The sequence below is a fragment of the Candidatus Zixiibacteriota bacterium genome (genome assembly GCA_035574315.1).
In the GTDB taxonomy this organism is placed as follows: Bacteria; Desulfobacterota; Binatia; order UBA9968; family UBA9968; genus DATLYW01.
In genome coordinates, this window is record DATLYW010000008.1 from 1 (window position 1) to 41,310 (window position 41,310).

45 protein-coding genes and 1 other RNA gene are annotated in these 41,310 nt (G+C 67.0%); 9 read left to right on the forward strand and 37 right to left on the reverse strand.

Translation table 11 applies throughout. The annotated features are described in order from the left end of the window. Positions 1-1,149: FAD-dependent monooxygenase (locus tag VNN77_01445; protein ID HXG50056.1), on the forward strand; the 1,149-nt coding region annotated here is incomplete at its 5' end. 276 nt (positions 1,150-1,425) lie between these two features. Further along, positions 1,426-1,974, forward strand: coding sequence for a superoxide dismutase family protein (locus tag VNN77_01450; GenBank protein HXG50057.1), 549 nt, complete (start codon positions 1,426-1,428; stop codon positions 1,972-1,974). A 397-nt stretch (positions 1,975-2,371) separates the two neighbouring features. Here the strand turns inward: VNN77_01450 and VNN77_01455 are convergent, their stop codons facing one another. The 5 genes from VNN77_01455 to VNN77_01475 form a co-directional block, all read right to left on the reverse strand. Next, positions 2,372-2,878 (reverse strand): DUF4149 domain-containing protein, encoded by a 507-nt coding sequence (locus VNN77_01455; GenBank protein ID HXG50058.1) that lies wholly within the window; start codon positions 2,876-2,878, stop codon positions 2,372-2,374. 3 nt (positions 2,879-2,881) lie between these two features. After that, complete coding sequence (locus VNN77_01460) at positions 2,882-3,247, reverse strand: DUF488 family protein (GenBank protein HXG50059.1); 366 nt, start codon at positions 3,245-3,247, stop codon at positions 2,882-2,884. Positions 3,248-3,600: 353 nt separating this feature from the next. Then, on the reverse strand, positions 3,601-4,119 hold the full coding sequence (locus tag VNN77_01465) for a hemerythrin domain-containing protein (protein HXG50060.1): 519 nt from the start codon (positions 4,117-4,119) through the stop codon (positions 3,601-3,603). Between the two features lie 92 nt (positions 4,120-4,211). Beyond that, positions 4,212-4,907 (reverse strand): hypothetical protein, encoded by a 696-nt coding sequence (locus VNN77_01470; protein HXG50061.1) that lies wholly within the window; start codon positions 4,905-4,907, stop codon positions 4,212-4,214. A 158-nt stretch (positions 4,908-5,065) separates the two neighbouring features. Next, on the reverse strand, positions 5,066-5,287 hold the full coding sequence (locus VNN77_01475) for a helix-turn-helix domain-containing protein (GenBank protein HXG50062.1): 222 nt from the start codon (positions 5,285-5,287) through the stop codon (positions 5,066-5,068). A gap of 388 nt (positions 5,288-5,675) precedes the next feature. On the opposite strand from VNN77_01475, the gene ssrA reads away from it, so the two are divergent. Beyond that, positions 5,676-6,029, forward strand: a transfer-messenger RNA (tmRNA) gene (gene ssrA / locus VNN77_01480). 53 nt (positions 6,030-6,082) lie between these two features. Here ssrA and VNN77_01485 read toward each other — a convergent pair. Next, a complete protein-coding gene (locus VNN77_01485; protein HXG50063.1) occupies positions 6,083-6,271 on the reverse strand; it encodes a hypothetical protein in 189 nt (62 codons plus the stop codon). A gap of 264 nt (positions 6,272-6,535) precedes the next feature. On the opposite strand from VNN77_01485, the gene VNN77_01490 reads away from it, so the two are divergent. Continuing rightward, positions 6,536-6,664 carry a sigma 54-interacting transcriptional regulator gene (locus VNN77_01490; GenBank protein HXG50064.1) on the forward strand — a complete coding sequence of 43 codons (129 nt, stop codon included), beginning with the start codon at positions 6,536-6,538 and terminating at the stop codon, positions 6,662-6,664. Positions 6,665-7,227: 563 nt separating this feature from the next. Then, a complete protein-coding gene (locus VNN77_01495; GenBank protein ID HXG50065.1) occupies positions 7,228-7,440 on the forward strand; it encodes a hypothetical protein in 213 nt (70 codons plus the stop codon). Between the two features lie 43 nt (positions 7,441-7,483). On the opposite strand, the gene VNN77_01500 is transcribed toward VNN77_01495, so the two are convergent. From VNN77_01500 to VNN77_01570, 15 genes are all read right to left on the reverse strand, one after another. After that, a complete protein-coding gene (locus VNN77_01500) occupies positions 7,484-8,314 on the reverse strand; it encodes a TIGR02452 family protein (GenBank protein HXG50066.1) in 831 nt (276 codons plus the stop codon). A 182-nt stretch (positions 8,315-8,496) separates the two neighbouring features. Continuing rightward, complete coding sequence (locus VNN77_01505; protein ID HXG50067.1) at positions 8,497-8,901, reverse strand: GFA family protein; 405 nt, start codon at positions 8,899-8,901, stop codon at positions 8,497-8,499. 152 nt (positions 8,902-9,053) lie between these two features. Further along, on the reverse strand, positions 9,054-9,491 hold the full coding sequence (locus tag VNN77_01510; GenBank protein ID HXG50068.1) for a hypothetical protein: 438 nt from the start codon (positions 9,489-9,491) through the stop codon (positions 9,054-9,056). A 74-nt stretch (positions 9,492-9,565) separates the two neighbouring features. Continuing rightward, positions 9,566-9,841, reverse strand: a complete 276-nt coding sequence (locus VNN77_01515; GenBank protein ID HXG50069.1) for a hypothetical protein — start codon at positions 9,839-9,841, stop codon at positions 9,566-9,568. Positions 9,842-9,857: 16 nt separating this feature from the next. Next, positions 9,858-10,262 (reverse strand): hypothetical protein, encoded by a 405-nt coding sequence (locus VNN77_01520; protein ID HXG50070.1) that lies wholly within the window; start codon positions 10,260-10,262, stop codon positions 9,858-9,860. A 32-nt stretch (positions 10,263-10,294) separates the two neighbouring features. Continuing rightward, positions 10,295-10,459 carry a hypothetical protein gene (locus VNN77_01525; GenBank protein ID HXG50071.1) on the reverse strand — a complete coding sequence of 55 codons (165 nt, stop codon included), beginning with the start codon at positions 10,457-10,459 and terminating at the stop codon, positions 10,295-10,297. After that, positions 10,456-10,620, reverse strand: coding sequence for a hypothetical protein (locus VNN77_01530; protein HXG50072.1), 165 nt, complete (start codon positions 10,618-10,620; stop codon positions 10,456-10,458). Before VNN77_01530 ends, VNN77_01525 begins: the two co-directional genes overlap by 4 nt. 207 nt (positions 10,621-10,827) lie before the next feature. Next, on the reverse strand, positions 10,828-12,282 hold the full coding sequence (locus tag VNN77_01535; GenBank protein ID HXG50073.1) for an MFS transporter: 1,455 nt from the start codon (positions 12,280-12,282) through the stop codon (positions 10,828-10,830). A gap of 392 nt (positions 12,283-12,674) precedes the next feature. Next, positions 12,675-12,848 carry a hypothetical protein gene (locus VNN77_01540; GenBank protein ID HXG50074.1) on the reverse strand — a complete coding sequence of 58 codons (174 nt, stop codon included), beginning with the start codon at positions 12,846-12,848 and terminating at the stop codon, positions 12,675-12,677. Positions 12,849-13,070: 222 nt separating this feature from the next. Beyond that, positions 13,071-15,170, reverse strand: coding sequence for a sigma 54-interacting transcriptional regulator (locus VNN77_01545; GenBank protein ID HXG50075.1), 2,100 nt, complete (start codon positions 15,168-15,170; stop codon positions 13,071-13,073). A gap of 98 nt (positions 15,171-15,268) precedes the next feature. After that, a complete protein-coding gene (smpB, locus tag VNN77_01550) occupies positions 15,269-15,748 on the reverse strand; it encodes an SsrA-binding protein SmpB (GenBank protein HXG50076.1) in 480 nt (159 codons plus the stop codon). Then, entirely contained in the window at positions 15,738-16,394 is a 657-nt protein-coding gene (locus tag VNN77_01555; GenBank protein ID HXG50077.1) for a DUF502 domain-containing protein, read from the reverse strand. Before VNN77_01555 ends, smpB begins: the two co-directional genes overlap by 11 nt. Before the next feature lie 17 nt (positions 16,395-16,411). Further along, positions 16,412-17,254: a pantoate--beta-alanine ligase gene (panC, locus tag VNN77_01560; protein HXG50078.1), complete on the reverse strand. Its 843-nt coding sequence runs from the start codon at positions 17,252-17,254 to the stop codon at positions 16,412-16,414. A 31-nt stretch (positions 17,255-17,285) separates the two neighbouring features. Then, positions 17,286-18,089, reverse strand: a complete 804-nt coding sequence (gene panB, locus VNN77_01565) for a 3-methyl-2-oxobutanoate hydroxymethyltransferase (protein ID HXG50079.1) — start codon at positions 18,087-18,089, stop codon at positions 17,286-17,288. Between the two features lie 112 nt (positions 18,090-18,201). Next, on the reverse strand, positions 18,202-18,843 hold the full coding sequence (locus VNN77_01570; protein ID HXG50080.1) for a deoxynucleoside kinase: 642 nt from the start codon (positions 18,841-18,843) through the stop codon (positions 18,202-18,204). A gap of 15 nt (positions 18,844-18,858) precedes the next feature. Between VNN77_01570 and nagZ the strand changes: the two genes are divergently transcribed. After that, entirely contained in the window at positions 18,859-19,980 is a 1,122-nt protein-coding gene (nagZ, locus tag VNN77_01575) for a beta-N-acetylhexosaminidase (GenBank protein HXG50081.1), read from the forward strand. On the opposite strand, the gene VNN77_01580 is transcribed toward nagZ, so the two are convergent. Further along, entirely contained in the window at positions 19,952-21,295 is a 1,344-nt protein-coding gene (locus VNN77_01580; protein ID HXG50082.1) for a glutamate--cysteine ligase, read from the reverse strand. The two genes, nagZ and VNN77_01580, sit on opposite strands and share 29 nt — an antisense overlap. After that, complete coding sequence (gene mtnA, locus VNN77_01585) at positions 21,282-22,313, reverse strand: S-methyl-5-thioribose-1-phosphate isomerase (GenBank protein HXG50083.1); 1,032 nt, start codon at positions 22,311-22,313, stop codon at positions 21,282-21,284. Before mtnA ends, VNN77_01580 begins: the two co-directional genes overlap by 14 nt. A gap of 67 nt (positions 22,314-22,380) precedes the next feature. Here mtnA and VNN77_01590 point away from each other — a divergent pair, with 67 nt between their 5' ends. Next, positions 22,381-22,641: a hypothetical protein gene (locus VNN77_01590; GenBank protein ID HXG50084.1), complete on the forward strand. Its 261-nt coding sequence runs from the start codon at positions 22,381-22,383 to the stop codon at positions 22,639-22,641. A 150-nt stretch (positions 22,642-22,791) separates the two neighbouring features. On the opposite strand, the gene acpS is transcribed toward VNN77_01590, so the two are convergent. After that, a complete protein-coding gene (gene acpS, locus VNN77_01595; GenBank protein ID HXG50085.1) occupies positions 22,792-23,184 on the reverse strand; it encodes a holo-ACP synthase in 393 nt (130 codons plus the stop codon). 177 nt (positions 23,185-23,361) lie between these two features. Here acpS and VNN77_01600 point away from each other — a divergent pair, with 177 nt between their 5' ends. Together VNN77_01600 and ddlA are read left to right on the forward strand one after the other, a co-directional pair. Further along, on the forward strand, positions 23,362-24,540 hold the full coding sequence (locus VNN77_01600; GenBank protein HXG50086.1) for a branched-chain amino acid ABC transporter substrate-binding protein: 1,179 nt from the start codon (positions 23,362-23,364) through the stop codon (positions 24,538-24,540). A gap of 110 nt (positions 24,541-24,650) precedes the next feature. Then, positions 24,651-25,742: a D-alanine--D-alanine ligase gene (gene ddlA / locus VNN77_01605; GenBank protein HXG50087.1), complete on the forward strand. Its 1,092-nt coding sequence runs from the start codon at positions 24,651-24,653 to the stop codon at positions 25,740-25,742. Between the two features lie 30 nt (positions 25,743-25,772). Here ddlA and ftsZ read toward each other — a convergent pair whose 3' ends face one another. The 13 genes from ftsZ to ftsL all read right to left on the reverse strand — a co-directional run. Continuing rightward, a complete protein-coding gene (ftsZ, locus tag VNN77_01610; GenBank protein HXG50088.1) occupies positions 25,773-26,987 on the reverse strand; it encodes a cell division protein FtsZ in 1,215 nt (404 codons plus the stop codon). Between the two features lie 46 nt (positions 26,988-27,033). Next, positions 27,034-28,260 carry a cell division protein FtsA gene (ftsA, locus tag VNN77_01615; protein ID HXG50089.1) on the reverse strand — a complete coding sequence of 409 codons (1,227 nt, stop codon included), beginning with the start codon at positions 28,258-28,260 and terminating at the stop codon, positions 27,034-27,036. A 34-nt stretch (positions 28,261-28,294) separates the two neighbouring features. Beyond that, positions 28,295-29,131, reverse strand: coding sequence for an FtsQ-type POTRA domain-containing protein (locus VNN77_01620; GenBank protein HXG50090.1), 837 nt, complete (start codon positions 29,129-29,131; stop codon positions 28,295-28,297). Between the two features lie 16 nt (positions 29,132-29,147). Next, complete coding sequence (gene murB / locus VNN77_01625; GenBank protein ID HXG50091.1) at positions 29,148-30,083, reverse strand: UDP-N-acetylmuramate dehydrogenase; 936 nt, start codon at positions 30,081-30,083, stop codon at positions 29,148-29,150. A 64-nt stretch (positions 30,084-30,147) separates the two neighbouring features. Then, the gene (gene murC, locus VNN77_01630) at positions 30,148-31,557 is read right to left on the reverse strand and encodes a UDP-N-acetylmuramate--L-alanine ligase (GenBank protein ID HXG50092.1); all 1,410 of its coding nucleotides are present in this window, start codon (positions 31,555-31,557) and stop codon (positions 30,148-30,150) included. 15 nt (positions 31,558-31,572) lie between these two features. Then, positions 31,573-32,640 carry an undecaprenyldiphospho-muramoylpentapeptide beta-N-acetylglucosaminyltransferase gene (gene murG / locus VNN77_01635; GenBank protein ID HXG50093.1) on the reverse strand — a complete coding sequence of 356 codons (1,068 nt, stop codon included), beginning with the start codon at positions 32,638-32,640 and terminating at the stop codon, positions 31,573-31,575. 2 nt (positions 32,641-32,642) lie between these two features. Further along, the gene (gene ftsW / locus VNN77_01640; protein HXG50094.1) at positions 32,643-33,737 is read right to left on the reverse strand and encodes a putative lipid II flippase FtsW; all 1,095 of its coding nucleotides are present in this window, start codon (positions 33,735-33,737) and stop codon (positions 32,643-32,645) included. Further along, on the reverse strand, positions 33,734-35,068 hold the full coding sequence (gene murD / locus VNN77_01645) for a UDP-N-acetylmuramoyl-L-alanine--D-glutamate ligase (GenBank protein HXG50095.1): 1,335 nt from the start codon (positions 35,066-35,068) through the stop codon (positions 33,734-33,736). Before murD ends, ftsW begins: the two co-directional genes overlap by 4 nt. A 13-nt stretch (positions 35,069-35,081) precedes the next feature. Continuing rightward, positions 35,082-36,161: a phospho-N-acetylmuramoyl-pentapeptide-transferase gene (gene mraY, locus VNN77_01650; protein HXG50096.1), complete on the reverse strand. Its 1,080-nt coding sequence runs from the start codon at positions 36,159-36,161 to the stop codon at positions 35,082-35,084. An 11-nt stretch (positions 36,162-36,172) separates the two neighbouring features. Next, on the reverse strand, positions 36,173-37,573 hold the full coding sequence (murF, locus tag VNN77_01655; GenBank protein HXG50097.1) for a UDP-N-acetylmuramoyl-tripeptide--D-alanyl-D-alanine ligase: 1,401 nt from the start codon (positions 37,571-37,573) through the stop codon (positions 36,173-36,175). 10 nt (positions 37,574-37,583) lie between these two features. After that, positions 37,584-39,110, reverse strand: coding sequence for a UDP-N-acetylmuramoyl-L-alanyl-D-glutamate--2,6-diaminopimelate ligase (locus VNN77_01660; protein HXG50098.1), 1,527 nt, complete (start codon positions 39,108-39,110; stop codon positions 37,584-37,586). Between the two features lie 4 nt (positions 39,111-39,114). After that, complete coding sequence (locus tag VNN77_01665) at positions 39,115-41,070, reverse strand: penicillin-binding transpeptidase domain-containing protein (GenBank protein ID HXG50099.1); 1,956 nt, start codon at positions 41,068-41,070, stop codon at positions 39,115-39,117. After that, positions 41,067-41,310: cell division protein FtsL (ftsL, locus tag VNN77_01670; GenBank protein ID HXG50100.1), on the reverse strand; the 244-nt coding region annotated here is incomplete at its 5' end. The genes VNN77_01665 and ftsL, both read right to left, overlap by 4 nt.

Below are 41,310 nucleotides of genomic sequence, written 5' to 3' on the forward strand. Positions count from 1 at the left end.
CCGGCGGGCGCCACCGCCGCAACGGCGCTCGCGCGCCGGGGGCACGCGGTGGTTCTGATCGACCGCGAGGCGTTTCCCCGGGAAAAGCTCTGCGGCGATTTCGTCAGTCCCGCGCTCTGGCCGCTCTTCCGCATCCTAAACGTGGACCGCGAAATCCTAGCCGCCGCGCACGAGAAGGTCCGCTCCGCCCGCTTCACGTCGCATGCGGGTAGCGAAGTTTCGGTGCCGATCTCACGGCTGGAAGCCAAAGCCCCCTTCGGCCTCGGAATCCGCCGAAGCACGCTCGATCACCTGCTGCTGCGCGCTGCGGTGCGATCCGGCGCGAGGGTGCTGGAGAAAAGCTCGCTGAAAGATCTGGAGCGAGAGCCGCGCGGATGGCGCCTGCAGGTCGAGCGCGGAAAATCCGCCGACACCCTGCGCGCCGAGGTCCTCATCGGCGCCGACGGGAGAAACTCGCGCGTGGCGCGCCGCCTCGGTCTGGACCGTGCGGCGGCGCTCACCGACCCGGCGGTCGGCCTTCAATTTCGCCTGGCGAATTTCTCCGGGAGCCCGGGAACGGTCGAGATCCACGTATTTCCGGGCGGCTACGCGGGCGTGATCCAGCTCGGCGACGGCACCGCGAACCTCTGCCTCTCGGTTGCGCGCGAGCGGCTGCGCGGCCAGCCTCTCGCCGATACGCTTCCGCGCCTCGAGCTCACCCGCAATCCGTTCTTGGAGCGGCTGCTGCGCGGCGCCGAGGTCGTGCGGGGTGTCCGCTCCGTTTATCCCGTCTATTTTCCGCCGCGGCGCTCCTACGGAGAGCGCGTGCTCCTCGCGGGAGACGCGTCACGGGCGTGGGAGCCCGTCACCGGAGAAGGCGTTTACTTCGCGGCCGCTAGCGGATGGCTTGCGGCGAAAACCGTCCACGACGCCTTCTCGAAGGGAGATTTCTCCGCCGCTCGCTTCAGCGACTACGAACGGGAGTGCGCGAGGGCCTTCGGGAGGCGGCAAAAACTCAACCGGTTGATCCGGTATCTCGTCTGGCGCCCCCGTTTGCTGCACTTCTTGATCCGCTACTCCTCGATGAGCAGCAGAGCGCTGGGTTCACTGGTCGATTCCGTCTGCTCGCCGGATGGCGCGCGCTTCTCGGTTCCGGCGGCCCCGACCTGAGCCGTGAGGCAGCATGGGAGGTCCGCAGGCACATCGTCAAATCGAAAGCGAGCCGAGACCTGAAGAGCGCGGCCAGCGGAACGCGAAGCTCCCGTTCTGCGGGAGGATGGGCGCGGCGTGCGAGGAGCGGCCAATCGACCCGCCCGGAAAAACTCGGCCACGGGCCGTTATGATACGATGTCCGGCACGATGTCTGGATAGTTGCTCCGAACTCGCTGACAGAAGGCGTTTGCCCTGCGAAGCTCTGGATCGTGTCCAAACTCTACGGGAGGATCTATGAAGCTTTTTACGACCGCTTCCATTTTTTGGATCGTCGCGGCGGGTGGATGGGGAATTGCCTCCGCCGCGGAATCATCCGCAGCCACGGCGAGCGCCAAGCTCGCCAACGCAAAAGGCGAACAGGTCGGGGAAGCGACCCTGACGGAGACCCCGAGCGGCCTGCTGATCCGCCTGGCCTTGCAGGCCAACCCGCCCGGCCTGGCCCCGGGCGAGCACGGCTTTCACGTTCACGAAGTCGGGAAATGCGAGCCGCCGTTCAAGTCGGCGGGCGGACATTTCAACCCCGGCAAGAAAAAGCACGGCTATCATGCCAAAGACGGGGCTCATGCCGGCGATCTGCCTAATATCCACATTCCCAGCTCGGGCGGGCTCACCGTCGAGTTCCTGGTTCCGGGTCTCGCGCTCACCCGGGGCAAGAACGCTCTTCTGGACGCCGACGGCTCGGCGCTCGTCATTCATGCTCGCGGAGACGACTATCGGAGCGACCCGGCGGGCGAATCCGGCGACCGGGTCGCGTGCGGCGTCGTGATGAAAGCCGGGCTATAGCCCGCTTGTTGCCGCCGCACCGCAGCAATCGCCGGCTCGCGCATGTGCGGGCATGCGATTTGCCGTCTCTCGGCTAAAAAGCCGCGCCGAACCGCCGCGGCAGATCGTTCCTTCAGCGCCAGCGGTCGCGCGAGTCAGAGGGAGCCTTCTCACCGAGCGGCTCGCGGAGATGGCCCGCAAGAAAACCGCGTCGACCAATCCGCCTTTTCCGAGGTAAAGCGCCACCTCGGCTTCGAATACGATGGAATGGCGCTGCACGAGTACTAGTTCGGCAACCTCGCCCCGAAGGGTGGAGGGAACCCGTCCGGCGAGGGCGGCCTGCGAGGCACCGACCGCTGGCCGCGATCGGAAGGTTTCGGCCACGAGTCGCCGCGATGTCTGCAGGATCGGCAGCTCACTAATAAGGGCCGCGGACGAGGAGAACGCCGAGCGCGACGGCGCCCAGAGCGAGAAGCAGCACGATCCGCCCGAGCCAGCTCGCCCGGCGTCTCAACGCCAGCGCCTCGGGCGAATCCGGACGATCCCTGAGCAGCTCGACGGCGCGCGGACCGATCAGAAAGTCGTGGAGCAAACTCAGCGCCAGAATCGCGGCGACCAGGAGGAGCTTTGCCCCGAGGGTTTTTCCGAAGGCGCTTTGCCAGAAGACCGGATCGCCCAGTTCCGCCCAGCCGAAGCCCCGGTGAAGCACGTTGAACGTTCCCGTCGCGATCAGCGTGATGAGGGAAACCCAGCCGACGACCCGGAAGCGGCTCGCGGTGCGGTGGATGAGCGATGCGGCGAGGGTCCGGGACTCGAGCCGCTTCACCTCGGGTACCAGCGCCAGCGCCAGGAACGTCATTCCGCCGATCCAGACCGCGGCCGCCAGGACGTGGAGCCAGACCGAAAGCAGGTAGAGACCGCGCACCGCTTAGCGTTTCCTCCCCCGCTTCGACATCAGATACTCTCGCAGCGCCACCGCGTTGTTGCGCTCCGTATCGCGCGCGCCGTAGAGCAGGACCACGTCGCCGCGGCGAAGGCTTTCGAGGATCGGCCGCCACGCCGCCGGCTTACTGTCGAGCTCGGCGAAATAGCGGCGGCGAAAATCCTCCCACTTCTCCGGGGAGTGCCCGAACCACCGACGCAAGCCGTCGCTCGGTGCCGCCTCCCTCGCCCAAACGACCCCCTCCAGCGCCTCCTTCTTGACCCCGCGGGGCCAGAGCCGGTCCACGAGATACCGCGTGGCGCCCTCGCGGCCCGCGGCATCGTAAACCCTCTGAGTCCTGATCACCGCCATGATCCCTCCGAATCGATGCGGGATTCGCTTGTGCTGTCGTGGAAGCGCCTTCGACACGCTTTTTTCGCGAAGCAAATCCTAGCAGCCCGGCCGCGCGAAATGGAGCCGTCGAGCTCCCGGCCGCTACAAGATTGAACGCTGACTGGCCGCGGGCGCCTGCCGCCCGGGAGACCCGCCCCGAGCATCGGCGGGATTTTCTCGGTCTCGCTGGCGTCGTCACGCACACCGCCCGCTCGGCGACCCGACCCGCGGCCCTGCCGCGGGCGCCTCGGCCATCTACCGGCCCCTCACTTGCCGGAGACCGCCCGGAAAAAACACTGTCAAGATTTTTTCCTCAGCGCGCGCTACGGGTCTCATGGTGCGGCGCGCGAAGCGAGCTCATCGAGATCGTAACCCGCTCTCTGGAGCGCGCGGCGGGTGGCTTCCAGAACGCCGGGGCCGTCGTTGTGCGGCGCGACCGAAACCTCGGGCGCGGCTCTGAGCCGGTCGAGAAGCTCTCCCGCTTCGCCCCCGGCCAGACTGTCGCAAAGCTCGTAGAGGCCACCCGGCCCTTCCTCGAGCGCGTTGTGAAGATCGAGGATGGCGCGGAGCGCCGCGACAATCCCGGGAGTGGGGCTGGGCACGAGCAGGGCGGCCAGGGCGCCGTGGTCGAGGCGGAGCTTCGCCGCCATCGGCGGCGGCTCCCCGCCGCGAAGCTGCTGCACGGCCGGGAGCAGGATTTTCTCTTCCATCCCGATGTGCTTGAGCAGCCCGGCGCGAAACGCCGCGTAAGCTCCGGCGTCGAGCCGGCCAGGTTGCGAGACGGCTTTCCGAAGAAGCGCATCGAGCCGCTTGTGATCGTCGGACAAGAAGCTGGAAATCGTGCCTGCCACGAAAGGAATCCTTTCCCCGGGCTCAATCCTGCCCGCTCATCCAAACCCTATCGAATCGACGGAGCTTGTAAAGGTGTCCGTGACGGCGCGTCTCAGCGCGCGCGTGTGGTGAGGTCCTGGTGGATCTCTCGGAGGTGGTCGAGCTGGCTCTGGATCCGATCGCGCAGCGAGGCGTGAAAATCGGCCGCTTCGCGCACCAGCCTTTCGTTCTCGCGGCTGAGACCGGCGACCGCGTTCTCGAGCTCCGGCACGCGCGCGCCGAGCGCTTCGAGGTCCTTCAGCCGATCGAGAGCTTCGCTTTTTTCCCGCTCGAGCCTGTCGATGCCGCGCTCCAGCTCCACGACGCGGGCTTCGGTCGCTTGCAGCCGTGCGAGCGTGTCCCGTTGCCCGTTGGCCTGCTCTTCGAGCCGAGCGACCCGGTCCCTCAAGCGGGCATTTTCTGCTTCAGCCTGCGCCAGCTTTCCGGCAAGCTGCGCGCCCTCGCCCGCGGTTCTCTCCTTCCGGGTGAGGCTCTCTCGCGCCTCCGCGAGCTCCGTGAGGAGTTGCCGGCGCTCCGCTTCCAGGTCGGCGACGTTTTTCTCGAGCAGAGCGATCTTGTGCGCGTCGCCGCCGGCCGCCGGGGCCGGGGCCTCGGCCTGCGCCGGCCGTTCACCGGTGAGCTCGTTCAGGCGGGCCTCGGCGAGGGCGAGGCGGTCAGTCTTCTCCTTGAGCTCGACGGCGTTTTTCCAGATAACGACGAGCAACGCGCCGAACGCGATGCCCATCGAGACGAATATGAGGAGTTCCATTTCGTGTTGAGGCCGGACGAAAGCGGGATTTTACCCGCGCGCGCAAAGGCGCGCAAGCATCACCGATTCGCCCCCCTACAACTCGACGGCCGGGTTCTCTTCGTTTCGTATAGACTGCCGGCCGGACTGCGACGCCGTCCCCATGGCGCAACGGGGAGTTACTTGACTGCGGTCAGCCGATCCTTCGAAGCGGCTTCGGCGCTGTCCGAAAGGTTCGCGGGCTTGCTGGTGACCAGCTCCAGGACGTCGCTTCGGCTGAAACGCCAGCTCCGGCCGATGCGGTTTCCCGGAATCACGCCCTTCTCAGCGAGCTTGTACACCGTCTTGAGATGGATCTTGAGCAATGCTGCCACCTCGGACGGGGTCATGATCTCTTCCACCGTGGTTTTCTCCTTCCTGTAGTGTCCAGTCCGTAGAGCGAGGGAGCACAAGCTGTGCCAATGGCTACCGAGGAGGTGCCCTTGACCCCTAAGACGCCATAACTCCAAAGAATTTCCCCGCTTGCCGGAGAACTCTAGGGAAGATCGGCAAAGCACTTGCTCTGGACAAAATTGACCAAACCGTGCGCTTTTCGACAGAGAAAAAGCTGGCCTGTCACGGGGTGAGGTCAAGGGCTGTCGAGACAACGGTCGAAGGAGAGTCCGAGGTCCGGCAGAGCGCGCGCACGATGACGGCTCCCGGCTCAGCCGGATCGATCGGACCGCCGCCCCTGTTCCCTGTCCCCAGCCTCTGGAAGCTCGCCGCCCAAAGCGCTAAAGTAATGTTTATGGGGGCGATGTGGGTTCGACGGGGGTGGGAAGCCAAAGTGGCATGCCGGGGTTCTGCTATCCCGTTAAACAAGCAGATCTGCAAAATTAAACGCAGACAATTTCGAGTACAAACTGGCTGCCTAACCGCGGCCAGCGTCTTACCGGCTTTCTCCCACGAAGCTGGATAAGGCGTCGCTCAGTGGGATGGGCCGATTCTCCTGCCGGAGGAGATGAGGCCGAGATCCAAACCGGCTGGCTCCGAGAGACCCTGCCGTTGGGGGCTCGAGGAGCGAGATCAAAACACCGGCTAAGCATGTAGTCATATTTGGCGGAAGACTCTCGGACGGGGGTTCGATTCCCCCCGCCTCCACCAAACCTTTTCCAACCGCCACGCGCGACGGGCTGCTTATTTCAAACCCTGCTCATCTATAGGGTCACGGCGGCGTCCAGGGACCACGCCCGGCCGCCCACGATGATCAAGGCGATCGCGATCCCCAGCACGAGCAGGTGATACCCGAAGCCCTCGCCTTCTCGGTTGCCGAGCCAGTTCATGAAGAAACCGTGCCGCCGGTGCACGGTGGCGATCGCGACGAGCATCACGACCGTCTTGCGCACAAGGTCCCGAAGACGCCCTCAGGCAAATAACCGACACTCTGAAGCGAACCGAGCGCCGCCTGCAGGCACGCCGACAAGAGCTCGCCCGCGCCTTGGTGAGGGAGGAGCTGCCGGGAGTCGCAGCACACAGTGAAGAGATGCAACGGTCCGTCGATCTCGCCCGCCGGGCTGGGAAGGTGGAGTCGTGACCGGCGAAACGGGAACCGGCAAGGAAGTGGTGGCGTGGCTCGTCCACGGCAAGTCCTCGCCGGCGCCGGGCCTTTCGTGGCGGTCAGCTGTGCTCCGGTTCCCGAGAACCTGCTCGAGGGCGAGCTTCTCGGTCACGTGCGTGGTGCGCACCGGCGCCTTGCAACACCGCGTCGGACTGCTCGATCATACGCGGCCGCCGGATGATGGCTGGATGTTCCGTTGATGGTTGTTTCTAGTTCCTGGTTTCCGGTTACGGGCTTCCAGCTGCTTCAAAGCAAAAACTGTGGATAAGCTTGTGGATAAGTACAATGCCCTTGGCAGTCACCGATCTGCCCAGAAAATAAACCGATAAATCTTTGATCTTTCAATGACTTACATAAAAATCGCCTGTCTGGAAAAACAGGCCGCTCTATCGCCTATCCCTGGTAGCAGCGTCCGGAAAGCCGGGCTTATCCACCAACTATCCACAACGACATCTGCCGCGCCCAGGCGCGAAGCGCGTGGTTACGCCCGGCCTCTCGGCTGGCGTGCGAGACCTCCGCCTTTGGCCATTCTGCTTTAGCGTGCCGGCCACAAAACCTTGCTAGAAGAAAATTCCCTACGGCCGTCCTCCGAGACGTCATATTTCCCCCGGGTTTCATGCCGTTCGTTCTTGTTTTTAGGGACTGTTTCTGCGTTTATGACCGGGCTGTTTCGCAGTTTCGCGAAGTCAAGCTGGTGTTTCCGTGGCTTGTAGTCGGGCATGTGAGTTGCATCTCCCTTCTGGTGTGGAAGATCGAAGCTTCATTCCGCCGGGACGAGACATAGTCTATCGCAAGCGCCGGGATGGCAGCGTCTGGCACTTTTCTGAGGACTGCTCCAGCTGGCCCACGGTGGACTTCATCGAGTCGTCGATACCGCTCGACCTCCTGGAAAGCATCTGCCAGGAGTGCATGAGCCGTTACCGGGTCGACTCGACCCGAGCGCGAGAGATGAGCTGAGCCCGACGAAGGCCTCGCGTTCCAACCGAGACCGTCGGCAATGCTAGGCCCGGCGAAACACTCTCTCGAACGGCCCGATAAACTTTCGTTCCCTGGTCCCGTCCACGATCGCGAACGCGACGTGCCTGTAGGCCCCCGTGAAATTGTGCTGCAGCGCCCGCTGAAACAGCAGGGCGATCTGCAGAGGGTCGTTTCCGAACGCGCCGCATCCCCAGGCTCCGAGAACGATGCTGTCGTGCCCGTGCAGCAGCCCGATCGACAGGACCTTCAGGATCCGAGACCACATCGCCGGCAGGATCTCCTGCGAGCGCGACGGCTCCAGCGCGTTGGCGTTGACCGCAGGCGAAGTGATGATTCCCACGCAGTACGGCTCGTCGAGCAGGGTCCCCTCGTCCGACCTGAAGACGGGGACCGCCGGAGAATAGATCGCGTAATTGCTGTAGAGCGCGTCGCGACGCGCGGCGTGGTAGGCGTACATGGCGTTGCCGCGCAAGCAGGCGTAGAGGGCCGAGGAGCGGGCAAGGTATTCTTCTTGAGCCCGAGCCCCGGAGAGAAAACCGCCTCCCGGATGCGTGGCCGAGGCGAAGTTGAGAGCGACCGGATTGGCCCCCGCGTCGCGCAGTCGCTTTGCCGAGCACAGCGTGGTCTCGTTTTCCACGGCGATGGTCGTGGAGTACGTGCCTCTGCGACTGTCCGGGACGAGCGCGTCGGGGGGATAGGGCTTGGTGCCCTCGACCGCAAAGGCAATCTCCGCGGCGATGCTGACCACGCGGCCTGAAGGCGTGCGGTAGCTTCCCCGGTCGATGATCTCGACCGCTTCCCGGCCGTAAGCGGCGGCGATTTCGCGGGAAATCCTGGTCCTCGCCTCTTCCAAAGAACTCGCCCCCTTGCCGAGACGGCGGGTCATTTCGCGGGTGTCACGTGCCCGCGTTCGAGCGCACCAACCTCGCCTACCCGGGCGCCGAGACCTGCGCGGCTTTCCCGCCTGTGCAGGCCCCTGCCGGCTGCGGATTAAGCCGCGGCAGTTTCACCGGCGGCCTTCCGCGGGCGGGAAGCTCAATCCGTGCGCGGCAGGTTCGACTCGTCGATTTCCACCCAGCTTACCCGGCTGCTCCAGTGCCCGTGCACCGAGGGCTTTCCCGGGGGCACGTCGTCGAGCGTGCCCGACGGGACGATTACCCGCTGGCCATCGCGGGAAACGTGGGGCACAGGGCAATAGCAGCTCCCGCATACCTGGCGCGCGAAGCTCCTGGCCTGCGGCAGATCGAAGCGCCGGACGAGCTCCGGCCCCTGCGTCCAGCGAAACTGCGCGGGAGCCACGGCGATGTTGGTCGATCGCACACCCCCGGTCGCCTTGCGACAGCGCGAGCAGTAGCAGTGCCCGAACCTGAGAAAGGGCGGGCTGACCTCGTAGCGCACCGACCCGCACAGACAGCTTCCCCGAAGTATCTCCTCCGCCATAAATACCCCTCCGGTCTGCCCGCAACATAGAACGAGCCCGCGCGACTCGCAACCGCGTCCTTGGAAGATCGTTCAAGCCGTTCTAAGCGTTCAAAGGTTCGTGGGTCGCCGGTCTTCGGTCTCCGGTCGTTCGTCGACCTTCGAAGCTTGCTTTAGCGTTCGCGGGGGGGCCGGCGCGATAAATTCTTGGCTTGGGAACCGAAATTCGCAATCCTGCCGCCTTCGGCGGTGGTTCTTTTCTCGACGGCGTCGGTCCGGGCGACCTTGCACTTCCAGCGAAACAGCCCTTGTCGGACGTATTCGGGATTGAGGCCGAGCGCGTCGCAGATGGTTTCGAAGGAAAAAATCCAGTTGCTGTCCGACTGGACGATCCAGTTTTCGGTCTCGTCGAACAGCCTTTTCCTCTTCCCATGCCGCGCCGATACGTTGTTCCGGTAACAGTCGATGGCGTCCTTCAGGATCGCGAACATGAGCTTCTTCTCGCCCTCGAGAACCGTTTTTCTCCGGAGATGACTGAAGTATTGCACCTCCGGCACGGTGTCCGGCTGAAAGCCCGACGCCATGTTTTCATCCGCGAATTCCCAGGCCATGCTCCGACCTCCTGCGGACCGATCTCCCCGTCGCTCGAGCTCGCCCGAACATCCGGTCTCGGGGCAAGCCGAACTCACCGAGCTTTTCTCTTCTTGATCTGCTCGACGATCGCCTTGTTGAGGCAACCTGACGCTTCGATTTCCGTTCCTCTCCGGTGCATCTCCGCCAGCAGCCCTCTCCCCGCCGCATCGATGTAGGTCACCTCCAGCAGCATCACGCTCAGTTTCCGCTCGACCGCAGCGGCCTCCTCCCAGCAACGCGCCAGCTCCTGGACCCAAGGGCCGGCGAGCCGCCCCGCCAGCTCCATGGCCGTGCCGTGCTCATCGACGCGAATCGTGATCCTCAACATGAGCCACCGCGTCGGTTCATAACGAGTCGCCGTGGAGCAGGAGCACGAAATCGCCGCGACGCCGGCTTTCGCCTTCGAGCAGCGCGCGCTCCACCGCCACCCGCCGGATGCCGTAGCGATCGAACCAGGCAACCGCGAGGAGGTTGCCCACCGCGTCGTAGACCTCTACGTAATCGTTCGCCCGCGGCGTGTGCGGATCGTCGTAAAAGGCGACCACGGCCTCGGACAACCCGTCGCCGGCGATCGTCGAGACCTGCACCAAGTCGACCGACCGCTGTACCGCCTCGAGGTCCGGAAAGGCCGCGCTGGCGTCCGCAAAGATGCGCGCCGTCCGCCCTTCGGGAACGCCGGCCCCGAGCAAGCCCAGCAGCACCGCCGCCAGCATCGCGATTCTCAGTCCTGCCTTCTTGCAACGCGTCATCGGATCTCGCCCTTCCGGCACCTGATGAAGCGTCAGTGCCACACTACCTGCCGGTGCAGGACGACCTCGTTTCCCTCGTCGTCCACTTCGACCAGCGGATCGCACCAGCAAAAAGCGGAATCGAGATGCACCATGCCCACCGGCAGACGGACCGGCGGAGCCATTGGGTAGAACCACGTGCGGTTTTCGTAGATCACCGGCTTTCCCCTTCGGCGAAACCGTATTTCCTCGGAGCCGTTCGCGCCCGTCTGGCCTCGGCGGCCGACCATTCGATGACCGTCGAAACCAGCGCCTGCTCGACTCCCTGAAGCGCGGAGCGCGCCATGAATTCGGTCGCGAGGAGAACCAGAGCCGCCAAAACCGAAAATTCAATCTTCTAACCGTCTCCCGTCGTGCTCTTCATCCGCCGAGGCGCTTGCGCAAGGCGCGTGCCATGGCGTTCTTTTCAGGCAAACTTTGAAAAGGCCGGTTCTACGGAGATTTTCGGGGCGGCGCCGACTACAGGAGTCCACCCGGTGCCGAACTGTCGGCACGCGCCGATATGTTGGCTTCGGCGGGCGCCGACTCACCGGTCGATCGTGATCGTGATGCGGTTGTCGCTGCCGTTAAGAGGCACCGGCATGCGACGCAGATCTCGTGCTTGGAGGCGGCAGCGGGCGCTCCTTCCCGCGGCTTCCCGCCGGGCTCGGCGCCGGACGAGAGGCTCTGGCATGACTGCGGCCGGGACGGTCGGTGCGGGCCGGATTTCTGCGTTCCCGAGCCGGTGTCTCCGCGCAAGCGCCAGGCTTGCGACCAGCCCGCCCGCCGCGAGCAGGAGAGCCGCCCGGCTCCCTGCGTGCTCCGCCACCGCCCCCCAAAAGGCGCCGCCAGCCGCCATCGCGCCTTGAAAGACGAGGAGATAAACCGCGAGAGCGCGTGCTCTCACCCGGGTCGGGGCAGCCGATTGGGTCGCGACGTTGAGCGAAACCAGCACCGTGATCCATGCTGCTCCCCCGGCCGCCATGACCAAAGCGAGGCCGGGGGCGTGGCGGACGACTGCCAGCCCGGCGAGCGCGGCCGCGAACACCGCCGTCATCCCCGCGGTGAGCCTGTCCCATGGAAGCGTCCGCCGGAGCTGCGGCAGGATGAAAGAGCCCGCCGCGGCCCCGAGCCCGAGGCAACCGAACAAGATACCGTACCCCATCGAGCCCAGCTTCATCTCGTGGCGCGCGACCGCCGGAAGCAGCGCCCAGAGTGCGCTGGCGAACGGGACGAAGAGGCCGGTACGCACGAGCACCGCGCGGAGCGCAGGCACGCGGGGAACGTAACGGACGCCGGCCGCGATCGACGCCAGCACCGGCTCTGTCGAAGCGTTCGATTTCGGGCGTGGCCCGCGCCAGCGATACAGAACCGCGATCACGCTCGAAAACGAGACCGCGTTCAGCAAGAACACGGCCCATGGGCCGAGCGCCGCGACCACCGCGCCGCCGAGCGCCGGGCCCAGCGCGCGGGCGAGATTCAGGCCCATGCCGGTAAGCGCAACCGCTGATGGGAGGTCCTCTCGCGGAACCAGCACCGGCATCGTCGCCTGCCACGCGGGTGCGTTCACCGCCGCGCCGGCGCCGAGCGCGAACGTGAACGCCAGAAGCGTCCAGGGCGTGAGCGCGTCGGCGAGAGCGAGCAGGCCCAGGACCGCGGCAACGGCGAGCATCCAACCCTGTGTGAAAAGCAGCACGCGGCGGCGATCCGCGCCGTCGGCCAGCGCTCCAGCGGGAAGCGCCAGCATGAAGACCGGGAGCGTGGTCGCCGTCTGCATCAGAGCTACCAGGACCGGCGACTCTGTAAGTGAGGTCATGAGCCATGCGGCTCCCGCCTCGTGCATCCAGGTGCCGATGTTGGAGGCAAGCGAAGCGATCCAGAGCGCCCGAAACAGCGGGCGGCGAAGCGGGGTCAACGCCGCAAAGAGGGGTGCTGGCAACCGGGAATCGGCGCCGGACTCGGCGGTTGTTTTTGTGTGTGCCGTCGTAAGAGAACTTCCCATAAAATGTCGCGCCGGACCGGCCAAAAGACCGACGCGGCGCCGCTCGCTTCGTTGCTTGACTCTCGGGCCGGAAAGACGCTCGAACCTGGACGCGGCGGCCCTCGACCGATTTCGAGGCCTTGTCGCGGATAGCCGATCGCCGCGGTCCGCAGCTCGGCCGCCTTGCCCGACGAATCAGGCTTCCTCGGATACGCCGGTGACCCGTCCGCCCTTACCAGTGCATGTCAACGCAGTTGGCGCAGCCGTCTCGCGCAGGGGCGCTTCGATGCTGCTCTCGGACAGATATTTCCCAGCCCTACATTGCCCGCGGTGCCCGCTTCCTACCTTGGCGTAATCGCTCCGCGTCGGCATCACGCTGCTTCTTTCTCGGTCTTTTGCTCGAAGCCGCCGGGCTAATCGCAGCGGCTGAGAGCGAGGAGGTCAGCCGCCTCCGCGCAGGTAAGGCCGTGCTCCCGCACGAGCAGGCGCGCGGCGTCCCGCAGTCGGTTTTCGCGCAACGCCCGCCGGATCTCCGGTGAAACGCTCGACCCCGCGATCAACAACGGTACCAACGACAGTCGTTTCATCTTCGCCATCCTTTAACACCGTCCTGGAACTGCGGGTGGGGGATTACAAGCATCGTGCCAGGGGCCGACGATGCGCGGCAGGCTCGGATTAAGGCTTGCTCGACGGGCACTTGCGGATTCAGGCCTGGCGAGGCCGCGGGTGCCGGCGAAGCGGCACCTGCCGATTTGTCGGCAAAGCGCCGAAATGGCGGCGCGCCGGCGCCGACCGGCGAGCGAGAACGATCAAGGCTGCCGACTGATACCCAGCTTGCGCATGCGCGACTGGAGCGTCGTGCGCTTCATGCCAAGCCGCGCAGCAGCCCCCGACAGGCCGCCGACCACCCAGTTGGTCTCCTGGAGCGCCCGCAGGATGTGGGCGCGCTCGGCGTCTTCCAGGGTGGCCGCTCCGTTGGCGACGGTCGGCGGCGCCGGCGGGGACGCCGCGCGGCTCTTTTGCCGCAGCTCCGCGAGCGGAACCTCAAGCTCAGGCCCGCGGGAGAGAATCACCGCGCGCTCGATGAAGTTCTCCAGCTCGCGCACGTTGCCGGGCCAGTGATACTCGGTGAGGGCGGCCATCGCCTTCGCCGGAACGGCCTCGATCGCCTTCTTCATCCGGCGCGCGTGCTGCTGGGCGAAGTAGCGCACGAGCAACGGAATGTCCTCGCGGCGCTCGCGCAAGGGCGGGACCATTAGCGGAAAGACGTTCAGCCGGTAGTAGAGGTCGCTGCGGAACTGGCCGGTCGCGACCTTCTGGGTCAGGTCGGCGTTGGTGGCGGCAACCACGCGCACGTCGACCCGGATGGTGCGTGCGCTGCCCAGCCGCTCGAATTCCTGTTCCTGGAGCACGCGCAGCAGCTTGGGCTGCAGCTCCAGCGGGATGTCGCCGACCTCGTCGAGGAAGAGCGTGCCGCGGTGTGCGAGCTCGAACCGGCCGATCCGTTGCGCGATGGCGCCGGTGAACGCCCCCTTCTCATGGCCGAACAGCTCGCTTTCGAGCAGCCCGGTGGGGATCGCCGCGCAGTTGACCTTCACCAGCGTCCGCTCGCGCCGGGCACTGAGGTTGTGGATCGCCCGGGCGATCAGCTCTTTCCCGGTGCCGGTCTCTCCCTGGATCAGCACCGTCGAATCGGTAGGCGCCACGGTGGCGATCGACTGCAGGATCCGCTTCAGCGCGGGGCTCTCGCCCACGATTTCCTCGAAGTGGTACTCGGTGCGAATCTCGTCCTGAAGGTAGAGCATCTCTTCGCTCAGCCGCCGGGCCCGATCGACGACTTGGCGAAACGCGAGGGAGTTCTCCACCGCGATGGCGATCTGATTGGCCACGTGACGCAGCAGCTCGGCATCCCGCTCCGGGAAACGGTCCTCCTTGAGGCTCGCCACCACCAGTGTCCCCAGCGGCCGGTTGTGGGCGATCAGCGGCAGGCACAGCGCCGAGCGCAGTCCCTCAGCGAGGATGCGGTGCGCGATGTCCGAGCCGAATTGCGCGATGTCGTCCCGCGTGATGAACACGGGGTGCCCGGATCGCAGGGCCCGGCCGGTGGGTGAGCCTTCGACCGGGACCGAGAGCCCCTCCTGAAGCAGTCCCTTGCTCACGGGAAAGTCGAGCGCGTGGATCAGCAGGTGCTCGGTCTCGCGATCGTAGAGCGAAAGGCTCGCGTACTCGTGCGGCACCAGCCGCCGGAGCGACCGCGAGACAGCGCTGAGCAACTCGTGGAGGTCGAGCACCGAGACAACCGCGTTGTTCACCTCGAGCAGGATGCTCAACCGGTCGCGCTCGTTCTTGAGCTGCTCCTGGACCGACTGCGCCTCGGCGAAGTTGAGCGCGTTGTCCACGGCGACGGCCACCTGGCGGGCGACCTGCTGCAGGAAGACGACATCGAGCTCCGAATAGGCTCCCCCCGAGCTGCTGCCGAACGCCAGCGCGCCGAGCTTCCGGAGCGCGGTGGTGACCGGCACCACGCAAAGCGACAGGACGCCCCGCTCGTGCAGCCAGCGCGCGACCTCCGGGAAGCGCTCCTCGGCGCTCATGTCGGAGACGACCCACGGCTCTTGCGTCTCCCATACCCACGCACCCGCGGTTTCCATGGGACATTCGCCCGAAGGACACGGATCGACCGACTCGGGCGTTTCGAGCAAGTGAGACCTCATCGTCCGCCGTGCCGGCTCGTAGAGAATGAGGTTGGCGAAGTCGAACTGCACGACCCGGTGCAGTCGCGGCGCGAGGTCGCTCAACAGCCGCTCCGGGTCGCGGTGCGAGGCGATAGCTTCGGAGATTTCCAGAAGCACGCGATAGCGGCCGTGCAGGAGGTCGGCCGCCTGCTGCTCGACGCTCAGGTCTTTCACGGAAAAAGCCTATACGTCCGCCCGGCGTCGCGCAAGCCGGGGACGGCCGGTTTTTGCTCCCGGACCGTTAAATCTCGGTTACGGCCGCACCGCCCGGGCTAACCCCGCGATTTCAGCGCCCGCTCCACTTCGCGCCGGGCGGCTTTCCGGCGCAGCGTTTCCCGTTTGTCGTAGAGTTTTTTGCCCCGGGCCAGGCCGAGCTCGACCTTGGCTTTGCCGTTCTTGAAGTAGAGCCGGAGCGGGATCAGCGTCAGCCCCCGCTCCTGGGTCTTGCCGGCGAGGCGTTCGATCTCACGGCGGTGCAGCAGCAGCTTGCGCGTTCGTTTCGGCTCGTGGTTGAAACGGCTCGCGCCGGGGTAGGGGCTGACGTGCGCGTTGACGAGGAACGCCTCTCCGTTCTGGATCCTCGCGTAGCTGTCCTTCAGCTGGGCCTTGCCCGCGCGCAGCGACTTGACCTCGCTGCCGAGCAGGGCGATCCCCGCCTCGTAGGTTTCCTCGATGAAATAGTTGTGGCGGGCCTGGCGGTTGACGCAGACCACCTGTTCCCCCTCGCCTTCCGGCGATTTCTTATTTGCCATTTCCCCGGTTCCTGTCCTCGGGGGTGATCAGGCCGCCGGAGGTGATCAGCTTGAGCGCTTCCTCCATCGTCATGTTGAGAGGCGACACCTCGTTCGCCGGCACCAGCAGATAGAAGCCCGAGGTCGGGTTGGGAGTGGTCGGGATGAAAACGTTCACGAGCGGCGCCTCGTTTTCCTTTTCCAGCTCGCGCCAGGCGCGTCCCATGGCGAAGCCGACGGTGTAGATGCCCTTGCGCGGATACTCGATCATCACCACCTGCCGGTTACCCTGCGACTGCCCCAGGAAGGCCTGGACGAGCTTCTGCACCGCGGTGTAAACGCCGCGGAAGATCGGGATCTGCGCGAAGACCTTCTCCCACGCGGCGAGGAAGCGGCGGGTGGCCACGCCCCTGGTCAGGACCCCGAGGAACAGAATCAAGAGCAGCGTGACAATGGCGCCGAGGCCGGGAATCGCGAACGGGAGATAGGTGTTCGGGTGAAGCCCCGCCGGAAGCACGTCGATCATGCCGTCGAGAAGGCCGATCACCCAGCCGAGAAACCACAGCGTGATCACCACCGGCAGGAAGACCAGCAGGCCGGCGAGAAAATACCGCTGCAGCGTCTCGCGCAGCTTCGTCCTGACCCTGACGGGAGCCTGTTCAGCCACTCCAACCCTCCGCGATTCTAGGGAAGAATCGTGTTGTCGATCAGACGGGTCTTGCCGATGCGCACCGCGAGCGCCAGAAGCGCGCTCTCGCCGATCTCCTCGATATCCTCCAGGGTCTCGGGATCGCAGAGCTTGACGTACTCGATTTGCGCCAGCGGCTCGTTCGCGATCGCGTCGCGAACCGCGGCGACAACGGCGCTCCCGCGCCTTTCCCCCTGCCGCGCCAGACAGCGGGCCGCGAGCAGCGAGCGCGACAGCGAGAGCGCGGCCCGCCGCTCCTCGGGAGCGAGGTAGACGTTCCGCGAGCTCATCGCGAGCCCATCGGGCTCACGCACCGTCGCGTGACCGACGATCTCGATGTCGTAGGCGAGATCCTTCACCAGACGCCGCACGAGCTGGAGCTGCTGGAAGTCCTTGCGGCCGAAAACCGCCATGTGGGGGCGCACGATGTTGAAGAGCTTGACGAGCACCGTGGCGACGCCGCGGAAATGGCCCGGCCGGAAGGCGCCGCAGAGCGGCGAGCTCAGCAGCTCGACCTCGACGCGCGTCTGGTCGCCGCCCGGATAGATCTCCTCGGCCTTCGGGTGGAACAGAACATCCACCGCCTCGCACTCGAGCAGCCGTCGATCGCGCTCGAGGTCCCGGGGATAGGAGGCGAAGTCCTCATTGGGACCGAACTGCGTCGGGTTGACGAAGATCGAGACGACGACGCGGTCGGCGCGCCGCCGCGCCTCGCGCACCAGCGCGAGATGGCCCTCGTGGAGAAAGCCCATCGTCGGCACGAAGCCGATCCGGCGTCCGGCGCGGCGCGCCTCCTCGCTCCAGCCGCGCATCTCCTCGATCCGTTCGAGCAGCAGCATCGTCGTCCGGGGTCCCTGCTCCGGCTGCCTTCTAGTGAAACGAGTGCTCCTCGCCCGGGAATCTCGACTCCCGGACGTCGCTGATAAAGTTCTTGACCGCCTCGGTCACGCTCTGCCTCAGGTTCGCGTAACGCTTGACGAACTTCGGAGTGAAGTCGTCGAACAGGCCGAGCATGTCATGCACCACCAGCACCTGGCCGTCGCAGCCGGCGCCGGCACCGATGCCGATCGTGGGGATCGCGAGCCGCCCGGTGACCTCGCGCGCGAGCCCCATCGGCATGCCCTCGAGCACGATCGCGAACGCGCCCGCCCGCTCGACGGCGAGGGCGTCCTCCAGGACCGCCTCGCGCCGGCCCGGGTCTTTCCCCTGGACCTTGTATCCGCCGAACTGGTGGATCGACTGAGGCGTGAGGCCGACGTGGCCCATGACCGGAATCCCGGCGCGCACGAGCGCCGCGATGGTCCCCTCGACGGCGGTCCCTCCTTCGAGCTTCACCGCCTCGGCGCCGGCTTCCTTGAGAAAGCGCCCGGCGTTGGCCAGCGCCTGCTCCGGGCCCAGCTGATAGGAGAGAAACGGCATGTCGGCCACCACCAGGGCCCGCCGCCGGCCGCGCACGACCGCCTGGGTGTGGTACAGAATCTCGTCCACCGTCACCGGCAGGGTGTTCGGCCGCCCCTGAACCACCGAGGCGACCGAATCGCCTACCAGGATGATATCGATGCCCGCCTCGTCGAGAATCCGCGCCATCGAGTAATCGTACGCGGTCAGGCAGGTGATCTTCTCCCCGCGCCGTTTCATCTCGACGATCCTGGGTACGGTGATTTTTTCCGTCATGGCTGCGACCCCCAAAATAAAAAGCCCTCCGGACCATTCCGGAAGGCTGAGGCCGCGCGGAGACCGCCTGCTCCGCGCACTCGGCGCCGATCACCGTCCGTCTCGGTCCAAGCTATCTGGATCCAAGCGGTATGTAGTGCAGCGTCCCTGAGCCCATGTTGTTGATTTCCTTGATCAAGTCAGCCAGATCGTTGCTGCTTGACACGAAATCGATCTCGGAGGTGTTGACAACCAGCAGAGGCGTCTCGTCGTAATGGAAGAAAAACTGGTTGTATGCCTGTGCCACCTCGCTCAGGTACTCGAAAGTGACGCCGCGTTCGTACTTTTTATCTCTCTTTTTGACCCTTTTGTAAAGGACCTCCGGGCGAGCCTGGAGATAGACGACGAGATCGGGCTTCGGCACGCGCGCGTTGAGCAGCATGTAGACCTGGTGGTAGAGGTTCAGCTCCTCCGCGCTCAGCGTCAGGGCCGCGAAGATCTTGTCCTTGGCGAAGAGATAGTCGGCGACCGTGCTCTGATTGAACAGATCCTGCTGGCTGAGCTCCTGTTGCTGGTGGTAGCGGTTGAGCAGAAAGAAAAGCTGGTTTTGAAAGGCGTAGGTCGCGCGGTCGCGGTAGAACTTGGGGAGAAACGGGTTCTCTTCGACCTTCTCGAATACCGTGCGGGCCTGAAACTCCTGGGCCAGGATTTTCGCCAGGCTCGTCTTGCCGACCCCGATCGGCCCCTCCACCACGATATACTTGGCCCTTGCCATCGACTCCTGCGGCGAATGTACACAAAGGCCGAAAAATTGTCCACCGTGTGGTATGCTCGGGACGTGGCCGCGCTCGAGCGAAAAATCGGCCAGCTGATGACGATCGCTCTCGCCGGCCCCGAGCTCGCCGCCGAGGAGCGCTCGCTTCTTCGCGACTGCCGGTTCGGCGGAGTGATTCTCTTCGCGCGCAACTGCGTCGCGCCGCGCCGGATGGCCGCCCTCTGCCGCTCGCTGTGGGAAGTCACCCCGGCGCCGCCCTTGGTCGCCGTCGACGCCGAAGGCGGGCGAATCCACCGGCTGCCGCAGCCCTTTACGCATTTTCCTCCTGCCGCAGCCCTCGGGCGTTCGGGCGACCCCGCGCTCGCCTACCGGATCGGCCGCGCCGTCGCCGACGAGCTCAAGCTCGTCGGCGTCAATCTCGTGTTCGCTCCGGTGCTCGACGTCGCCTCCCACCCCGCCAATCCGATCGGCGACCGAGCTTTCGGCGCGGACGCCGAAACCGTCGTCCGCGTCGCGCTGCCGTGGGCCCGCGGCCTGCGCGACGGCGGCGTGATTCCCTGCGCCAAGCACTTTCCCGGGCACGGCGGGGCTGCGGGGGACTCGCACCATGAGCTTCCGGCGGTCACGAAAACGGCGCGCGAGCTGCTCCGCACGGACCTCCGGCCGTTCATCCAGGCGTGCCGGGAAGGAGTCGAGTCGCTGATGACCGCCCACGTCCTCTTCCCGGCCCTCGACCCGAAGCGCCCCGCTACGCTCTCGCGGCGCGTGCTCGGCGGGCTGTTGCGCGGCCGACTGGGCTACCGGGGAGTGGTCTTCACCGACGACCTGGAGATGGCCGCCATAAGCGACCGCTACAGCCGAGAGGAGGCGGCGCTGCTCGCGCTTTCGGCCGGCGCCGACGTGCTCTTGTGCTGCGGCGACCTTCTGGAAACGGCGGTTCTCTTCGAGGCGCTCGCGCGCCGCGCGGCGTCGGACCGGACGCTTCGGGCGCGCGTGGAGGAGAGCTATCGTCGGGTTTGCGTTCTCAAGCGGAAGCTTTCTCCGCCACCCGGGCGCTTCTTCGAGCGGCGGCTCGCCGGGCTTCCCGGACGCGCGCTCGCCGCCAGGCTCACGGCAGACGATAGGCGCTGTAGCTGATCAGCTTGCGGATATCCTGCTCCAGCTCGCCCTGCCACTTCTCGATTACCAGGTCGGCCGGGCACTTCCCCTGGGCGAGCAGTCCCTTGAGCGGCGCGAGGTAGATCGTCTCGTTATCGCCGTTGTCGTTGACGGCGTTCTGCCGCCTCAGCCCCTCCCAGGCGATCTCGAGAAGCTCCTTGGCGAGATCGAGGAGCGTGTAACGGCGCACCCGGGCGGCGAGGGCGTCACGGTGCGAATCGTGGTAGATCTCCATTCGCTCGTCCCAGCTCCAGCCTTTCACCAGGTCCCAGGCCGCCTGCAGGCAGTCGGTGTCGTAGAACACTCCCTTGATCAGCGCGGGCAGCGCCACCATCAGTTCCGGCGGCTGGCTGTCGGCGCAACGCACCTCCAGGTAGCGCTTGATGCGCGTCTCGGGGAACAGCGTCGTCAAGTGGTCCGCCCAGTCCTGGATCGTGGCCCGGTGGCCGTCGCGCCCGTGCTCGAGGAAGCGGCGGAACGTGATGCCGGTCATGTCGATGTAGTCGTGGTCGCGGATGATGAAGTACATCGGCACGTCGAGCGCGTACTCGACGTAGTGTCCGAACGAGACGTCGGGCGAAAACGCGAAGCGCAGCAGGCCGGTCCGGCTCTTGTCCGTGTCGGTCCAGATGTGCTCGCGGAAGCTGCGGTAGCCGTTGAGCTGCCCGTCGGAGATGGGCGAGTTGGCGAACATCGCGACGATCACGGGCGTGAGCCCCATCCCGGTGCGGAACTTCGCCATCGCGTCGCGCTCGTCGCTGTAGTCGATGTTGGCCTGGACCGTGGCGGTCTGCTTCATCATGCGGTGCCCTGAGCCGCCGACCTTGAGCATGTAGGGGCGCATGATCCGGTAGCGCTTTTTCGGCACCCACTCGATCTCCTCGACGCGGCTGAACGGCTGCATTCCGAGGCCGAGAAAGACGATGTCGAGCGGTTCGGCGACCTCCAGCAGCTCGCGGATGTGGCGGGTGAACTCGGCGTGCGTGCAGTGGATACTCTCGCACGGCTCCCCGCTCAGCTCGATCTGGCCGCCTGGCTCGAGCGTGATCTGCGCGTTGCCGCGGGAGAGCGCGATGACGTGGCCGTCCTGCTCCTCGGGCTCCCAGCCGAAGCGCTCCACCAGCTCGCGCAGGATGAACTCCACACCGCGACGGCCGAAGTACGGGATCGCCTTGCCGGTGTGACGGTCGATGCCGACTTTCTCGTACTCGGTGCCCACGCGCCAGCGGTCGCGCGGCTTGCCGCCTTCGTGGAAGAAGGCCTCGAGCTCTTCTTTTCGCTCAATGACCGACATGGTTACGGATGTTCTGCTGGTAAGGCGGGTGAATCACGCCCTTCTCGGTGATGATCGCCGAGATCAGGTCCTGCGAGGTAACGTCGAAGGCCGGGTTGAAAGCCTTGATGCCCCGCGGCGCGACGGGCTTGCCGAGGATGTGCGACACCTCCTTCGGGTCGCGCTGCTCGATGGGAATGTCCCTGCCCGTGGGACAGTCCAGATCGATCGACGAAGTCGGCCCGGCGACGTAAAAGGGAATCCCGTGCCGGCGGGCGAGCACCGCGACCGTGTAGGTTCCGATCTTGTTCGCCACGTCGCCGTTCGCCGCCACCCGGTCGCAGCCGACCACGACGGCGTCGACCCGCCCGGTTTGCATGAGATATCCGGCCATGCTGTCGGTGACCAGCGTCGCCGGGATCTTCTCCTTCTTGAGCTCCCAGGCGGTGAGCCGCGCCCCCTGCAGGAAAGGACGCGTCTCGTTGACCCACACCTCCACCTCTTTGCCGGCTTCCTTGAGCGCGCGGATCACGCCGAGCGCGGTGCCGTAGCCAGCGGTCGCCAGCGCGCCCGCGTTGCAGTGCGTCATCAGCCGGCGGGCGTTGCCGAGCAGCCGTGCGCCGATCCTGCCCAGCTCCCGGTTCGCGGCGACGTCCTCGCGATAGATCTTGAGCGCCTCCTCGCGCAGCCGCTTTTTCACGAGGTCCACGCCGCGGCTGCGGTTTTCCGTGTAGACCCCGCGCATCCGGTCGAGCGCCCAGAAGAGGTTCACCGCCGTCGGCCGCGTCTTCGAAAGGACGTGAAAGATGCGCTCGAACTCTCGATCGAAGTTTTTTTCCGAGAGCTTCATCGCCCCCAACGCGACGCCCATCGCCGCCGCCACGCCGATCGCGGGCGCGCCGCGAATCACCATCGAGCGGATCGCTTCGGCGACTTCCTGATAGGTCCGACAGGCGCGATAGACCTCCTGGTGCGGCAGGAGCCGCTGGTCGATCATGATCACCCGATCCTCTTTCCACTGAATGGTCTTTACGGCCATGACCGCGTTCCCATTTTCGCGAAGACCGAGTATATTAAGCGCGAGAACAGAGCGTCAAGGCCCGCCGGTGGACTTCTACCATCTCTTCGGCTACCTCTCCGGTTTGCTTTTCGTCAAGCCCGATATGGAACCGGCTTCGCTCTACCGCACGGCGGCGTTGGTGCATTGCCTCGACGGAATTCTCTGCCGCGTGATCGCCGCTCGCAGCCATCGTCGCACAAATCTCTGGATGCTTCTAGGCCTCCTCTTCGGCATCTGGGCGCTCGGCGCCGCCTTTCTGCTGCCGGCGAAGAACTGTGACGGTTCAAAAGTTCGAAAGTCCAACTAAAAGATCGCTCAAAACGTTCAGGCAGCTCAAACCGTCTGCCGCGAAGCGGACAGCCGCTCCGCGGCGGTCCGAAGGTTCAACGGTCCAAGGAAGAAAGAGACCGGAAACCGGGAACCGGGCTGGACGTCAGACGCCGGACCCTTGAGTGCGCTACCGCGCGTCCTCGGCGGCGACGCAGGCGAGGCCGTAACGATCCGTGTGCGAGATGGAAACCGACCAGCGGACGACGCCGAGGCGCTCGGCCAGTCGCGCCGTCTTGCCGTGCAGCGCGATCTCCGGCCGGCCGCCCGCCGCGCGCACGACCTCGATATCGAGCCAGCGCGCCTCCGCGCCCCAGCCGCGTCCGAGCGCCTTCATCACCGCTTCCTTGACTGCGAACCGCGCCGCGTAGCTGCGGAAGCGCCCGGCGCGGCGCCGCTCGCAGTACTCGACTTCGCCCGCCGTGTAGACCCGCGCGCGAAAACGCTCCCCGGTGCGTGGGTCCTCGAGCGCGCGCCGGACCCGTTCCACCTCGACCATGTCGATCCCCATCCCCACGATCATGCGCCAGCCTAGCCGCGGCGGCAGCGACGTGTCAAACCGCAAACAACCGTTCAAGCGTTCAAGCCGTTCGGCCGCCGCGCTCCGTTCAAACCGTCTGCCGCGAAGCGGCCCCCCGATACCTTTACGTTGACTGTTCCCCGCCGTTGGCGTAAAACCCAACTTCTGGGAGGAATCACCGTGCTACGAGCAGCCGTCGGCCTTCTCGTCCTTCTGTTCCTGTGCGCCCTTCCGCGGCCGGTTCTGGCGCAGAAGGGAACGATCAAGGTCGCCGTGCAGGCGCCGCTTTCAGGAGAGCAGGCGGCGATCGGCGAGCACATCAAGCTCGGCGCCCAGCTCGCCGTCGAGGAAGCGGCCAAGACCTTCAAGGACCTCGGCTTCGATCTGGTTCTGGTGCCCTACGACGACCAGGCCAAGCCCGAGGTTGGCGTCTCCAACGCCCGCAACCTGGTGGCCGACCAGGACGTTCTTCTGATCGTCGGCCATTTCAACTCCGGCGTGGCGCTGCCGGCATCCGAAGTCTACAAGGACGCGATGCTGGCGATGATCTCCCCGGCCAACACCGCGACCGAGATCACCGACCGCGGCTACCCGAACGTCAATCGAGTCTGCGGCCGCGACGACGTCCAGGGACCGGTCGGCGCGCGCTTCGTCGCCCAGGACCTCAAGCTCAAGTCGGTCTACATCGTTCACGACAAGACCCTCTACGGCCAGGGAGTCGCCGACGCCTTCCGCGACGAGGCGGCCAGGCTCGGCCTCAAGATCCTCGGCTACGAAGGAACCGAGGAGCGCGCCAACTTCGCGCCGCTGATCATCCCGATGCGGGCCAAGAACCCGGACCTCGTTTACTTCGGCGGCATCTACCACCAAGGCGGGCTGCTGCTCAAGCAGATGCGCGAGAAGGGCGTGAAGTCGGTCTTTATGGGCCCGGACGGCCTCGACTCCTCGGAAATGGTCAAGATCGCCGGCTCCCAGGTGGTCGGCAGCTACTACACGACGGTGGCCGGACCGCCCGACGCCTATCCCGAATCGGTCGCCTTCGCCGCCAAATTCAAGCGGCGGTTCGGCAAGGACGTGGAGTCGTTCGGCATGTACGGCTACGACGCTGCCGCGGTCGGCCTGCAAGCGATCGCCCAGGCAATCCGCGCCGGCGGCGGCCGGAAGCCGACGCGCGCCCAGGTTTCGACGGCGGTCCGCAGGATCAAGAACTTCAAGGGAGTGACCGGAGCGATTGCGTTCGACGACAAGGGCGATCCCGTCAAGGCCAAGTACTTCGTGCTGCAGTTCGTCAAGCGGAGCTATCCAGGGAAAGTCGCCAAGGTGATCGAGCAGCAGGCTCCCCGCGGCAAGAAATCATAGCGCCGGCCGGAACCGCAACGTTCCTACCCGCGAAACCGAAAACCGAAAGGAAGCGATCCGCCGCGCCGACGTACCCCTCGCCGGCGCCCGCGCCTCGCGAGTCGAAGGTCATGAAACGGAAGCTGCGTGTCGCCGTCCTCTACGGCGGCAAGTCCGCCGAGCACGAGATCTCGCTGATCTCGGCGCGCAACGTCGTCGCCGCGATGGACCGGCGCAAGTACCGCGTCGAGGCGATCGCCATCGACGGGCGGGGCCGCTGGTATCTCGACGAGCGCCAGCGGCTTCTCTCCGGCGGCGCCCGGCGCGTGCCCGCGCGCCGCGCCGGCACCCTGCTGGCGGTGCTCCCGGGCGGCGGCGGGCGCTCGCTGATTCCGGTCTCGGCGCATCGCGCCCTTCAGGCCATCGATGTCGTCTTCCCGGTCCTCCACGGGCCGTTCGGCGAGGACGGCACGGTGCAGGGTCTGCTCGAGCTGATGGATCTTCCGTTCGTCGGCGCGGGCGTGCTCGGCTCGGCGCTCGGCATGGACAAGGACGTGATGAAGCGGCTGCTCCGCGACGCCGGCATTCCGGTGGCCAGGTTTCTCGCGTTCACGAGCGCGGAGCGGGAATCGATCGATTTCGGGAGCGTGCGGCGCCTGCTCGGCCTGCCGCTGTTCGTCAAGCCCGCGAACCTCGGCTCGTCGGTGGGGATCAGCAAGGCGGGCGACCGCGACGAGTTCGAGCGCGCGGTGCGGGAAGCCTTCCGCTTCGACCGCAAGATCCTCGTCGAGCAGTTCGTGGCCGGCCGCGAGATCGAGTGCTCGGTCCTGGGCAACGAGCGGCCGGTCGCCTCGCTTCCGGGCGAGATCGTCACCCGGCACGAGTTCTACTCGTACCGCGCGAAGTACGTCGACGCGCACGGTGCCGAGCTGGTGATCCCCGCGCGCCTGCCCGAGCGCGTCGTCGAGGCCGTGCGCCGGACCGCGGTGCGGACCTTTCAGGTGCTGGGCTGCGAGGGCATGGCCCGCGTCGATTTCTTCGTCAAGCGCGGCGGCCGCGTCGTGGTCAACGAGATCAACACGATCCCGGGCTTCACCCAGATCAGCATGTACCCGAAGCTCTGGGAGGCCAGCGGCGTTTCCTATCCGGCGCTGATCGACCGGCTGATCGAGCTGGCGCTGGAGCGCCACCGGCGGCTGAAGGCGCTGCGCACCACACGCTGAAGCCCGGCGGTTCCGCTTTCCGCCCCGCGCTCAATCCATCTGGCGGCGCAGGAAGGTCGGGATGTCGTACTTGTCGTCCTCCTCCTGGCCGGTGGCGAGCTGCAGGGTGTTCTTGCCGAGCGTCACCAGCTCGACCTCGTCGCTTCCGGCCTTCTTGCGCTGCCACGTCGGGCTGTCCATGTCGTCGATGATGGTCCCGAGGTGGACGACCTTCTTGCCCTTCGCCGCGGCGGCGGCCGGAATCCCGTTCGCCTGGTGCAGGGGCGCTGCGGGCTTCGCCTCCTCCTTGGAGACGCCGAAGCCGGTGGCGATCACGGTGATGCGGATCTCCTCGGTCATGCTCTCGTCGATCACCGCGCCGAAGATGATGTTGGCGTCCTCGTGCGCTTCCTCCTGAATCATCGACGCCGCCTCGTTGACCTCGTGCAGGCAGAGGTCGGGACCGCCGGTGATGTTGATCAGCACCCCGCGCGCTCCCTGGATCGACACGTCCTCGAGCAGCGGGCTCGAGATCGCCCTCTGCGCCGCCTCGATCGCGCGGTTTTCGCCGGTCGCGGACGCGGCGCCCATCAGGGCGAGGCCCATTTCCGACATCACGGTGCGCACGTCGGCGAAGTCGAGGTTGATCAGGCCCGGCGTGATGATCAGATCGGAGATGCCGCGCACCGCCTGGAGCAGCACGTCGTCGGCCTTGTGGAAGGCCTCCAGCATCGTCGTGGTCTTGGCGGCGATGCTGAGCAAGCGCTGGTTGGGAATCACGATCAACGTGTCGACGCTGCGCTGCAGCTCCTCGATCCCCTCTTCGGCCTGGCGCATCCGCTTCTTCCCCTCGAACGCGAACGGCTTGGTGACCACTCCCACCGTGAGCGCTCCGACCTCGCGCGCCACCCGGGCGATCACCGGCGCGCCGCCGGTTCCCGTGCCGCCGCCCATGCCCGCGGTGATGAAGATCATGTCGGAACCGGAGAGATACTCCCGGATCACCTCCTGGTCCTCGAGCGCCGCGCGCCGCCCGATCTCCGGATTGGCGCCCGCCCCCAGCCCCTTGGTGACCGTGCCGCCGAGCTGGATCTTCACCGGCGCGCGGTTCGCCTCGAGCGACTGCGCGTCGGTGTTGGCGACCAGGAACTCGACGCCGTTGAGCTTCGCCCCGATCATCGTGTTCACCGCATTGCCGCCGCCGCCCCCGACCCCGATCACCTTGATGCGGGCGTTGAGGTTGAACTGCTCTACGAGCTCGAACATAAGCTTTCCTCCTTGAAAGTTGGATCCGAAACGTTGGTCTCCCCGTCTAGAAAAACTCGCTCAGCCAGTCCGACATCCGGTGCTTGACCTTGGCGAGCAGGTTGTGGTCCTGGACCGCGCTGGCGCCGCGATCGTGGCGCCTGAGGCCGTAGAGCACCAGGCCGACCCCCGTCGCGTAGGCCGGTGTCGAGATCACGTCCACCAGGCCGCTCACGTGGCCCGGCACCCCCAGCCGCACCGGCATGCCCATCACCTGTTCGGCCATCTCGACCGCTCCCGGCAGCAGCGCCGCTCCGCCGGTCAGCACCACCCCGGCGGAGAGAAACTCCTCGTAGCCCGAGCGCGCGATCTCGCGCCGCACGAGCTGAAAGACCTCGTCCATGCGCGGCTCGATGATCTCGCAGAGGATCTGCCGCGACACCGTCCGCGCGGCCTTGCCGGCGGCGCTCGGCACCTCCACGCGCTCCTCGTGGCGCGCCATCACGCCCCGGGCCATGCCGTGGCGCAGCTTGATGCGCTCGGCGTCGGCGAACGGCGTTCGCAGCCCGGTGGCGATGTCGTTGGTGACGTGGTTGCCGCCGACCGGCAGCACGGCGGTGTGCTTCACGGTGCCGTCGTGGAACACCGCGATGTCGGTGGTCCCGCTTCCCATGTCGACGACGGCGACGCCCAGCTCGCGCTCCTCGGCGTTCAGCACCGCGTCCGCGGAGGCTAGCGGCGCGAGCACGATCTCGGCGACGTTGAGGCGCGAGCGGTTGCAGCACTTGACGATATTCTGCGCGACCGTCGCCGCGCCGGTGACGATGTGCACCCGGGCCTCGAGCCGAACGCCCGACATCCCGAGAGGCTCCTTGATGCCGTCCTGGTCGTCGATGATGTAGTGCTGCGGCAGGATGTGGAGCACCTCCTGGTCCATGGGGATCGCCACCGCGCGCGCGGCGTCGAGCACGCGGTCGAGGTCCCGTGGCCGCACCTCCCTGTTTTTCAGGGCGACGATTCCGTGGCTGTTGAAGCTCTTGATATGGCTGCCGGCGATCCCGGTGAAGACCGTGTGGATCTCGCAGCCGGCCATCAGCTCGGCCTCCTCGACCGCCTTGGCGACCGCCGCGGTCGTGCTCTCGATGTTGATCACCACTCCCTTGCGCAAGCCCTGCGACGCGTGCGAGCCGACGCCGATGATCTCCGTCCCCTGATCGGTCCACTCGCCCACGACGGCGCATACCTTCGAGGTTCCGATATCCAACCCGACGACGATGTTGTTCTTTTTCGCCATAGTCCCAATCGCCTTGAAACAACCGTTCCTTCGACTAGCGCGACGCGCGGCGCAGCCGCGCCACCACCTGATCCCGAAAGCTCGCGTCGAGCGAGATCAGCTTTTCCTCGTTTCCCTTCCAGAGCGACAGCACGCGATCCAGGCGCTCGAGCTTTGCCTCCCAGTCCCCCGACCCGACGTGCAGCGCCAGCGGCAGCGCGGTGGTATAGACCACCAGACGGTCGGGCGCGTCGAAATGGATCTCGGAGAGCGTCCGGGACCTTTCGGTCATGAGCTCGCTCAGCCGCAGCGCGTCGCGGATGCGCCGGCGGACGTCGGGGCCCCCGCCGCGCAGCTCCTCGCGTGCGAGCCCGGTCAGCATCGGGAAGCTCACGCTCTCTTCGGGGCCGACCTCCTTGAAGACCACGCCGTCGGCGTCGACGTAGTAGAGCCGCCCGATCGCCACGATCGCCTTAGGCTCCCGCTCCTCGACCTCGATCACGACGCGGCCGGGAAACTCGCGGCGCACCGAGACGCGGCGCACCCACGGATGCTTCGCCACCTTGCGTTCGATCGCCTCGAGGTCGATCTCCCAGAGGTTCACGCCCGGCTGCAGCCCGGCGAGCGCGACGATCTCGTTTCCCCGGATCCGGTCGCTGCCGCGCACCTGGATCTCGGCCGCGGAAAAATAGGAGCTTTCGAAAAGCGCTCCCGCCGCCGCGCGGGCGATGCCGGGGAGCAGGCTTCCCCAGGTCAGGAGCACGGCCGCGGTCGCGGCCGCCGCCGCAACCGCGACCACGATCATCCCGCGCCGGCGCGCCGACGTCTTGCGCCGGTTGTCCCTGCGACGCCCGAGCAACGTCACGATCTTCCCCCTCGCGCGACGGGCCATGAGGTTTCGATTGCGCTCACGACTCCGGCTTTCCTTCCGGCCACTCGCCGAGAAAACGCACCTCCGGCTGCAGCTCGACGCCGAACCGGGCCTTCACCTCGGCTTGCGCCAGCTCCATCAGCCGGCGGACCTCCGCGGCCTTCGCCCCGCCCAGGTTCACGATGAAGTTGGCGTGCTTCTCCGAAATCTGGCTCTGGCCGATGCGCTTGCCCTTGAGGCCCGCCGCCTCGACCAGCCGCCCGGCGAAATCTCCGGGGGGATTGCGAAACATCGATCCCGAGTTCGGGTGCCCGGCCGGCTGGCTGCTGCGGCGCCGCTGCACCAGCTCGCGCACGCGCGAGCTGACGCGCGCCGGGTCCTCTTTGGCCAGGCGCAGGACCACGCGCGTGACGATCATCCCGGGCGGAAGGTTGGACTCGCGGTACGCGAACCGCATCTCGCCGCGTTCGAAGCGGACGCGCTCGCCGGCGGCGGAGAGACCCTCGACGCGGTCGACGAGCCGCTCGAACTCCGAGCCGTACGCGCCGGCGTTCATCGCCAGCGCCCCTCCCACGCTGCCCGGAATGCCTTCGGCGAACTCCAGGCCGGCGTAGCCGCGCCGCGCCGCCTCGCGAACGAGCTGCGTCACCGCGCAGCCGGCGCCGGCGAGCGCCCGTACGGTTTCGCCCTCTTCGTCCCAGCGCACGCGCCTGAATTCGCCCGACAGGCGGATCACCGCGCCGCGCACGCCGAGGTCGCTCACCAGGACGTTGCTCCCGTTGCCGAGAAAGCAGACCGCCGTACCGTGACGGCGGAGCAACGGCAGCAGCCGCGCCAGCGCCTCCTCGGTGCCGGCCTCGATCAGGTAATCGGCCGGGCCGCCGATCTTGATGGAGGTGAACGGCGCGAGCGGCTCGCACAGCCGGATCGTCAGCCCGGGGATTTTCCGCAACTCCTCGACCAGCTCGCTCACGAACAACCTTCCTGCTAGCCCTTGCCCGGCCATAGCCTCCGTTCCGCGGTGTTTCCGTGGGGCTTCACTTTTCTCCGCTCCGCCCGCCCGCCGCGGCGCGCGGCTGGAGACGCGCCACGAGCGCCTCGGCGACCTGATAGACGTCGCCCGCCCCCAGCGTCAGCGCCACGTCGCCGGGCCGCAGGCTTCGCTCCAGCGATTCCACGATCGCCTCCTTGTCAGCGATGAACTGCACGTCCATGTGGCCGCGCCGCCTGATCGCCTGATACAGCGCTTCGCCGGTGATTTCCGGAATCGGCTCCTCGCCCGCCGGATAGATCTCGGTCAGGATCAGGCGATCCGCGCCGTCGAAGGCGGTCAGAAACTCGTCGAACAGGTCCGCCGTGCGCGTATAGCGGTGGGGCTGGAAGACCACCGTCAGCGGCCGCTTCCAGCTCTCGCGGATGGCGTCGATCGTGGCGCGCGCCTCGGTCGGATGATGCCCGTAGTCGTCGATGACGAGCACGCCTTGCGGTTCGCCCTTGATCTCGAAGCGGCGGTGAATGCCGCTGAACGATTCCAGCGCCTCGGCGGCCCGCGCGAACGGGATCTCCAGCTCGCGCCCGACCGCGAGCGCGGCCAGCGCGTTGCTCACCGTGTGGCGCCCGGGAAGCTGGAGCCGGACGCTCCCCAGCCGGTGGCCGCGGTGCTGCGCCACGAACTCCACGCCGCCGGGGCGGCTCCGGAGGTCGGTCGCGGAAAATTCCGCCTCGGGCGAGAGGCCGTAGGTGACCACGCGCTTGCGCACCTTGGGGAGCAGCGCCCGCACCTGAGGGTCGTCGAGGCAGAGCACCGCCACGCCGTAGAACGGCACTTTGTTGGCGAACGCCAGAAAGCTTTCGTTCAGCCGCTCCATCGAGCGGTGGTAATCGAGGTGCTCGCGATCGATGTTGGTCACCACCGCAATCGTCGGCGAGAGAAAGAGAAAGCTGCCGTCGCTCTCGTCCGCTTCTGCGACCATGAACTCGCCCTGTCCCATCCGCGCGTTGCTCCCGAGCATGTGCACGCGGCCGCCGACCACCGTCGTCGGGTCGAGCCCGGCGGCGCTGAGGACCGCCGAGATCATGGAGGTGGTGGTGGTCTTGCCGTGGCTGCCGGCGACGGCGACGCCGTACTTCATGCGCATCAGCTCCGCCAGCATCTCCGCCCGCGGGATCACCGGGATCTGGCGGCGGCGCGCTTCGAGCACCTCCGGATTGGAGTACTTCACCGCGGTCGAGATCACCACCACGGTGGGCTCCCCCGCCAGATTCTCCTCCTGGTGGCCGATGAAGATCTGCGCTCCCGCGGCGCGCAGCCGCTGCGTCGCCTCGCTCTCGCGCAAATCCGAGCCGCTCACGCGGTAGCCCAGGTTGAGCAGGATCTGCGCGATGCCGCTCATCCCGATGCCGCCGATGCCGACGAAGTGAATCCGGTGTTTTGTGTGGCGCAGCATTGCTCGAAAATCCGCTCACGCTCCGATCAGCGCGTAGCACTCCGCCACCACCCGCGCCGCCGCGTCGGGCCGGCCCAGGGCGCGCGCCGCGGCGGCCATCCGCTCCAGCGCGGCTTGATCGTCGCGGTACTTGCGGATGCGCGCGGCCAGCGCCTCGCCCGTCAGCTCGCGATCCAGGATCATTTCCGCCGCCCCGGCATCTTCCAGCGCCTTGGCGTTCCATCGCTGGTGGTCATAGATCGCGTACGGATACGGAACCAGAACCGCGGCCTTGCCCAGCGCGGTCAGCTCCGCGACCGTGGTCGCGCCCGCGCGGCAGACCACCAGGTCGGCCCGGGCGTAGACCTCGTCCATCCGCTCGAAGAACGGCCGGACCTCGGCCTCGAAGGGCAGCGAGCGGTACGCCCGCTCGACCTCGGCGAAGTCGGCCTGGCCGGTCTGGTGAATGACCCTGACCGTCGCCGCGAGCTCCTGCGCGCCCCGAAAGGCTTCGATCGCCGCGACGTTCAGCCGGTGGGCGCCAAGGCTTCCGCCGAAGATCAGCACCGTGAACTTCCCGTTCCGCTCCGCCGGCGGCAGGCTCGTCCAGCGCACCGGATTGCCGGTCTGCACCGTCTTGCCCGCAGGGAAGAACGCCGCGCTCTCGGGATACGAGGTGAAGATCCGGTCGACCACGCGGCCGAGCAGCTTGTTCGTGAATCCGGGGCGGAGGTTCTGCTCCATGATCGCGCAGCGCACGCGCCGGGCCGCGCCGGCCAGGAGCACCGGTCCCGACGCGTACCCGCCCAGGCCGAGGATGCAGTCGGGGCGGAAGCGGCCGACGATCCGCAGCGATTGCGCGACGCTCACGGGAACGCCGTAGAGCGCGTCGAGCCAGCCGCGCAGGCCGCGCCCCTTGATGCCCTTGACCCGGATCGTCTCCAGCCGGAAGCCCTCCCGCGGCAGCACCCTGGCCTCGATTCCCTGCTCCGTTCCGACGAACAAGATTTCCGTCATCGCGTCCCGCTTTCGGAACTCCCGCGCCACCGCCAGGCCGGGAAAGAGATGCCCTCCGGTGCCGCCCCCGGCCAGGATCACGCGCACGGCTAGACTCTCCGCCGCGACAGGCCGAGCAGAATTCCCGCCTCCATCAGGTTGACCAGCATCGCCGAGCCGCCGTAGCTGATGAAGGGCAGCACCAGCCCCTTGGTCGGCATCAGCCCCATGACCACCGCCATGTGGATCAATCCCTGCAACCCGAGCAGGACCGTGATCCCGAAGGCGAGGTACTGCTCGAAAGGCTCCTCGATTCTCGAGGTGAGCCGCAGGCCGCGCGCCGCGATCACGCCGAACAGCGCCAGCACCGCCAGCGCGCCGAGCAGCCCCAGCTCCTCGCCGATCACCGAGTAAACGAAATCGGTATGGGCCTCGGGCAGATAGAAGAGCTTTTGACGGCTCTCGCCGAGCCCGCGTCCCCACAGCTGCCCCGAGCCGAAGGCGATCAGCGACTGCACCACCTGGAAGCCGCTGCTCGTGGGCTCGCTCCACGGATCGAGAAAGGTAAGCAGCCGGCGCATCCGGTATTCCGCCGTCATCATGAAGTAGACGAGGACCGGGAGGGCGAGCAGCCCGGTCGCCGCCAGGTGCGAGACCCGGGCGCCGCCGATGAAAAGCATCAGGTAGAGAAGCGCGCCGAGGATCATCGCCGTGCCGAAATCGGGCTCGAGCAGGAGCAGGCCGAGAAAGACGCCGCCGACGATCAGGTGGGGAAGCACCCCGATCGCGAAGGTCTGGATGCGCTCCTCCTTGCGCGCCATCGAGTGCGCCAGGTAAAAGACGATCGCCGGCTTGGCCAGCTCCGCCGGCTGGAAAGCGAAGCCCGACAGCATCAGCCAGCGCCGCGCGCCGCCGCGCGCCACTCCGATCCCCGGAATCAGCACCAGCACCAGCGCCACGAAGGCCGCGCCGAGCAGCGGGTAGGCGAGCTTCGGGTAATAGCGCGCGGGCAGCAGCGTGCAGGCCAGCAGAGCCGCCACGCCGGCGCCCGCCGCGATCAGCTGCTTGCGGAAGAAATAGGTCCCGTCGGCGAACCGCTCCTGGGAATAGAGATAGCTCGTGCTGAGCACCATGGTGACGCCCATGATCAGCAGCGCCCCGACCGCGATCAGCAGCCATTTGTCGACCCCGAGCCCGTCCCTCATAGCCCGTGCACCAGGTCCTTGAACGCCTTGCCCCGCTCGGCGTAGTTGCGAAACATGTCGAAGCTCGAGCACGCCGGCGAGAGCAGCACCACGTCGCCCGCGCACGCGTGCGCCGCGGCGTCGCGCACGGCCTGCTCGAGGCTGTCCACCAGCACGGTCTCCGTGAGCGCGCCGAGCGACGCCGCGATCAGCTCCCGCGCCGCCCCGAACAGCACCAGCCGCTTGACCTTCTGGCGAATCTCCCCCGCGAGCACGCCGTAATCGCCTCCCTTGTCGACGCCCCCGGCGATCAGGATCACCGGCCCGCGGAAGCTCGCCAGCGATTTGGCCGCCGCGCCGACGTTGGTGCCCTTGGAGTCGTTGTAGTAGCGCACCCCGTTCTTCTCGCAGACGAACTCGAGCCGGTGCTCCAGCCCCGGGAAGCTTTCGAGCGTCTGCTGGACGGCGGCCCGGCCGACGCCCAGAGCGCGCGCCGCTGCAACCGCCCCCATCATGTTCTCGACGTTGTGGACCCCGTGAATCTTGACCCGGGCCAGAGAGTACGCCTCCTCGCCGCAGGGGGAGCGCCGGACGATGCCGCACGGCCCGGGGAAGAGCCCTTCGGCGACCTCGCCGAAGCCGATCGAGACGACGGCCGCGCGGATGCGCCGGCGCATCTCCCAGACGCGCGGGTCGTCGCGGTTCAGGACCGCGGTGTCTCCCGGCCCCTGCGCGGCGAAGATCCTCTCCTTGGCGCGGCGGTAGGCGTCGAAGTCAGGATAGCGGTCCAGATGGTCTTCGGTCACGTTGAGCAGCACGGCGACCCTGGGGCGAAACTCCCGCACCCACTCGAGCTGAAAGCTGCTGACTTCGACCACGCCCGCCTCCCACTCCCCCTCCACGAAGCCGATAAGCGGCGCGCCGATGTTGCCGCCGACGAAAACCTTTCGACCATCGCGCTCGAGCATCTCCCCGATCAACGTGGTGGTCGTGCTCTTGCCGTTGGTTCCGGTCACGGCCACCAGCGGCGCCGCGATGAAGCGCGACGCCAGCTCGATCTCGCTCAGGACCTCGACGCCGCGGCGCGCCGCCGCCACGAGGAGCGGGTTATCCGCGGCGACGCCCGGGCTCGGCACGACCAGGTCGAGCCCCTTGATCCACGCGGGATCCTCGCCGCCCAGTCGATAGCGCACCGGCAGCCCGGCGAGCCCCCGGATCCCTTCGGCCAGCTCGTCGGCGCCCCGGCGGTCGCTGACAACGACGTCGGCGCCCTTCCGCGCCAGAAAACGAGCGGTCTCGAGCCCGGTGCGCGCCAGTCCCACGACCATGATTTTCTTGTTCTTCAGCTCCATTGCCACGGCGCGCTCAGCGGAGCTTCAGCGTGCTCAAACCGATCACCGCGCAGATGAACGCGATGATCCAGAACCGGATAATGATCTGCGGCTCCTTCCAGCCCTTGAGCTCGTAATGGTGGTGAATCGGCGCCATCAGGAACACCCGTTTGCGCCGGATCTTGTACGACGCCACCTGAAAGATCACCGAGAGCGCCTCGAGCACGAAGACCCCGCCGATGATCACCAGCAGCACCTCGTTTTTGGTCATCACCGCGACCACTCCGAGCGCCGCCCCGAGCGCGAGCGAGCCCACGTCCCCCATGAACATCTGCGCCGGATAGGCGTTGAACCAGAGGAAGCCCAGACCCGCAGCCACCACCGCAGCGCAGAAAACCGCCAGCTCGCCCACGCCGGCGACGTACGGGATCTGCAGGTACTCGGCGAGCTTCAGGTGGCCGGAGACATAGGCGATGACCGCGTACGCGCCCGCCGCGATCATCACCGGGCCGATCGCCAGGCCGTCCAGGCCGTCGGTCAGGTTGACCGCGTTCGAGGCGCCGACCATCACCAGCATGGCAAACGGAATGTAGAAGATCCCCAGGTCCGGCCGGAACGTCTTGACGAACGGGATCGCCATCTCGGTGCTGAACTTGGGATGAAAGAAATAGAGGGCGGCCGCGACGACGAAGGCGACGCCGAACTGCCCTGCCAGCTTGGCGCGCGGCGGCAGTCCCCTGCTGTTGCGCCGCGTGAGCTTGAGATAGTCGTCGGCGAAGCCGACGGCACCGAAGCCGATCGTGGCGAACAGCGCCAGCAGCACGTAGGGGTTGGTCACGTCGGCGAGGAGAAACGTGGAGAGCGTCAGCGCCAGGATGATCAGCGTGCCGCCCATCGTCGGCGTCCCCGCCTTGACCGAATGCGATGCCGGGCCGTCGTCGCGGATCTGCTGGCCGATCTGTTTCTCGGTGAGCGAGCGGATCAGCCAGGGCCCGAGAACGAACGAGACCACGAGCGCCGTCAGGGCCGCCATCGCCGCCCGGAACGTGATGTAGCGAAAGACGTTGAAGCCGGAGTAAGTGGTGTGGAGAGGAAAAAGCAGATGATAGAGCAAATCGGTCTCTCCTAGGCCTCACCGCCGGTCAGTTTCTGCAGCACCGTTTCCATTCTCATTCCCCGCGATCCCTTGAACAGCAGCCAGTCGCCGCGCCTCACGCGGCCGCGAAGCCAGCCCGCGATCTCGTCGTGGCTCCTGCCGATGCGGATCCTTTCCTCGGCCATGCCCGCGGCCATCGCTCCGCGCTTGACCGCCGCCGCGTAGCGCCCCAGCAGATAGAGCCGGTCGATTCCCAGCCGCGCCACGAGCCCTCCCAGCTCGACGTGGTGGCGGCGGCTCTCCCGGCCGAGCTCCAGCATGTCGCCGAGCACCGCGCTGCGCTCGCCGCGGCACGGCATCTCGCGGAGCGCCTCGAGCGCCGCCGCCATCGACGCGGGGTTCGCGTTGTAGGCGTCGTTGATGATCGCTGCGCCGCGCCAGCGCCTGAGCTCCATGCGCATCGCAAACGGACGGGCGCGCTCCAGCCCTTCCCGGATCGCCGTCGCCCCGGCACCGAAGCCGTAGGCCATCGCCGCCGCGCCGAGCGCGTTGCCGATGTTGTGCCTGCCGACGAAGCCGAGCCGCACCCGCCGGCGGCTTCGGCCCAGCCGCAGGACAAAGCGCATCCCGTCGGGGCCGGCCGCCGCGCCCGGCTCGGCTCTCACCCGGCCGCGCTTGCCGTAGGTGATTTTTTCACCCGCGAAGCCGCGGCTCAACCTGCGCACCCACGGATCGTCGAGGTTGACCGCGATCTTGCCTCCCGGGCGCACGCCGCGAAACAGCGCCCCCTTTTCCCGCGCCACGCCGGCCATGCCGTCGAGCCCTTCGAGGTGGGCGGGCGCCACCGAGGTGATGATCCCCATGTCAGGCTCGGCGATCTCCGCGAGCCGCGCGATCTCGCCGGGTCGATTGGTGCCCAGCTCGACGACCGCGACGGCGTCGCGCGGGCGCAGCCGCAGCAGCGTGAGCGGCAGCCCCACCAGGTTGTTGAGATTCCCTTCGGTCTTCAGAACTCTGCCACGCAGGCTGCGTCCTTTCCAGCGCGCCCGCTCGAGAATCGCGGCCAGCATCTCCTTGGTCGTCGTCTTGCCGTTCGATCCGGTGACGGCGAGCACCTTCGGCCCGTACTGCCGCCGCCGGTAGCGCGCCAGATCGCCGAGCGCCCGCAGCGTGTCCGCCACCCGGATGACGGTCACGTCGGGCCGCGGCGGCGCCACGCGCTTGTGGACCACCACGCACGTCGCGCCGCGCCGGACCGCGTCGGCGACGAAGCGATGGCCGTCGAGCCGCTCGCCCTTGAGCGCCACGAAGACCGACCCCTTCTCGGCCCGCGTCGAGTCCGTCACGACGTCGGCGAAGAGATCCCGCGCCCCGTCGCGCAGGATCTTTCCTCCGGTCGCCGCGACGATCTCCTCTTTGCTCCACCCCATGCTCCCTTCGCTAGGCGCCTCCGAGCCGGTTGAGCTCCTCGCGAGCGACCTCCCGATCGTCGAAATGGATTTTTTCCGAGCCGAGGATCTGATAGTCCTCGTGGCCCTTGCCGGCGATCAGAACGACGTCGCCCGGCCGCGCGCGCTCCAGCGCCGCGCGAATCGCCGCGCGCCGGTCGACCTCGACCAGATAGCCGCGCCCGGCGCCGGGCTCCACGTGCGCATCGATCCTTTCCAGCCCGGTCTTCAGCACCCCCGACTCGACCTCGCTCGCGATCCGCCGCGGCTCTTCGCTGCGAGGGTTGTCGGAGGTGACGAAGACGAGGTCGCTCAGGCGGGCGGCGATCTCTCCCATGAGCGGGCGCTTGCCGCGATCGCGGTCGCCGCCGCAGCCGAAGACGGTGAGCACCCTGCCGCGTGCCAGCGGCCGGACCGCTCGGAGAACCTTTTCAAGGGCGTCCGGCGTGTGCGCGTAGTCCACCAGCACCGCGATGTCGCGGCGGTTCTCGATCTTTTCCAGCCGCCCCGGAACGGTGCGCAGCCGCTCGATCCCCGCCCGGATCGCCTCGGTGGAAAGGCCGAGGGCGACACCCGCGGCCGCCGCCCCCAGCAGGTTTTCGAGATTGGCCGCACCGATCAGGGCGGAGGAAAACTCGATCGTCCGGCCCGGCATCCGGATCTTTCCCCGAAGCCCGCGCACGTCACTTACGACGTCGACCGGATGGACGTCCCAGCGCTCATCCCGCCCGTAGCTGAGCACGCGAGCTCCCGCGCGCCGCGCGCGCTCGAGCAGCTCTGGCCCGCGGGGATCGCCGCCGTGGATCACCGCCGCCTTGCCCGGCTTGGTGCTCGCCGGCAGGTAGTCGGTGAACAGCCGGCTTTTCGCCTCGAAGTAATCGTCCATGCCGGCGTGATAGTCGAGATGGTCGCGCGACAAGTTCGTGAACAGCGCCGCATCGAACTCGACGCCCCGCACCCTTTGCTGCACCAGGGCGTGCGAGGAGACCTCCATCGCCACCGCCTCGACGCCCGCGGCCGCCATCTCGGCGAGCAGCGCCTGCAGATCGAGCGACTCGGGCGTGGTCTGCGGCGCCGGGACGCTGCGGTCGCGAAAGCGGTAGCTGATCGTTCCGATCACTCCCGGCTCGAGTCCCGCGGCCGCGAACATCGCCTCGAGCAGATACGTGACCGTCGTCTTCCCGTTGGTGCCGGTCACTCCGGCCAGCCGCAGGCGCGCGCTCGGCTTCCCGAAGTAGCGCGCGCTCCACAGCCCGAGCGCGCGGCGCACGTCCTCGACGCGGATCCAGGCGGCGCTCCCGGGCGCCGCCGGCCTGCGCGACGCCACCACGGCCGCCGCGCCGCGCCCTATCGCTTCCGGGATGAAGTCGTGCCCGTCGGCTTTCTCTCCGGGAACGGCGAAAAAGAGGTCGCCCTTCTTGACGCGGCGCGAGTCATAGGCCAGTCCGGCGATTTCTCGATCGAGGTCTCCGCCGGTTTCGATGATTTCCCACGATTCGAAAAGCTCCTCTAGGCGCATCCGATCAACCCTGGAGATTCAGCACCATCACGTCGTTTTCGTTCCAGCGGCTTCCAGGGAGCGGCGACTGCCTGACCACGAAACCGTTGCCGTGCATCTTGACCTTGAGGTTCAGCTCGCGCGCCTTTTCCACCGCTTCGCGCAGGCTCAAGCCCACGAAATCGGGCGCGCCTTCGCCGTTCTCGGCCGAGGCCGTGGCGCTTTCGCGTCGCGGCGAGCGCCGCGGCGGCGCTTCCTTTTCCTTCGCCAGGGCCGGCACCAGCTCCCCCTTGCGCGGCGCGACGCCGAGGTACTGGAGCGCTCCGCGGGCGATGTTGCGGAACGCCGGCGCGGCCACCACGCCGCCGTAGACGTTCGCCTCGGGCTCGTCCACCAAGACCATCGCCACCAGCCGCGGCGCCTCCGCCGGCACGAAGCCGATGAACGAGGCGACCCGCTTGCGCGACGCGTAGCCCCCGTTCGCGAGATCCGCTTTCTGCGCGGTGCCGGTCTTGCCCGCCACCTCGAAGCCCTCCACCTTCGCCATCGACCCGGTGCCGCCTTCGCTCGTCACCTCGGTGAGCATCGAGGCGAGCAGGCGCGCGCTCTTTTCCGAGACCACCCGGCGCACCACGTGCGGCTGGTTTTCGAGCAGCACCTCGCCGCGCGGGCCGACGGCGCGGCGCACGACGTAGGGGCGCATGAGAAAGCCGCCGTTGGCGATCGCGGCGTACGCCATCACCATCTGCAGCGGGGTCGCGGAGATGCCCTGGCCGAAGGCGTGCGTGGCGAGGTCCACCGCCGACCAGGACTCCGGCCGGCGCACCAGCCCGGCCACTTCTCCGGGCATGTCGACGCCGGTTACGCGCCCGAAGCCGAACTTCTCGATGTACTTGAAGAAGCGCTCTTTCTTGAGCTTCTCGGCGACCTTGGTAAATCCGATATTGCTCGACACTTGCAGGATCTTCCAGAACGGCAGCCAGCCGTGCGCATGGGTATCGTGTATGATCTTACCACCGTACGCGTATTTTCCCATCTCGCAGTAGAACAGGTCTTCCTTGCCGACGACCCCCTCCTCCAGAGCCGCGGCGGCGAGGATCGTCTTGAAGGTCGATCCCGGCTCGAAGCTGTCGGTGACCGCGCGGTTCCGCCGCTCCTCGGGCGACTGCTTGCTGTAATGGTTGGGATTGAACGAGGGGTAGTTGGCGAGCGCCAGGATCTCCCCGGTGTGCGGGTCCACGACGATCGCCACCCCGGCCTTGCCGCGGTACTTCAGCACCGCGGCCTCAAGCTCCTTCTCGGCGACGTGCTGGATCGACTTGTCGAGCGTCAGCTGGAGGTCGCCGCCGGGAGGAATCTGCAGCCCCTGGACCCCCTGGACGAGCACGCGCCGTCCGAGCGCGTCGCGCTCGGCGACCGACGAGCCGGTCTCCCCGCGGATGTAATCGTTGTATTGCAGCTCCAGCCCTTCGAGCCCTTCGGAATCGCGCCCGACGAAGCCGATCACCTGCCCGGCGAGCTGGCCCTGGGGATAGTAGCGATGGGGCTCGTAGAACATCCCGACCCCCTCGGCGTTGAGCGCCTGGACCTGCTCCGCCTCGCGCGGCCCGATCTGTCGTTTCACCCAGACGAACGGCTTGTCCGAGTGGAGCTTGGCGCGCACCTCGGCTACGCCGAGGCCCAGGATCTGCGCCAGCCGCCGCGCGGTCTCCTCGGGGTCCTTGAGGCGATGCGGCCGGGCGTAGACGCTTTGCGCCTCCAGGCTGAGCGCCAGCGCTTCGCCCGAGCGGTCGAAAAGCGCGCCCCGCTTCGGCAGCACGATCCATTCCTTGAGGTGCTGGCGCTCGCCCAGGCGCCGGAGCTTCGACCCCTGCAGAACCTGGAGCTGAAAGGCGCGGGCGGCGAGCGTCGCGAACAAAACGACGAAGAGCAGCTTGGTGCACCCGAGGCGCAGTCGATTGTCGCGTGGAACCCGTCTCATGGCAAAACGATGACCTGGCCTTTCTCGGGAGGCTCCAGCCCGAGGCGCTGGCGCGCCATCGCTTCCAGCCGCTCCGGCGACGTGAGCGTCGCCAGTTCGACCTTGAGCTCGCGATTCTCGCGCTCGAGCTGGCTCTGCAGCTTCGCGGTCGTGGACAGCACGTATCCCATGTGGACCACCTGAAGCCGCAGCCAGACGTGACCCAGCGTGAGCGCCACGATCGCCGCGATCAGGACGAGC

What these genes read in the sequence shown, in the direction of transcription:
- VNN77_01450 (HXG50057.1), top strand. Translation starts at nt 1,426, where the DNA reads ATGAAGCTTTTTACGACCGCTTCCATTTTTTGGATCGTCGCGGCGGGT.
- VNN77_01460 (HXG50059.1), bottom strand. Translation starts at nt 3,247, where the DNA reads ATGGCGGTGATCAGGACTCAGAGGGTTTACGATGCCGCGGGCCGCGAG.
- VNN77_01470 (HXG50061.1), bottom strand. Translation starts at nt 4,907, where the DNA reads ATGGAACTCCTCATATTCGTCTCGATGGGCATCGCGTTCGGCGCGTTG.
- VNN77_01505 (HXG50067.1), bottom strand. Translation starts at nt 8,901, where the DNA reads ATGGCGGAGGAGATACTTCGGGGAAGCTGTCTGTGCGGGTCGGTGCGC.
- VNN77_01510 (HXG50068.1), bottom strand. Translation starts at nt 9,491, where the DNA reads ATGGCCTGGGAATTCGCGGATGAAAACATGGCGTCGGGCTTTCAGCCG.
- VNN77_01515 (HXG50069.1), bottom strand. Translation starts at nt 9,841, where the DNA reads ATGTTGAGGATCACGATTCGCGTCGATGAGCACGGCACGGCCATGGAG.
- VNN77_01520 (HXG50070.1), bottom strand. Translation starts at nt 10,262, where the DNA reads ATGACGCGTTGCAAGAAGGCAGGACTGAGAATCGCGATGCTGGCGGCG.
- VNN77_01535 (HXG50073.1), bottom strand. Translation starts at nt 12,282, where the DNA reads ATGGGAAGTTCTCTTACGACGGCACACACAAAAACAACCGCCGAGTCC.
- VNN77_01540 (HXG50074.1), bottom strand. Translation starts at nt 12,848, where the DNA reads ATGAAACGACTGTCGTTGGTACCGTTGTTGATCGCGGGGTCGAGCGTT.
- smpB (HXG50076.1), bottom strand. Translation starts at nt 15,748, where the DNA reads ATGGCAAATAAGAAATCGCCGGAAGGCGAGGGGGAACAGGTGGTCTGC.
- panC (HXG50078.1), bottom strand. Translation starts at nt 17,254, where the DNA reads ATGCTGCTGCTCGAACGGATCGAGGAGATGCGCGGCTGGAGCGAGGAG.
- panB (HXG50079.1), bottom strand. Translation starts at nt 18,089, where the DNA reads ATGACGGAAAAAATCACCGTACCCAGGATCGTCGAGATGAAACGGCGC.
- VNN77_01570 (HXG50080.1), bottom strand. Translation starts at nt 18,843, where the DNA reads ATGGCAAGGGCCAAGTATATCGTGGTGGAGGGGCCGATCGGGGTCGGC.
- nagZ (HXG50081.1), top strand. Translation starts at nt 18,859, where the DNA reads ATGTACACAAAGGCCGAAAAATTGTCCACCGTGTGGTATGCTCGGGAC.
- VNN77_01580 (HXG50082.1), bottom strand. Translation starts at nt 21,295, where the DNA reads ATGTCGGTCATTGAGCGAAAAGAAGAGCTCGAGGCCTTCTTCCACGAA.
- mtnA (HXG50083.1), bottom strand. Translation starts at nt 22,313, where the DNA reads ATGGCCGTAAAGACCATTCAGTGGAAAGAGGATCGGGTGATCATGATC.
- acpS (HXG50085.1), bottom strand. Translation starts at nt 23,184, where the DNA reads ATGATCGTGGGGATGGGGATCGACATGGTCGAGGTGGAACGGGTCCGG.
- ddlA (HXG50087.1), top strand. Translation starts at nt 24,651, where the DNA reads ATGAAACGGAAGCTGCGTGTCGCCGTCCTCTACGGCGGCAAGTCCGCC.
- ftsZ (HXG50088.1), bottom strand. Translation starts at nt 26,987, where the DNA reads ATGTTCGAGCTCGTAGAGCAGTTCAACCTCAACGCCCGCATCAAGGTG.
- ftsA (HXG50089.1), bottom strand. Translation starts at nt 28,260, where the DNA reads ATGGCGAAAAAGAACAACATCGTCGTCGGGTTGGATATCGGAACCTCG.
- VNN77_01620 (HXG50090.1), bottom strand. Translation starts at nt 29,131, where the DNA reads ATGGCCCGTCGCGCGAGGGGGAAGATCGTGACGTTGCTCGGGCGTCGC.
- murC (HXG50092.1), bottom strand. Translation starts at nt 31,557, where the DNA reads ATGCTGCGCCACACAAAACACCGGATTCACTTCGTCGGCATCGGCGGC.
- ftsW (HXG50094.1), bottom strand. Translation starts at nt 33,737, where the DNA reads ATGAGGGACGGGCTCGGGGTCGACAAATGGCTGCTGATCGCGGTCGGG.
- murD (HXG50095.1), bottom strand. Translation starts at nt 35,068, where the DNA reads ATGGAGCTGAAGAACAAGAAAATCATGGTCGTGGGACTGGCGCGCACC.
- murF (HXG50097.1), bottom strand. Translation starts at nt 37,573, where the DNA reads ATGGGGTGGAGCAAAGAGGAGATCGTCGCGGCGACCGGAGGAAAGATC.
- VNN77_01660 (HXG50098.1), bottom strand. Translation starts at nt 39,110, where the DNA reads ATGCGCCTAGAGGAGCTTTTCGAATCGTGGGAAATCATCGAAACCGGC.
- VNN77_01665 (HXG50099.1), bottom strand. Translation starts at nt 41,070, where the DNA reads ATGAGACGGGTTCCACGCGACAATCGACTGCGCCTCGGGTGCACCAAG.